The organism is Luteimonas sp. Soil_N_1 (assembly GCF_057656255.1).
Genome location: NZ_JBDGKS010000001.1, coordinates 1,983,538 through 2,040,166 on the forward strand (window position 1 = coordinate 1,983,538; position 56,629 = coordinate 2,040,166).

The 56,629-nt window shown below is 66.3% G+C and carries 52 protein-coding genes and 1 tRNA gene (1 of these 53 cut by a window edge); 28 read left to right on the forward strand and 25 right to left on the reverse strand.

Annotation, left to right across the window (positions count from 1 at the left end):
• Positions 1-277 carry the 5' end (the start) of an N-formylglutamate amidohydrolase gene (locus tag AC3A4E_RS09185; protein ID WP_487631180.1) on the reverse strand. 572 nt of this gene lie to the left of the window's left edge, so the window shows 277 of its 849 coding nt (coding positions 1-277); the start codon lies at positions 275-277; its stop codon lies beyond the left edge, outside the window.
• 108 nt (positions 278-385) lie between these two features.
• Here AC3A4E_RS09185 and AC3A4E_RS09190 point away from each other — a divergent pair, with 108 nt between their 5' ends.
• The 4 genes from AC3A4E_RS09190 (at position 386) to AC3A4E_RS09205 (ending at position 5,032) form a co-directional block, all read left to right on the forward strand.
• On the forward strand, positions 386-934 hold the full coding sequence (locus AC3A4E_RS09190; RefSeq protein ID WP_487631181.1) for a YaeQ family protein: 549 nt from the start codon (positions 386-388) through the stop codon (positions 932-934).
• Between the two features lie 86 nt (positions 935-1,020).
• Complete coding sequence (locus AC3A4E_RS09195) at positions 1,021-3,174, forward strand: S46 family peptidase (protein ID WP_487631182.1); 2,154 nt, start codon at positions 1,021-1,023, stop codon at positions 3,172-3,174.
• A gap of 85 nt (positions 3,175-3,259) precedes the next feature.
• Positions 3,260-4,117 carry a PA4780 family RIO1-like protein kinase gene (locus tag AC3A4E_RS09200; protein ID WP_487631183.1) on the forward strand — a complete coding sequence of 286 codons (858 nt, stop codon included), beginning with the start codon at positions 3,260-3,262 and terminating at the stop codon, positions 4,115-4,117.
• 15 nt (positions 4,118-4,132) lie between these two features.
• Complete coding sequence (locus AC3A4E_RS09205) at positions 4,133-5,032, forward strand: pseudouridine synthase (RefSeq protein WP_487631184.1); 900 nt, start codon at positions 4,133-4,135, stop codon at positions 5,030-5,032.
• A gap of 16 nt (positions 5,033-5,048) precedes the next feature.
• On the opposite strand, the gene AC3A4E_RS09210 is transcribed toward AC3A4E_RS09205, so the two are convergent.
• Both AC3A4E_RS09210 and AC3A4E_RS09215 read right to left on the reverse strand, forming a co-directional pair.
• Complete coding sequence (locus AC3A4E_RS09210; RefSeq protein ID WP_487631185.1) at positions 5,049-6,299, reverse strand: TIGR03862 family flavoprotein; 1,251 nt, start codon at positions 6,297-6,299, stop codon at positions 5,049-5,051.
• Between the two features lies 1 nt (position 6,300).
• Positions 6,301-6,639 (reverse strand): VOC family protein, encoded by a 339-nt coding sequence (locus AC3A4E_RS09215; protein WP_487631186.1) that lies wholly within the window; start codon positions 6,637-6,639, stop codon positions 6,301-6,303.
• Positions 6,640-6,754: 115 nt separating this feature from the next.
• Between AC3A4E_RS09215 and AC3A4E_RS09220 the strand changes: the two genes are divergently transcribed.
• The 3 genes from AC3A4E_RS09220 to AC3A4E_RS09230 all read left to right on the forward strand — a co-directional run bounded on the left by AC3A4E_RS09220 (position 6,755) and on the right by AC3A4E_RS09230 (position 8,554).
• The gene (locus AC3A4E_RS09220) at positions 6,755-7,018 is read left to right on the forward strand and encodes a DksA/TraR family C4-type zinc finger protein (RefSeq protein ID WP_487631187.1); all 264 of its coding nucleotides are present in this window, start codon (positions 6,755-6,757) and stop codon (positions 7,016-7,018) included.
• 80 nt (positions 7,019-7,098) lie between these two features.
• Complete coding sequence (locus AC3A4E_RS09225) at positions 7,099-8,139, forward strand: AI-2E family transporter (protein WP_487631188.1); 1,041 nt, start codon at positions 7,099-7,101, stop codon at positions 8,137-8,139.
• 70 nt (positions 8,140-8,209) lie between these two features.
• Entirely contained in the window at positions 8,210-8,554 is a 345-nt protein-coding gene (locus tag AC3A4E_RS09230) for a RidA family protein (protein ID WP_487631189.1), read from the forward strand.
• Between the two features lie 13 nt (positions 8,555-8,567).
• On the opposite strand, the gene AC3A4E_RS09235 is transcribed toward AC3A4E_RS09230, so the two are convergent.
• Positions 8,568-9,176 carry a mechanosensitive ion channel domain-containing protein gene (locus AC3A4E_RS09235; protein ID WP_487631190.1) on the reverse strand — a complete coding sequence of 203 codons (609 nt, stop codon included), beginning with the start codon at positions 9,174-9,176 and terminating at the stop codon, positions 8,568-8,570.
• Between the two features lie 160 nt (positions 9,177-9,336).
• Here AC3A4E_RS09235 and AC3A4E_RS09240 point away from each other — a divergent pair, with 160 nt between their 5' ends.
• A complete protein-coding gene (locus AC3A4E_RS09240; protein WP_487631191.1) occupies positions 9,337-9,723 on the forward strand; it encodes a DUF6165 family protein in 387 nt (128 codons plus the stop codon).
• A gap of 70 nt (positions 9,724-9,793) precedes the next feature.
• Here the strand turns inward: AC3A4E_RS09240 and AC3A4E_RS09245 are convergent.
• Positions 9,794-9,869 (reverse strand) — tRNA-Ala (locus AC3A4E_RS09245).
• A 16-nt stretch (positions 9,870-9,885) separates the two neighbouring features.
• On the reverse strand, positions 9,886-11,013 hold the full coding sequence (gene rnd / locus AC3A4E_RS09250; protein WP_487631192.1) for a ribonuclease D: 1,128 nt from the start codon (positions 11,011-11,013) through the stop codon (positions 9,886-9,888).
• Between the two features lie 109 nt (positions 11,014-11,122).
• Here rnd and AC3A4E_RS09255 point away from each other — a divergent pair, with 109 nt between their 5' ends.
• Genes AC3A4E_RS09255 through AC3A4E_RS09265 form a run of 3 tightly spaced genes read left to right on the forward strand, consistent with a single transcriptional unit; the run spans position 11,123 to position 14,373 of the window.
• Positions 11,123-12,943: a formylglycine-generating enzyme family protein gene (locus AC3A4E_RS09255; protein ID WP_487631193.1), complete on the forward strand. Its 1,821-nt coding sequence runs from the start codon at positions 11,123-11,125 to the stop codon at positions 12,941-12,943.
• A gap of 33 nt (positions 12,944-12,976) precedes the next feature.
• On the forward strand, positions 12,977-13,897 hold the full coding sequence (locus AC3A4E_RS09260) for a M48 family metallopeptidase (RefSeq protein WP_487631194.1): 921 nt from the start codon (positions 12,977-12,979) through the stop codon (positions 13,895-13,897).
• Positions 13,898-13,944: 47 nt separating this feature from the next.
• Complete coding sequence (locus AC3A4E_RS09265) at positions 13,945-14,373, forward strand: hypothetical protein (RefSeq protein WP_487631195.1); 429 nt, start codon at positions 13,945-13,947, stop codon at positions 14,371-14,373.
• A gap of 36 nt (positions 14,374-14,409) precedes the next feature.
• Here the strand turns inward: AC3A4E_RS09265 and phbB (AC3A4E_RS09270) are convergent, their stop codons facing one another.
• The 4 genes from phbB (AC3A4E_RS09270) to gluQRS all read right to left on the reverse strand — a co-directional run bounded on the left by phbB (AC3A4E_RS09270) (position 14,410) and on the right by gluQRS (position 17,558).
• Positions 14,410-15,156, reverse strand: coding sequence for an acetoacetyl-CoA reductase (gene phbB / locus AC3A4E_RS09270; protein WP_487631196.1), 747 nt, complete (start codon positions 15,154-15,156; stop codon positions 14,410-14,412).
• A 67-nt stretch (positions 15,157-15,223) separates the two neighbouring features.
• Positions 15,224-15,715, reverse strand: a complete 492-nt coding sequence (gene phaR, locus AC3A4E_RS09275) for a polyhydroxyalkanoate synthesis repressor PhaR (protein WP_487631197.1) — start codon at positions 15,713-15,715, stop codon at positions 15,224-15,226.
• A gap of 154 nt (positions 15,716-15,869) precedes the next feature.
• Positions 15,870-16,610: an acetoacetyl-CoA reductase gene (phbB, locus tag AC3A4E_RS09280; protein WP_487631198.1), complete on the reverse strand. Its 741-nt coding sequence runs from the start codon at positions 16,608-16,610 to the stop codon at positions 15,870-15,872.
• Between the two features lie 51 nt (positions 16,611-16,661).
• Entirely contained in the window at positions 16,662-17,558 is an 897-nt protein-coding gene (gene gluQRS, locus AC3A4E_RS09285) for a tRNA glutamyl-Q(34) synthetase GluQRS (RefSeq protein ID WP_487631199.1), read from the reverse strand.
• Between the two features lie 161 nt (positions 17,559-17,719).
• Here gluQRS and htpX point away from each other — a divergent pair, with 161 nt between their 5' ends.
• Positions 17,720-18,625, forward strand: coding sequence for a protease HtpX (gene htpX, locus AC3A4E_RS09290; RefSeq protein WP_487631200.1), 906 nt, complete (start codon positions 17,720-17,722; stop codon positions 18,623-18,625).
• A 100-nt stretch (positions 18,626-18,725) separates the two neighbouring features.
• Here htpX and AC3A4E_RS09295 read toward each other — a convergent pair whose 3' ends face one another.
• Positions 18,726-19,055, reverse strand: a complete 330-nt coding sequence (locus AC3A4E_RS09295; RefSeq protein WP_487631201.1) for a DUF1244 domain-containing protein — start codon at positions 19,053-19,055, stop codon at positions 18,726-18,728.
• A 109-nt stretch (positions 19,056-19,164) separates the two neighbouring features.
• Between AC3A4E_RS09295 and folD the strand changes: the two genes are divergently transcribed.
• From folD to AC3A4E_RS09320, 5 genes are all read left to right on the forward strand, one after another.
• Positions 19,165-20,040: a bifunctional methylenetetrahydrofolate dehydrogenase/methenyltetrahydrofolate cyclohydrolase FolD gene (folD, locus tag AC3A4E_RS09300; protein WP_487631202.1), complete on the forward strand. Its 876-nt coding sequence runs from the start codon at positions 19,165-19,167 to the stop codon at positions 20,038-20,040.
• Between the two features lie 71 nt (positions 20,041-20,111).
• On the forward strand, positions 20,112-20,795 hold the full coding sequence (locus AC3A4E_RS09305; RefSeq protein ID WP_487631203.1) for a hypothetical protein: 684 nt from the start codon (positions 20,112-20,114) through the stop codon (positions 20,793-20,795).
• A 75-nt stretch (positions 20,796-20,870) separates the two neighbouring features.
• The gene (gene guaB, locus AC3A4E_RS09310) at positions 20,871-22,328 is read left to right on the forward strand and encodes an IMP dehydrogenase (protein ID WP_487631204.1); all 1,458 of its coding nucleotides are present in this window, start codon (positions 20,871-20,873) and stop codon (positions 22,326-22,328) included.
• Between the two features lie 119 nt (positions 22,329-22,447).
• Positions 22,448-24,028: a glutamine-hydrolyzing GMP synthase gene (gene guaA, locus AC3A4E_RS09315; protein WP_487631205.1), complete on the forward strand. Its 1,581-nt coding sequence runs from the start codon at positions 22,448-22,450 to the stop codon at positions 24,026-24,028.
• 196 nt (positions 24,029-24,224) lie between these two features.
• The gene (locus AC3A4E_RS09320; RefSeq protein WP_487631206.1) at positions 24,225-25,724 is read left to right on the forward strand and encodes a HEPN domain-containing protein; all 1,500 of its coding nucleotides are present in this window, start codon (positions 24,225-24,227) and stop codon (positions 25,722-25,724) included.
• Between the two features lie 24 nt (positions 25,725-25,748).
• Here the strand turns inward: AC3A4E_RS09320 and AC3A4E_RS09325 are convergent, their stop codons facing one another.
• The 7 genes from AC3A4E_RS09325 to AC3A4E_RS09355 all read right to left on the reverse strand — a co-directional run bounded on the left by AC3A4E_RS09325 (position 25,749) and on the right by AC3A4E_RS09355 (position 34,285).
• On the reverse strand, positions 25,749-28,469 hold the full coding sequence (locus AC3A4E_RS09325) for a hypothetical protein (RefSeq protein ID WP_487631207.1): 2,721 nt from the start codon (positions 28,467-28,469) through the stop codon (positions 25,749-25,751).
• Positions 28,466-29,671, reverse strand: coding sequence for an SIR2 family protein (locus AC3A4E_RS09330; protein WP_487631208.1), 1,206 nt, complete (start codon positions 29,669-29,671; stop codon positions 28,466-28,468). The genes AC3A4E_RS09325 and AC3A4E_RS09330 overlap by 4 nt, the downstream gene beginning before the upstream one ends.
• Before the next feature lie 34 nt (positions 29,672-29,705).
• The gene (locus AC3A4E_RS09335) at positions 29,706-30,263 is read right to left on the reverse strand and encodes a hypothetical protein (RefSeq protein ID WP_487631209.1); all 558 of its coding nucleotides are present in this window, start codon (positions 30,261-30,263) and stop codon (positions 29,706-29,708) included.
• Between the two features lie 407 nt (positions 30,264-30,670).
• On the reverse strand, positions 30,671-32,320 hold the full coding sequence (locus AC3A4E_RS09340) for an AAA family ATPase (RefSeq protein ID WP_487631210.1): 1,650 nt from the start codon (positions 32,318-32,320) through the stop codon (positions 30,671-30,673).
• A gap of 198 nt (positions 32,321-32,518) precedes the next feature.
• Entirely contained in the window at positions 32,519-32,992 is a 474-nt protein-coding gene (locus tag AC3A4E_RS09345; protein ID WP_487631211.1) for a VOC family protein, read from the reverse strand.
• Between the two features lie 241 nt (positions 32,993-33,233).
• Positions 33,234-33,794 carry a hypothetical protein gene (locus AC3A4E_RS09350; protein ID WP_487631212.1) on the reverse strand — a complete coding sequence of 187 codons (561 nt, stop codon included), beginning with the start codon at positions 33,792-33,794 and terminating at the stop codon, positions 33,234-33,236.
• Positions 33,791-34,285: an RNA polymerase sigma factor gene (locus AC3A4E_RS09355; RefSeq protein ID WP_487631213.1), complete on the reverse strand. Its 495-nt coding sequence runs from the start codon at positions 34,283-34,285 to the stop codon at positions 33,791-33,793. The genes AC3A4E_RS09350 and AC3A4E_RS09355 overlap by 4 nt, the downstream gene beginning before the upstream one ends.
• Between AC3A4E_RS09355 and AC3A4E_RS09360 the strand changes: the two genes are divergently transcribed.
• On the forward strand, positions 34,250-35,863 hold the full coding sequence (locus tag AC3A4E_RS09360) for an amidohydrolase family protein (protein WP_487631214.1): 1,614 nt from the start codon (positions 34,250-34,252) through the stop codon (positions 35,861-35,863). The genes AC3A4E_RS09355 and AC3A4E_RS09360 overlap by 36 nt on opposite strands.
• The gene (locus AC3A4E_RS09365; protein ID WP_487631215.1) at positions 35,860-36,141 is read left to right on the forward strand and encodes a hypothetical protein; all 282 of its coding nucleotides are present in this window, start codon (positions 35,860-35,862) and stop codon (positions 36,139-36,141) included. Before AC3A4E_RS09360 ends, AC3A4E_RS09365 begins: the two co-directional genes overlap by 4 nt.
• Positions 36,142-36,299: 158 nt before the next feature.
• Here AC3A4E_RS09365 and AC3A4E_RS09370 read toward each other — a convergent pair whose 3' ends face one another.
• Positions 36,300-36,914, reverse strand: a complete 615-nt coding sequence (locus AC3A4E_RS09370) for a TetR/AcrR family transcriptional regulator (RefSeq protein ID WP_487631216.1) — start codon at positions 36,912-36,914, stop codon at positions 36,300-36,302.
• 131 nt (positions 36,915-37,045) lie between these two features.
• Here AC3A4E_RS09370 and AC3A4E_RS09375 point away from each other — a divergent pair, with 131 nt between their 5' ends.
• The 8 genes from AC3A4E_RS09375 (at position 37,046) to AC3A4E_RS09410 (ending at position 47,389) form a co-directional block, all read left to right on the forward strand.
• Positions 37,046-38,209: an isovaleryl-CoA dehydrogenase gene (locus tag AC3A4E_RS09375; RefSeq protein WP_232135147.1), complete on the forward strand. Its 1,164-nt coding sequence runs from the start codon at positions 37,046-37,048 to the stop codon at positions 38,207-38,209.
• A 10-nt stretch (positions 38,210-38,219) separates the two neighbouring features.
• Positions 38,220-39,827: a carboxyl transferase domain-containing protein gene (locus AC3A4E_RS09380; protein ID WP_487631217.1), complete on the forward strand. Its 1,608-nt coding sequence runs from the start codon at positions 38,220-38,222 to the stop codon at positions 39,825-39,827.
• 23 nt (positions 39,828-39,850) lie between these two features.
• On the forward strand, positions 39,851-40,639 hold the full coding sequence (locus tag AC3A4E_RS09385; RefSeq protein ID WP_487631218.1) for an enoyl-CoA hydratase-related protein: 789 nt from the start codon (positions 39,851-39,853) through the stop codon (positions 40,637-40,639).
• Positions 40,636-42,663, forward strand: coding sequence for an acetyl/propionyl/methylcrotonyl-CoA carboxylase subunit alpha (locus AC3A4E_RS09390; RefSeq protein WP_487631219.1), 2,028 nt, complete (start codon positions 40,636-40,638; stop codon positions 42,661-42,663). The genes AC3A4E_RS09385 and AC3A4E_RS09390 overlap by 4 nt, the downstream gene beginning before the upstream one ends.
• On the forward strand, positions 42,660-43,562 hold the full coding sequence (locus AC3A4E_RS09395; RefSeq protein ID WP_487631220.1) for a hydroxymethylglutaryl-CoA lyase: 903 nt from the start codon (positions 42,660-42,662) through the stop codon (positions 43,560-43,562). The genes AC3A4E_RS09390 and AC3A4E_RS09395 overlap by 4 nt, the downstream gene beginning before the upstream one ends.
• Before the next feature lie 276 nt (positions 43,563-43,838).
• Positions 43,839-46,295, forward strand: coding sequence for a M20/M25/M40 family metallo-hydrolase (locus tag AC3A4E_RS09400; protein WP_487631221.1), 2,457 nt, complete (start codon positions 43,839-43,841; stop codon positions 46,293-46,295).
• Positions 46,296-46,321: 26 nt separating this feature from the next.
• A complete protein-coding gene (locus AC3A4E_RS09405; protein ID WP_487631222.1) occupies positions 46,322-47,014 on the forward strand; it encodes an alpha/beta fold hydrolase in 693 nt (230 codons plus the stop codon).
• Between the two features lie 147 nt (positions 47,015-47,161).
• Positions 47,162-47,389, forward strand: a complete 228-nt coding sequence (locus AC3A4E_RS09410; protein ID WP_487631223.1) for a DUF378 domain-containing protein — start codon at positions 47,162-47,164, stop codon at positions 47,387-47,389.
• 92 nt (positions 47,390-47,481) lie between these two features.
• Here AC3A4E_RS09410 and AC3A4E_RS09415 read toward each other — a convergent pair whose 3' ends face one another.
• Positions 47,482-47,619 (reverse strand): hypothetical protein, encoded by a 138-nt coding sequence (locus AC3A4E_RS09415; RefSeq protein ID WP_487631224.1) that lies wholly within the window; start codon positions 47,617-47,619, stop codon positions 47,482-47,484.
• A 220-nt stretch (positions 47,620-47,839) separates the two neighbouring features.
• Complete coding sequence (locus AC3A4E_RS09420; RefSeq protein ID WP_487631225.1) at positions 47,840-48,685, reverse strand: chemotaxis protein CheB; 846 nt, start codon at positions 48,683-48,685, stop codon at positions 47,840-47,842.
• A gap of 86 nt (positions 48,686-48,771) precedes the next feature.
• Between AC3A4E_RS09420 and AC3A4E_RS09425 the strand changes: the two genes are divergently transcribed.
• A complete protein-coding gene (locus tag AC3A4E_RS09425; protein WP_487631226.1) occupies positions 48,772-52,911 on the forward strand; it encodes a CheR family methyltransferase in 4,140 nt (1,379 codons plus the stop codon).
• Positions 52,912-53,010: 99 nt separating this feature from the next.
• On the opposite strand, the gene AC3A4E_RS09430 is transcribed toward AC3A4E_RS09425, so the two are convergent.
• The 4 genes from AC3A4E_RS09430 to AC3A4E_RS09445 all read right to left on the reverse strand — a co-directional run bounded on the left by AC3A4E_RS09430 (position 53,011) and on the right by AC3A4E_RS09445 (position 56,413).
• Positions 53,011-53,277 (reverse strand): hypothetical protein, encoded by a 267-nt coding sequence (locus AC3A4E_RS09430; RefSeq protein ID WP_487631227.1) that lies wholly within the window; start codon positions 53,275-53,277, stop codon positions 53,011-53,013.
• 596 nt (positions 53,278-53,873) lie between these two features.
• The gene (locus AC3A4E_RS09435; RefSeq protein ID WP_487631228.1) at positions 53,874-54,113 is read right to left on the reverse strand and encodes a hypothetical protein; all 240 of its coding nucleotides are present in this window, start codon (positions 54,111-54,113) and stop codon (positions 53,874-53,876) included.
• A complete protein-coding gene (locus tag AC3A4E_RS09440) occupies positions 54,100-55,431 on the reverse strand; it encodes a sigma-54-dependent transcriptional regulator (RefSeq protein WP_487631229.1) in 1,332 nt (443 codons plus the stop codon). The genes AC3A4E_RS09435 and AC3A4E_RS09440 overlap by 14 nt, the downstream gene beginning before the upstream one ends.
• Before the next feature lie 253 nt (positions 55,432-55,684).
• The gene (locus tag AC3A4E_RS09445; protein WP_487631230.1) at positions 55,685-56,413 is read right to left on the reverse strand and encodes a response regulator transcription factor; all 729 of its coding nucleotides are present in this window, start codon (positions 56,411-56,413) and stop codon (positions 55,685-55,687) included.
• Between the last annotated feature and the right edge of the window lie 216 nt (positions 56,414-56,629).

Here is a 56,629-nt window from a genome sequence, read left to right on the forward strand (position 1 = left end):
GATCGACCTCGAAACGCGACTGCCGCACCCGCAGGCGGGTATCGCCGACCTGGGTCAGCAGGCTGGTGAGCGGATCTTCCTCGCGCCAGCGCGCATCGTCGTCGAGCTTGACGCGGGCGCGCAGCGACGGGCGCAAGGCATGGCCGTCATGGATCGCGGTGGCGATGACCGGGCCGTCGGCGACGGCCAGATCCCAAGCGTCGACGCGCTCGAGCAGCGCGGGCGGCGTGGTGTCGGAGAACAGAGGGGCGGGGGCGGAACGGCGTAAATCAGGCATGGCGCGCATGCTCGCAGTCGGGGAATGATGTGCCCGTGACCACATCGCCGCCCGGCGTTGACACCTGTTTAACCTACAATCGCGCCTCCCTCGCGCAGACCCTTCCTCATGGCGCCCAAGGCCACCGTCTACAAAGCCGAACTCCAGGTCACCGACATGGACCGGCATTACTACGCCTCGCACGACCTCGTGCTGGCGCAGCATCCGTCGGAGACCGAGGCGCGCCTGATGGTGCGGCTGATCACCTTCGCGCTGTTCGCCGACGAGCGTCTCGAGTTCGGTCGCGGCCTCAGCAACGAAGAGGAACCGGATCTGTGGCGCCGCGACTACACCGGCGACATCGAGCAGTGGATCGACCTCGGCCAGCCGGACGAGAGCCGCATCCGCAAGGCCAGCGGCCGCTCGCGCCAGGTCGTGGTGGTGAACTACAGCGGCAATGCCGCGCAGATCTGGTGGGACCGCATCGCGAACTCGCTGACCCGCCTGAAGAATCTGACCGTGGTCGATTTCGACCCGGCGAAGATCGACGAGGCGGTCGGCCTGCTGCAGCGGAGCATGCGCCTGACCGCGATGATCCAGGACGGCGAACTGCAGCTGATGAGCGAGTCGGAGACCGTCACGATGACCCCGGTGTGGCGGGTCCGTCCGGCCAGCTGAACGGCGACGCGTGACCTCCGGCCGTTGCCGGGGACGCGGGCGCTGATTAAGGTCGCGGCTCGCCACATTTCCGCCGGATGTTCCGCATGCCGTTCCGCCGCCCCGTTACTGCCGCGCTTGCCGCCGGCCTCGCGCTGTCCGCCGTGTCCGCACACGCCGATGAAGGCATGTGGATGCCGACCCAGCTGCCCGACATCGCCAAGCCCATGCGCGAGGCCGGTTTCCGAGGTCGCGCCGATGCGCTGGCCGACGTCACCGCGCCGCCGCTCAGCGCCGTGGTCAAGGTCGGTGGTGGCACCGGCGCCTTCGTCTCCGATGAAGGCCTGCTGCTGACCAACCACCACGTCGCCTACGGCGTGATCCAGTACAACAGCAGCGCCGAGCGCAACATCATCGACGGCGGCTTCATCGCCGAAGGCCGCGGCGACGAACGTCCGTCGAATCCGGACTTCCGTGTGCTGGTGACGGTCGGCTTCGACAAGGTCACAGACGACGTATTGGCTGATGCCCGCGGCAAGACCGGTCGCGCGTACTTCGACGCGGTGGACGCCGCCGGCAAGCGCATCGTCGCCGCGTGCGAAGCGTCGGGCGAGGTGCGTTGCAGCGTCGCCAACATGTATTACGGCACCGATTTCTATCGCATCCGCCAGCTGGAGCTGCGCGACGTGCGTCTGGTCTATGCGCCGCCGCGCGCGATCGGCAACTACGGCGACGAGATCGACAATTTCATGTGGCCGCGCCACACCGGCGATTTCACCCTGCTGCGCGCCTACGTGGGCCGCGACGGCAAGCCGGCCGACTACAGCGCCGACAACGTGCCGTACGCACCGCCGGCGCATCTGCAGATCGCACGCGGCGGCCTGCACGCCGGCGATTACGCGATGCTCGCCGGCTATCCGGGCACGACCTTCCGCCATCGCACCGCGGCCGAGTTCGATGCCCAGGTCGCGCGCGTGCTGCCGCAGCGCGTGGCGGTGTTCGATGCGCTGATCGACGCGGTCGAGACCGCCGGCGCCGATGACGCCGACATCCGCACCCGCTACGCCTCGCAGCTGCAGTCGCTGAAGAACAACCGCAAGCGCGCCGCCGGTGAGCTCGAAGGCCTGCTGCGCAGCGACGCGGTGCGCCTGCGTGGCGAGGACGAGGCTGCGATGCTGGCCGCAACCACGGGCGGCGACGCGACCGACATCGCCGCGCTGCAGGCGATCCTCGGCCAGGCCGATGCTGCGGCCGCACGCGACCAGTTGCTGACCCTCGTCGCCAGCCAGACCCAGCTGCTGCGCTCGGCGCTGCTGCTCGAACGCCTGCGCATCGAATCGGCGAAGGCCGACGATGCCGCGCGCGAGACCGGCTACCAGCAGCGCGACCACGCGCTGATCGAAGGGGTGCTGCGCCAGGCCCAGCGTCGCTATGCGCCGTCGGCGGAGAAGGCCGTGCTCGGCGTGCTGGTCGGCCGCTACCAGCAGTTGCCCGATGCGCAGCGTCTGGCAGCCTTCGATGCCGCGTTCGGCCGCACGCCCGAATCCTTGAAGACCGCGCTGGACACGGTCTACGCGCGCACGACACTGGGCGAAGAGGCACAGCGCCTGTCGCGGTTCGCCGATGCCCGCGCCGGCCGTCCGCTGGCCGACGATCCGCTGCTCGCACTGGCCGCCCAGCTGGTCGCCGCGCAGCTCGATGCCGAGGACGCGCGCAAGACCCGCGAAGGCGAACAGCTGCGGCTGCGCCCGGCCTACATGCGTGCGCTGTTCGCATGGCGCGCGCAGCAGGGCCGCGCGGTCTACCCCGACGCGAACGGAACCTTGCGCGTGAGCTACGGCAAGGTCGAAGCGCTGGCGCCGCGCGATGCGGTGGCGTTCTCGCCGGTGACCACGGTCGCCGGCATCGTCGAGAAGAACACCGGGCAGGTGCCGTTCGACGCACCACAGCCGCTGCTCGACGCGATCGCCAAGGGTGATTTCGAAGGCACCGCCGAAGCCTCGCTCGGCACCCAGCCGGTGAACTTCCTGACCAATCTCGACACCACCGGCGGCAACTCGGGCTCGCCGGTCCTCAATGCGCGCGGTGAACTGGTCGGCCTGAACTTCGACAGCAACTGGGAGTCGGTCAGCGCGAGCTGGTGGTTCGATCCGCGTTACAAGCGCGCGATCCACGTCGACATGCGCTACATGCGCTGGCTGATGGCCAAGGTGTATCCGGCGCCGGTATTGCTCGAGGAGATGGGGCTGCCGGCACGCTGATGCCGTTCGCCGGTCGGGTGCCGTTCGGGCGCGCGACCGGCGCAGGCCGCACAATGTCAGGCCAAACCCGGAGCCCCACGGCACCATGAAGATCCCGCAGGGACTGCAGCCACTGATCGAGGACGGCATCATCGATGCCGTACTGCGACCGCTCAAGAGCGGCAAAGAGGCTTCGGTGTACGTCGTCCAGGTCGGCGACGAGGTGCGTTGCGCGAAGGTCTACAAGGACATGGCGCAGCGCAGTTTCCAGGCGCGCGTGCAGTATCAGGAAGGCCGCAAGGTCCGCGGCAGCCGCGAGCAGCGTGCGATGGGCAAGGCGACCAAGTTCGGCCGTCGCGAGCAGGAAGCCGCATGGAAGACCACCGAGGTCGATGCGCTGTACGCCCTGGCCGATGCCGGCGTGCGCGTGCCGCAGCCCTATGGTTTCTTCCACGGCGTCCTGCTGATGGACCTGGTCACCGACGCCGAAGGTTTCAGCGCGCCGCGTCTGGCCGAAGTGGATCTCGAACCCGACCAGGCACGCGAATGGCATCTGATGCTGGTGCGCGACATTGTGCGGATGCTGGTGCTGGGCATGGTCCACGGCGATCTGTCCGAGTACAACGTGCTGGCCACGCCCGACGGCCCGGTGTTGATCGACTTCCCGCAGGTCGTCAGCGCGGCCGGAAACAACGCCGCGCGTGACATGCTGCTGCGCGACGTGCACAACGTCCGCGACACGCTCGCGCGCTTCGCGCCGGAACTCGCCGACACGCATTACGGCGAGGAGATGTGGGCGCTGTACGAGGCGGGTGACCTGAAGGCCGATACGCCGCTGACCGGCACGTTCGTGTTCGATACGCGCAAGGCCGACACCGGCGCGATCCTGTGGTCGATCGAGGATGCGCGCCAGGAAGCGGTGATCCGCCAGCAGGGCCGCGAAGAGGCCGATGAAGCCGACTGATCCACGTCTGCGCGCATGAGCCGCCCGCGGTTTCCGCCGCGGGATGGCGTGCCGGCGAGCCGGCTGCAACTGCCGCCGGGTCCGTGGGCCACCGTATTCGACGCCTTGGTCGCGCATTTCCCCCAGGTCGACGCATCGATCTGGCGGGATCGCGTAGCGCGGGGCAGGGTGCTCGATGCGCACGGTGACCCGGTCACGCTGCAGACGCCGTATCGCGTCGGCGCCGAGATCGGTTATTACCGCGAGGTCATCGACGAGCCGGTGATCGATGCGGCCGAACGCATCCTGCACGTCGACGATCATCTCGTGGTCGCCGACAAACCGCATGGCCTGCCGGTCGCGCCGACCGGCGCCTTCGTCACCCAGACGCTGCTGACACGGCTGGTGGCGACGCTCGGCAATCCCGATCTCGTGCCACTGCACCGGATCGATCGCGGCACGGCCGGGCTGGTGCTGTTCTCGGCCGATCCCGCGAGCCGCGCCGCGTACCAGGCGCTGTTCCGCGAATCGCGTATCCACAAGACCTACGAAGCGCTGGCGCCGCCGTTACCGGCGCTCGCGTTCCCGATGACGCGCCACAGCCGCATCGAACGCGGCGAGCCGTTCTTCCGCATGGCCGAGGTCGACGGCACGCCGAACAGCGAGACGCGCATCGACGTTCGCGAACGTGGCGCCGGACGGTGGCGTTATGCGCTGTCGCCGGTCAGCGGACGCAAGCACCAGTTGCGCGTGCACATGGCTGCACTCGGCGCGCCGATCCTGCACGACCCCTGGTATCCGACGCTGCAGGACGATGCCGACGGCGCGCGGCCGCCGTTGCAGTTGCTGGCCCGCGCACTTGCGTTCGACGATCCGCTCGACGGACGCCCGCGCCATTTCGAATCGGAATTCCGGCTTTCGGAATCGCTGGACTGAGAACGCGTTGCGCCTGTCAGGCGGCCGGCACCCGGCGCTGCAGCCACGCCCGCACGCCATCCACCGCAACGGCTGCACTCGCATAGCAGGCCGTCAGCAGATACCCGCCGGTCGGCGCTTCCCAGTCCAGCATTTCCCCAGCGACGAATACGCCGGGCAGGGCATCGAGCATCAGCGCGTCGCCGGTTGCCTCCAGACGCACGCCGCCCGCGCTGCTGATCGCTTCTTCGATCGGTCGCGGCGCCTGCAACCGCAGCGGCAGGCGCTTGATCGCCGCTGCGACGCGTGCCGAATCATCGAGTGCGGCGCGATCGAGCAGCTCGAACAGCAATCCCGTCTTCGCGGCATCAAGACCGGTCGCACGACGCAGATGTTCGCCGACGCTGCGACGTCCGCGCGGGCGCGAAAGATCGCTCTCCAGTCGCGCGAGGTCGCGTCCCGGCGCGAGATCCAGTTCCAGCAGCGCACTGCCGTCGCGCGCGATGGTGTCGCGCAAGATCCCGGAGATCGCGTAGATCGCGCTGCCTTCGATGCCGGTCGTCGTCAGCACGCATTCGCCCTGCAGCGTATGCGGCGTGCCGTCGAGTCCGGTCCAGTGCAGCACGACCGGTTTCAGCGGTGCGCCGGCGTGACGCTCGGCGAGATGCGCGCTCCAGCCGATGTCGAATCCACAGTTCGCCGGGACCAGTGGCGCCACGTCGACGCCGCGCGCCGACAGCACGGACTGCCAGCGGCCATCGGAGCCGAGCTCCGGCCAGCTGGCACCGCCCATCGCCAGCAGCGTGGCATCGGCGACGTGCGTGGTGCTGCCATCCGGCGTCTCGAACACCAGCGCGCCATCGTCGTCCCAGCCGGTCCAGCGATGCTGCACATGGAAGCGCACGCCGTCCTCGCGCAGTTGCCGCACCCAGCCGCGCAGCAACGGCGCGGCCTTGAGGTCCTCGGGGAACACGCGGCCGGAACTGCCGACGAAGGTCGGCACGCCGCGTGCCGCGGCCCAGTCGCGCAGCGCCTGCGCATCGAAGCGATCGAGCCAGCTACCGACCGCCGCGTCGCGCGCGCCGTAGCGCGCATCGAAGGCGGGGCGCGGCTCGGAGTGCGTGAGATTCAGGCCGCCCTTGCCGGCGATCAGGAACTTGCGCCCGACCGAGCCCTTGGCCTCGAACAGATCGACCTCCAGTCCCGCCGCGCGTGCGCGCTCGGCGGCGAACAGGCCGGCCGGCCCGCCACCGATGATGGCGAGCCGCGGCGTACGCACATCCGACATTTCAGGCGCCTTGCTGGAACGCCAGGATGTAGCCGTTGCAGTCGACGATGCCGAACTCGCGGGCGCCATAGGGCATGTCCTGCAGCGTCCAGGCGAGCTGCGCGCGGCCCTGCGTTTCGGCGAACACCGCGTCGATGTCGGGAACGGTGAAGTACAGCGTGCCGGTCAGCGTGGGCGCGCGGTGCCACAGATCGGCAGCGGTGAACACGACGCGTGCGCCATGGCCGGTGATGGTCAGCGTGTCGCCGGTCGACGGCGCCGCGGAGAAGCCGGGCAGGGCGGTGTAGAACGCGCGGGTGCGTTCGAGATCGGTGCAGCGCAGCAGCAGGGTCAGGGCCATGTCGGTCCTCCAGCGGAATCGACGCCATTATGACCGGGGCCGCCGCTCATCCCGAGTCAACGCGGCACCTGCTAGCGTCCACACTTCGTCAACACGCGACATGCAGGAGGCCGTCATGGCCACGGGCTGGGCTGGCGATGGCGCGGTGCAGGACCAGATCGACGCCACCGTGAAAGATGCGATCGAACGTGCCCGTAGCCAACTACGCAGCGGGCCGGGCCTGACGCACTGCGAAGAATGCGACGCGCCGATTCCGGAAGCGCGACGCCGCGCCGTGCCCGGCGTGCGCCTGTGCGTCGAATGCCAGGCCGCACACGACGACGACTACGCGCACAGCGGCTACAACCGCCGCGGAAGCAAGGACAGCCAGCTGCGCTGAGTGCTCCACCGGATTTGCACGCCCGTTATGGGACAAGGAGCGCCGCGTCGCGACGCGACCCCTCTCCCATCGGATCGACCATGCCCGCGTCGCAGGATCTCGCGTACTTCACTCGTCAAGTTCTGATCGTCCTCGCACTGCTCGCGGTGCTGGTGTTGTGCTGGGCGCTGACGCCCGTCTTCATGCTGGTATTCGGCGCGATCGTGGTCGCCGCGCTGCTGCTGTCGTTGTCGGGCCTGCTGCGCCGCTTCGTGCCGATGCCGCATGGCGTCGCACTGGCGATCGTGCTGGTGGTGCTGATCGGGGGGCTGGGTCTGCTGCTGTGGATGTTCGGCGCGCAGGCCACCCGCGAACTCGCCACGCTGACCGAAACCCTGCCGGCCGCCTACGCCCAGTTCCAGCAGTGGCTGGGCGAAACCAGCGTCGGTAGCCTGGTGCAGGAACAGCTCGACACCGTCCGCGACAACATGGGTCGCATTGCCAGCGGCGCCGGCGCGATCGCGATGACCGTCTCCAGCGGCACGATCGACATGTTCCTCGTGCTGGTCGGCGCGATCTACATCGCCGCGCAGCCGGAGATGTACCGCAATGGCCTGCTGCATCTGGTGCCGCAATCGGCCAAGTCGGCCGCGGCCGATGCGCTCGATTCCAGCGGACGTGCACTGCGCCTGTGGCTGGGCGGGCAGCTGGTTGCGATGCTCGTCGTCGGCATCATGACCGGCATCGGTTTGTGGCTGCTGGGCGTGCCGGCCGCGTTCGCCCTCGCGCTGATCGCGTTCCTGCTCGACTTCGTGCCGATCATCGGACCGATCGTCGCCGCCATCCCCGGCATCCTGCTGGCCTTCACCGTCAGCCCCCAGGTCGGATTCGCTACGATCGCGCTGTACATCGTGTTGCAGCAGATCGAGAGCAACGTGCTGCAGCCGTTGATCCAGCAGCGCGCCGTGGAGCTTCCGCCGGCGCTGCTGCTGTTCTCGCTGGTGATCTTCGGCAGCTTGCAGGGCGCTGCCGGCCTGCTGCTCGCCGCGCCGCTGACCGTGGTCGTCTACGTGCTGGTCAAGCGCCTCTACGTGCGCGAAGTGCTGGACGGCGACACCGTCGTGCCCGGCGAAAAGGACTGAGGCCGGCGATGGTTTGCGCACGGCGGCGCGCGCGCCTACCGTGGGCGCCCCGTTCCGTCAGGAGAGACCCATGAAGCGCATCGACGCCGGCCCGCGCATGTCCGAGGCCACGATCTACAACGACACCGTGTATTGCGCCGGGCAGGTCCCGTTGACCCCGGGCGCCGACATCGCGACCCAGACCCGCGAAGTGCTGCAGGAGATCGATGCGCTGCTGGCGCAGGCCGGCAGCGACAAGACCCGCATCCTGCAGGCGCAGATCGTGCTCGCCGACATCGCCGATTTCGCCGGCATGAATGCCGAATGGGACCGCTGGGTCGTCCCGGGCCAGGGACCGGCGCGCGCGACGATCGAGGGCAAGCTCGCCGATCCGGGCTGGCGCATCGAGATCATCGTGACCGCGGCGCTCGCCTGACCGCGACCCCGTTTCAGACGTCCAGTGGATCGCCTGCGGCCGCGCCCCCGCGTGCCGCAGGCAGTGCGCCACCGCGCCATCGACGTAGCGCCCGCTGGAAGAACAGGCTGTTGGGAATCTGCAGGCAGGTCCCGGCACCGTCGCCGTCGTCGGTCTCGCGCAAGGTGGTGTAGACGAGGTTGATGTCGACCACCTGGCCGCGCAGGCCGGGCTTCTCGCCGTTTTCCAGCAGCTCGACGTGGTCGTAGAGCCGGAACGGGCGCGTGGTGAGGATCAGCATCGTGCAGAAGATGTTCGACAGCACGCTCCACGCAGCGAAGAACGCGACCGCCGCCACGGCTGCAAAGCCGGTGAACGCCGTCCACAGCACCGTGCCGGACACGCCCATGCGTTCGAGGATCAGCAGCAGCGCGGCGGCGTAGATCAGGAACGAGGTCACGCGGCGCCCGCCGACGACGGCCTCGACCGGCAGCGTGTAGCGATGTCCGACGCGTTCGATGATCCGGCGCACCAGCAGCCGCAGCAGCCAGGCGACCAGCAGGATCAGCAGGATCTGGCCGATTGGCACGACGATGTCGAGCCAGTCGTGCAGCCACAGGGGCAGGCGGTCCTTGAAACGCACGGCAGCTCCACACACAGCGCCGATTGCGCCGGCGCACAGTTTACGCCGCGATGCAGCACACGCCGCAGCACAGGGCGTCGCGGATACGTGGCGCCCGAAGTGCCTTCAGCGCCGCGTTACCATGTGCGACCCACGACCTGCGCGAAGAAGAGGACATTCCGTGAGCACGATTCTGGCCCCGGTGTCGATCGGCGAACTCGCCGACAAGATCACCATCCTCGAGATCAAGGCCGAGCGCATCGGCGACGCGCAGAAGCTGGTCAACGTCCGCACCGAACTCGACGGCCTGCTGCCGCTGTGGGCGCCGCTGGCGGAGACGCAGCCGGAGATGGCCGAACTCAAGACGGCACTGCGCGACGCCAATACGCGCATGTGGGACGTGCAGGACGCGCTGCGCGCGAAAGAGGCCGCGCATGATTTCGGCGACGAGTTCGTCGAGCTCGCCCGCGCGGTCGCGCGGCACAACGGCGACCGGGTCGAGGTCAAGAACCGGATCAACCGGCTGGCCGGTTCGCGCTTCGTCGAAGAGAAGCAGTACCGCGCCTGAGGCGCGGGATCCTCCGGACTCAAAAGCAGAAAAGCCAGGACCTGGGTCCTGGCTTTCCGGCGGTATCGAGTGGTGGAGCCAAGGAGGATCGAACTCCTGACCTCGTCGATGCGAACGACGCGCTCTCCCAGCTGAGCTATGGCCCCACATGATGCGTGGCGATTATACGGTCCCCGCTGCGGGCTCGCCAGCCCTGTCGAGCAACGGCGCCAGCGACGGTTCCAGCTGGCCGCGGCGCCAGCCCGACAATGCGCCGGGCCAGTCGGCACCTTCGACCAGCGCTTCGAGCCACTTGCGCGAGGCCAGCACGCCGTCGGGCAGGCCGATCTCGGCACTGCGTTCGGCGACGGCCTGCTGCAGGCGCTTGAGCTGCTTGCGGTCGGGTTCTTCGCCGCGCGACAGCGGCATCTCGGCCTCGTCCGGCAGTTCGGTGGTCAGCGCCTGCCAGATCACACTGGTCAGCTTGCGCGGTGCCTTGGGATGCGCGTCCAGCCGCTGCTGCAGCGCGGCCGTGTCCGCAGGCGGATCGCGGGCGAGCAGGGTGGCCAGTTCATTGTCGAGGATCCAGCTGCGCGGCCGGTCGGTGGCGCGCGCGTAGGTCTCGCGCCAGCGCAGCAGCCGCGCGAGGCGACGTTGTGCGTCCGCATCGAGGAACAGGCCCGCACGGCCGCCCAGCTGCGGCCAGCGGTCGCCTTCCATGTTGCCGGCGGTGGCGACCAGACGCGCGCAGTCCTCGGTGAGCCACGCCGCGCGGTCGAGCGCATCGAGCTTGCCGGCAAGCGCGTCGTGCAGCGCGAACAGATGTGCGACGTCGTCGACCGCGTACTCGATCTGGGTCGGCGACAGCGGACGGCGCAGCCAGTCGGAGCGGGTCTCGCCCTTGGCCAGCGCCACACCGAGGGTTTCCTGCACCAGTCGCTGGTAGCCCATGCCCGCGCCAACGCCCGAGAGCGCCGCGGCGATCTGCGTGTCGAACAGCGGCGCCGGCACCGCACCGCAGGCGTGGCCGAAGGCGACGAGATCCTCGCTGGCGCTGTGCATGATCTTGAGGATGGCCGGGTCGGCCAGCAGCGGGCGCAGCGCCTCGGCGATGCCTGGTGCCAGCGGATCGACCAGCAGCACTTCGATGCCGTCGGCCTGTTCGATCGAGATCTGCACCAGCGCCAGCTGTGGCCAGAAGGTGCGTTCGCGGATGAACTCGGTGTCCAGACCCACGCGGGCCGGGCCGCTGGGAAGGTGCGCCAGCAGGGTTGCCGGATCGTTGATCCAGAAAGAATTGGGAGATGACATGCGCGGAAGCCTAGCGGCGCTGGCCGGTCGCGGCAATCGTCGGCGCTGTCGCATCGCCGCCACGGTCGCGATGGCTTAATCTGCGGCGATGCCCTCCACGGAGCCCGGTTTGCGCAGCATTTTCATCGTCGGCCTGCTGGGCGTGCTGCTGGCGGCATGCGGGGGCGCTCCTGACGACGCGCCCGCGCTCGGAGACGGCAGCGTCACGATCAGCGGCGACGACACCGTGGTGCCGGAACTCAACTGGACACCGCCGCAGGTCGTCATCGAAGAGGACGGCGTGGCAGATGCGGTGGAGCAGGCGCGTGCCGCGCTGGCCGCGGACGATCTGTACGCCAGCCCGACATCGGCCATTCCCCTGTATCTGGCGCTCGCGCGCATGCCGGGCCAGGAGCGGACGGCGCGCGACGGGCTGCGGCGCTCGCAGTCGCGCCTGCTCGAACTCGGCGTCCAGGCGCTGGTGGAGACCGACGAGCAGGACTCGATCGCGGGCCTGCGTGCGGCGCACGATTTCGCCGCCGTCGCGCGCTATCTCGCCCCCGGCGATGACGCGGTGGTGGGCTATCTGGAACGTGTCGACGACAGCGACCGCCTGTGGGAACTCAACCGGCTGGCGGAGCGTGAACTGCAGGCTGGCGCACTGGGCGAGGCGGGCGAGGGTGCCCTCGCACTGTTCCGCCAGGCGGTGGCATTGCGCCCGGGCCAGCCACGCGCGTTGCAGGGCATGGCCGCAGTCGAGAGCACGATGATCCGGCGTGCCGAGGTGGCCGCCGACGCGGCCGACTACCGCGACGCCTCGCGCTGGCTGGCGCATGCGGCGACGATTCGGCCGGGGTTCCCCACCGTGCCCGATGCCGAGCGGCGCCTGGAGCGCATGCGCGCCGCGCATATCCGCCGCCTGCGCGACGAAGGCATCGAAGCGCTGCCGAAGATCAACGGCGTGCTGGTGGCGCGCGAACGGCTGGCCCAGGTGATCGGCATTGCCGAACCGGGCGACCCGGTCGCCAACGATCTGCGCGAGCGCATCGATCGCGCGGTGCACTACGGTGATTTCCGTCCCGGCCAGGTCTTCACCGATGCGCTGGAGGGGGGCGCGCGCGGCCCGCAGGTCGTGGTGCTGCCGCATGGCGGCTTCATGATGGGCGCGTTGCCGGGCGATCGCGACGCCGATGCGAACGAGTCGCCACGCCACGCCGTGCGCTTCGAACGCGGCTTCGCCATGGGCGTGCGCGAAGTGTCGGTCGGCGAGTTCCGCCGCTTCGTCGACGCGACCGGCTACCAGTCCCGCGCCGTCCGACGCGGCTTCTCGATGGCCTACGACGAGCGGACCGGCAACTTCCTCCGCCGCAGCAAGGTCGACTGGCGCTCCGATTACGTGGGACGGCCGGCGGGCGACACCATGCCGGTCCTGCATGTGAGCGCAAAGGACGCGCAGGCCTATGTCGACTGGCTGGCGACGCAGAGCGGCCAGCGCTACCGGCTGCCGAGCGAAGCCGAGTTCGAGTACGCGTTCCGCAACGGCAGCAGCGAGCGGTACCCCTGGGGCGAAGACACTCCGCCCGAAGGCGCGGGCAACATGACCGGTGCGCTCGACCGCTCTCCGGGCGGGCGCGCCTGGGGCAACGCGTTTCCCGATTACGGCGACGGCTGGTGGGGGCCGGCGCCGGTCGGCACCTTCGAGCCCAACACCTGGGGCGTGCACGATCTGGCCGGCAACGTCAGCGAGTGGATGGCCGACTGCTGGCACGAGAACTACCGGCGCGCCCCCAAGGACGGTTCGGCCTGGGTGAATCCCGGCTGCCGCAACCAGGTGATCCGCGGCGGCTCCTGGGCCAGCTCGCCCGCGCAGACGCGCGCCAGCTGGCGGGCACTTGCGCAGGTGGACACCACAAATGCGAGACTCGGTTTCCGCGTGGTGCGCGAACTTTGACGATGTGCCGGGCGACCGGCCCGGGGAGACGAGATGAGACAGGATCCTTTCGGCGGTGACCGTCGTCAGACCGGGCGCGCGCCGCGTCGCCGGTTCGGCATGCGCTTCGTCGTCCTGCTGCTGTTCGCGGGCTACGGCGCGTACTACTACTTCTCCAACCAGAGCGTCGATCCGGTCACCGGCGAGACGGTCCTGATCGATCGCGGTCTCGACGTGACGCAGGAGAAGGCACTCGGTCTGGAGGCCTACCAGGAGATCCTGGGGCAGGAACGCCCGGTCGATCCGGACAGCGAGATCGCCAAGGATGTCCGTCTGATCGCCGAACGCCTGATCGCCAAGGTCGACGTGGTCGAGGCCGAGCTCGCGCGCGAACACGGCCTGGAACCGACCCGCTTCTCGCAGACCTTCGAGTGGGAGGTCAACGTGCTGGAGTCGGACCAGGCGAACGCCTTCTGCCTGCCGGGCGGCAAGATGGCGGTCTACACCGGGCTGATCCCGGTGGCGAAGAACGCCGACGCGCTGGCCGTCGTCATGGGCCACGAGATCGCCCACGCCCTGCTGCGCCATGGCGCCCAGCGCATGGCCCAGCAGCGGCTCACGCAGATCGGACAGATGGCCGGCTCGATGAGCGGCATGGATCCGCAGCAGCAGCAGATGGTCATGGCGGCGATGGGCTACGGCTACCTGCTGCCGTACGCGCGCAAGCACGAGACCGAGGCCGACAATATCGGCCTGATGCTCGCCGCCGCCGCGTGTTTCGATCCGCGCGAAGCGGTGCCGTTGTGGGAGCGCATGTCCGAAGCCAGCGGCGGCCAGGCACCCCCGGAGTTCTCGTCGACGCATCCCAATCCCGGCACCCGCATCCAGACGCTGGAAGCGCTGATGCCCAAGGCCCTCGAATACCGCGCGAAATTCTGCGAAGACGCGCAGGGCGAGACGACCGCCGCGCGTTGAGTGTGTTCGATCGATCCATCCCGGCTGACGTCAACGGAGGACACGCGATGCGGCGATACCTGGCAGCCACCCTGGTCTGTCTGTCCGCTACGGTCCTGGCGCAGTCGCCGGCGGACGATCCGGCGGCACCTTTCGCATTGAACCTGGCATGCGAGGGCGGTGGCCTGACTGCCGGCAGCACCGGCTATACCGGGTATGTCTATCTGAAGATCAGCGGCGACGGTGGCAGCGTCCAGTTGCCGTCGGCCATCCTGCCGCAGTTTGTGAACGGCAGGGGTGACAACTGGTTTCCGATCCATGACGTCGTGGTCGGGCAGGACGAGATCACCGCGAAATCGAAGTTCCACAGGCTCAGTTACACCAACCATCTGGTGATCGACCGCGTCCACGGGGAGATCCGCATTACCGGCGGCGGTGGCAGCTACCGGGGCGCGTGCGAACCCTACGATCCCGAGAACATCCAGCGCGCGTTCTGATCTCGCGGCGCAGTGGCGTGACCGCGCAGGCGTTCCTCAGAACCCCATCAGCAGACCGCCGTTGACCGGCAGGTTGATGCCGGTGATGTAACCGGCATCGTCGGCCACGAGGAACGCGACCGCGCGTGCGATGTCGTCCGGTTGGCCGACACGGCCCACCGGCACGCTGGCGACGGTGCGGGCCAGAACCTCGGGCGGCATCTTCGAGGTCATCGGAGTTTCGACGTAGCCGGGCGACAGGCTGTTGACGGTGATGCCCTTGGCCGCGACTTCGCGGGCCAGCGACATTGTCAGTCCGTGCAGGCCGGCCTTGGCCGCGGCGTAGTTGGTCTGGCCGAAGTTGCCGGTCTGGCCACTGACCGAACTGATGTTGACGATCCGGCCGAAGCCGCGCGCGACCATACCGTCGACCGCGGCGCGGCACAGATGGAAGGCGCTGTCGAGATTGATGCGCAGCACGTCGTCCCACTGCGCGGTGTCCATCTTGCGCAACGTCGCGTCGCGGGTGATGCCGGCGGCGTTGACCAGGATGTCGACCCTGCCATGCACGGCTTCGATCTGCGCGACGACGGCAGCGCAGGCGTCGGCATCACCGACATCCAGCGCGCACGTGGTCACCGGCAGGCCGGCCATGTCGGCGGCGAATGCATCGAGACGTGCGGCGTCGGCCGGCAGGTCGGCGGCGACGACCTGGACGCCGCTGGTGGCGAGCTGCCGGCAGATGGCGCGGCCGATGCCGCCCAGGCCACCGGTGACGATGGCGACGCGGGGAGTGTGGGTCATACGGGACGTCCGGGAAGCGGAAACGAAAACGGCGCGGAATCCGCGCCGTGTCGAGCGTGCGGAAGAATCAGCGGCCGCGCTTGGGCGGATCGCGCTCGGCAGGCTTGGCGGTCGGCGTGGCGCCGCTGACCATCGTCTTCTGGAATTCCTTCCACAGGTCGAGGTTACGCTCGGTCAGCTGGTTCATCATCGTCCACGGCGTCTGGCCCAGCAGGCCGCCCATCTGCTGGCGGAACTGCTGCTGCTGGTCGAGGAAGGTCTGCATCGAGCGCTCGAGGTAGTTGCCCATGAAGCCCTGCATCGAGTCGCCGTAGAAGCGGATGATCTGGCTCAGCAACTGGGTCGACAGCACCGGTTCGCCGTCAGATTCCTGCTCGGAGATGATCTGCAGCAGCACCGAGCGGGTAATGTCGTTGCCGCTCTTGGCGTCGCGGACTTCGAAGTCCTCACCGTCGACGATCAGCTGGCGGACGTCCTCGATGGTGATGTAGCTGGAAATTTCCGTGTCGTAGAGTCGACGGTTCGGGTACTTCTTGATGATGCGCACGGCACTGCTCATGAAGCCAACACTCTGATCCTTGATGCCGCGCAGCATGGCGCAGCGGGGTGGGGGGCGCAACTGGACACAAGCGCCTGAAGCACCGATGCGCGTCGCGTCGCGGACCGCCAGCGCGAAGCCGGGCGGGCGGTCCGTACGCGATGCGCAGGCTGCTTCACCAGCCCATGTGGTGGCCACCGTTGATGTCGAGGTTCGAGCCGGTGATCCACGCAGCCTCATCGGCGACCAGGAAGTTCACCGCATAGGCGATTTCTTCCGGGCGGCCCAGGCGGCCGGTCGGGATGTCGGCGGCGATCTTCGCGCGCACTTCCTCGGGCACCGCCATCACCATGTCGGTGGCGACGTAACCGGGCGACACCGTGTTGACGGTGATGCCGAGCTTCGCGTTCTCGCGTGCCAGCGAAATCGTGAAGCCGTGCATGCCGGCCTTGGCCGCAGCGTAGTTCGCCTGACCGTACTGGCCCTTGAGACCGTTGATCGAGCTGATCTGGATGATGCGACCCCACTTGCGGTCGCGCATGCCTTCGATCACCGGGCGCGTGACGTTGTAGACCGAGTTGAGGTTCGTGTTGATGACGTCCTGCCACTGCAGCGCGTGCATCTTGTGGAATGTGCCGTCGCGGGTGATGCCCGCATTGTTGATGAGGATGTCGATCGGCCCAAGCTGCGCTTCGACCTCGCGCACCATCTTCTCGGCTTCCTCGTGATCGGACACATCGCCCGGGGCGATCGCGATCTCGTAACCGGCGTCGCGCATCTGCGCCTGCCAGGCCTGCGCCTTCTCGGCGTTGCGGTAATTGGTCGCCACGCGATAACCGTTGTCGGCCAACCGCTTGACGATGGCCGTTCCGATTCCGCCGGTGCCGCCTGTAACCAGTGCCACGCGTCCGCTCATGCCGTCCTCGTTGGTGTGGGGCGCTGCCGTTGTGGCAACGGGTCTTGCAGTCTATGCATCGCTCGTGACATGGCCGTTGTGCGGCGCACAAACCACGATGTCGTGCGCCGGGATGCGCTTCGGATCGAAGTGCTCGATAGCCGCTTCGAGGAATGCACGCGGTGTTCCGGCAGGCGCGGGTGGCACTTGCCCGAGTGCGTGCCAGGCAAGATGCAGGCACGGCATCGGATCGCCGGTGTCGAGCGACGGCGCCTGCTCCGACTTCGACAGCTTGCGTCCCTGCGGGTCGACCAGCAGCGGCAGGTGCGCGTACCGCGGCGTCGGCAGGCCGAGGATCTGCTGCAGCAGGATCTGCCGCGCGGTCGATTCGAGCAGGTCGGCGCCGCGGACCACATCGGTGATGCCCTGGTCGCCATCGTCCACGACCACCGCGAGCTGGTAGGCGAAGAAGCCGTCCGCGCGTCGCAACACGAAATCCCCGACTTCGGTGTCGACCTGCTGGACCTGTGGTCCGCGGATCGCATCGTCGAACACGATGCGCGTGCCCGGTTCGACCCGCAAACGGATCGCAGGGTCGGGGCGGGGATCGCGTGCGACGCACGCACCGAGGTGCCGGCCCCTGTTGCCCGCGAGGTCGGCGCGGCTGCAATGGCAGACGAAGGCCTGTCCCCGGGCGAGCAGTGTGTCGATCACCGCCGCGTATCGCGCATCGCGTGCGCTCTGCACGAGCACGTCGCCGTCATGATGCAGACAGAGCGATTGCAGCATCGCCAGTTGCGAGTGCGCCGCGCCGTCGATCGCGCGCAGCCGGTCGACGTCCTCGATGCGCACCAGCCATTCGCCGCGCGCCTGACGCGCCAGCAGCCAGCTGCCGAGTGCGGCGACCAGCGAGCCTGCATGTAGCGGACCGGTGGGCGAGGGCGCAAACCGGCCGCGATAACCCGACACCGGCACGGACGTCGGGAAACTGTCTGGCACATGAACTGTCACGGGGTCACCACTGCGCCTTCGACGATGCTGAATTGAAATCGGGCGTCGCTGCACGCAGATTGTCGCGACACGTTTTTTCTTCCGCCTGACGCAGGCGTCATCCGGACTCAAGGTACCCAATGTTCAAGCGTTTCGGTCTACTCATCGCCACCAACCTCGCCGTGCTCGCGCTGGTCAGCGTCGTCATGGCGATCTTTGGCATCAATCCGTCCAGCTACGGCGGACTGTTCGTGTTCGCGGCCCTGTTCGGGTTCGGCGGCGCGTTCTTCACCCTGGCGATTTCCAAGTGGTCGGCCAAGCGCGCGACCGGCGCGTACGTCATCAAGGACCCGCGCGACGAATCCGAGCGCTGGCTGGTCAACACCGTGCGTCGCCAGGCCGAGCAGGCCGGCATCGGCATGCCCGAGGTCGCGATCTACGACGCGCCCGAGATCAACGCCTTCGCTACCGGTGCCAACCGCAACAACGCGCTGGTTGCGGTGTCGACGGGCCTGTTGCGCTCGATGACCCGTGACGAAGCCGAAGCCGTGCTGGGCCATGAAGTCGCCCACGTCGCCAACGGCGATATGGTGACGATGACCCTGCTGCAGGGCGTGCTCAACACCTTCGTGATCTTCCTGGCCCGCGTGGTCGGCCGCGCGATCGACGGCTACCTCAATGGTGGCCGCGACAACGGCGGTGGCGGTATCGCGTACTTCGCGATCGTGTTCGTGCTGGACATGATCTTCGGCCTGTTCGCGTCGATGATCGCGATGTGGTTCTCGCGCTACCGCGAGTTCCGCGCCGACGAGGGCGGCGCCGCACTGGCCGGCCGCGAAAAGATGATCGCCGCGCTCGAGCGCCTGGCCCAGACCTACGGCCAGAGCACGATGCCCAAGACCATTGCCGCGTTCGGCATCAGTGGCGGCGTGGGCAGCGGCCTGAAGAAGCTGCTGATGAGCCACCCCCCGCTCGAGGAGCGCATCTCCGCGCTGCGCAATGCGCCGCCGAGCCGCGACTCGGTGCGTCAGGGCATCGTCGCCTGATCCGCATCCACCCGTGACATGCAGAAGCCCGCCAATCGGCGGGCTTCTGCTTTCTGGCGCGCCTGTTGCGGAAGTCGCAAGGGGGCGCAGTCTTCGGGCGTCAGCTGCCCGCGTGGGTCTTCTGCGTCGCCTCGAACGCCGCCAGCTGCTCCGGCGTCGCGTCCTTCTGGTGCTGCGCCTTCCACGCCGCGAACGGCATGCCGTACACCGCTTCGCGCGCGGCGTCCTTGTCCAGCGCCGCGCCTTCGGCATTTGCCGCGTCGCGGTACCAGTCCGCCAGGCAGTTGCGGCAGAAGCCGGCGAGGATCATCAGATCGATGTTCTGCACGTCCGGGCGCGCGTTGTTGAGGTGCGCGAGCAGGCGCCGGAATGCGGCGGCTTCGACGCGGGTGCGGGCGTCGTCGGACAGGGCGGGGGCGGCATCGGCCATGGGGACACTCCGGGGGCGGGAAGCCCCACAGGATCGAGGCGCATGCCGGTGCCTGCAAGCCCGGCCCCGAATCGGGGACAATGGCGGGCCCCCAGATGTCCGAGCCCGCATGACCGCCGTCGAATCCATTCCGGCCCGCATCCTCGACGGCAAGCGCATTGCCGATACCTTGCTCGACCAGCTGCGCGTGCGCGTGGATGCGCGCGTCGCCGCCGGCGGTTCGCGCCCGGGGCTGGCCGTGGTGCTGGTCGGTGGCGATCCGGCCTCGCAGTCCTACGTGCGCAACAAGCGCCGGGCCGCGGAGAAGGTCGGTATCCAGGCCTTCGATTTCGATCTGCCCGTCGGCACAAGCGAAGGTGAACTGATCGCGCTGATCGACCGGCTCAATGCCGATCCGGCCGTGCACGGCATCCTCGTGCAGCTGCCACTGCCGGGCATTCCGGACGCGACCCACATCATCCACCGCATCGACCCGCGCAAGGACGTCGACGGCTTCCATCCCGAAAACGTCGGCCGCCTCGCGCTGCGCCAGTTCGGCCTGCGCCCATGCACGCCGCGCGGCATCACCACCTTGCTGGCCTACACAGATCGCCCGGTGCGCGGTGCCAGCGCGACCATCGTCGGCGTGAGCAACCACGTCGGCCGGCCGATGGCGCTGGAACTGATGATCGCCGGCTGCACCGTCACCACCTGCCACCGCTTCACCCCGCCGGACGTGCTGCGCCGGCACGTGGGCGAGGCCGACATCCTGGTCGTCGCGGTCGGGCGTCCATCGCTGATTCCGGGTGACTGGGTGAAGCCGGGCGCGGTGGTGATCGATGTCGGCATCAACCGCATCGAGGACGGCCGTCTGGTCGGTGATGTGGGCTTCGATGCCGCCGCGCAGCGCGCCAGCTGGATCACGCCTGTGCCGGGCGGGGTGGGACCGATGACCGTCGCCACGCTGATGCAGAACACGCTGGAAGCGGCAGACGCCGCCGGCTGACGCATCGCCCTGCGGCCGGTTTACGGCCCATCGACGTTCTCCGGAAAGAGAGTCACCACCGGAGCGTCGCCATGCAGTCCCATTCTTACCGAGCCCAGGCCGCCTGTTGCCTGGCCCTCCTGCTCGGCGCCGGAATGTCCGCAGCGGTCAGCGCGCAGGTGCCTGGCGGGTGCGAGACGCCCGTCGAGCAGCGACAGGGCGAGATCGGCTGCTACCTGCTCGACGCCCGCGCCGTGCCGGACCTGCCAGCGCAACCGCTCTACTGGCATCTCTACGCATTTCCCACGCTGGTCGAGGCCCGGGCCGCGGTCAAGGGGCCACGCCAGCAGGCATTGATGGCGCAGGGCAGGGCGTGGCTGTTCGCGATCGAACCGCAGACCTGGAAAGCCGGCTCGGGTCAGCGCACTGCGGTGATCGGGCCGCTCCCGGTCACGCCGGGTCTGTCGTATACGGCGCGCTACATGGAGTCGAGCACGCCCCCGGGCATGCACGCGGTGGTGCACGCGCATTCGGGCGCCGAAGCGTTCCATGTGCTCGAGGGCGCCCAGTGCGTGCAGACGCAGGCGGGCGCGACCGTGATCGGCGTGGGCGAAAACGGGATCACCAGAGCGGAGACGCCGATGACGTTGTTCGGCATGGGCACGGCGATGCGCCGCGCACTTGTGCTCGTGCTGCACGACAGCGCACGCCCGTGGATGACGATGTCCGACTGGACGCCGCCCGCAGGCGCCTGCGGCACCGCCGCCGCGCACTGATCCGGCACACACTGTCCCTGCCGGGCGGTCCCAAACGCGCTAGAATGGCGCGCTTCCTCCTCCCCGGCGCCCCGCATGCTGCGCATCCAGGCCGAAGCACTCACGTACGACGACGTATCGCTCGTTCCCGCCCACTCCTTGATTCTGCCCAAGGATGTCCGGCTCGCCACCCGCCTGACGCGCGACCTGCGCCTGAACCTGCCGATCGTCTCCGCGGCGATGGACACCGTCACCGAAGCCCGCCTCGCGATCGCGATGGCCCAGCTCGGCGGCATCGGTATCCTGCACAAGAATCTCAGCGTCGAGCGTCAGGCCGCCGAGGTCTCGAAGGTCAAGAATTTCGAAGCCGGCGTGATCCGCGAGCCGTTCACCGTCGGCCCGGACACCACCATCGGTGAAGTCCTGCGCCTGACCCGCGCGCGCAACATCTCCGGCGTGCCGGTGGTCGATGGTACGCGGCTGGTCGGCATCGTCACCGGGCGCGACCTGCGCTTCGAGACCAAGCTCGACGATCCGGTCCGCAACGTGATGACCAAGCAGGATCGCCTGATCACCGTGCGCGAAGGCGCCAGCGACACCGAAGTGCTGGCGCTGCTGCACAAGCACCGCATCGAGAAGATCCTGGTCGTCAACGACGATTTCGCGCTGCGTGGCCTGATCACGGTCAAGGACATCCAGAAGGCGCACGACAATCCCAACGCCGCCAAGGATGCAGACGAGCAGTTGCTGGTCGGCGCCGCGGTGGGTGTGGGCGGTGACACCGAGCAGCGCGTCGAAGCGCTGGTCGCAGCCGGCGTCGACGTGATCATCGTCGACACCGCGCACGGCCATTCGCAGGGCGTGCTCGACCGCGTGAACTGGGTCAAGAAGACCTACCCGCAGGTGCAGGTGATCGGCGGCAACATCGTCACCGGCGAAGCGGCCAAGGCACTCGAAGACGCCGGCGCGGACGCGGTGAAGGTGGGCGTGGGTCCGGGTTCGATCTGCACCACGCGCGTCGTCGCGGGTGTGGGCGTGCCGCAGGTCACCGCGATCGACATGGTCGCCGAGGCGCTGCAGGACCGCATCCCGCTGATCGCCGACGGCGGCATCCGTTACTCGGGCGACATCGGCAAGGCGCTGGTGGCCGGCGCATCGACGGTGATGATCGGCGGCCTGTTCGCCGGCACCGAAGAAGCCCCGGGCGAGGTCGAACTGTTCCAGGGCCGCAGCTACAAGAGCTACCGCGGCATGGGCTCGCTGGGCGCGATGGAGCAGGGCTCGAAGGACCGCTACTTCCAGGATTCGTCGGACGCCGACAAGCTCGTCCCTGAAGGCATCGAAGGCCGCGTGCCGTACCGCGGTGCGCTGGGCGGCATCATCCACCAGCTCGCCGGCGGCCTGCGTGCCACCATGGGTTACGTGGGCTGCGCGACGATCGAAGACATGCGCACCCAGCCGAAGTTCGTGAAGATCACCGGCGCCGGCCAGCGCGAGAGCCACGTGCACGACGTCACGATCACCAAGCAGCCGCCGAACTACCAGGCGGGCTGAGGCCGCGACATCACGCACCGATCCGGGATTCGCGAAAGCGGATCCCGTTTCGTATCCGGCCTCCACGCACCGCACTTCCCAGCGCCACGCGCCATCACACTCCAGACAAAGCCACGCCGATGACCGACCTGCACAGCGACAAGATCCTGATCCTCGACTTCGGCGCGCAGTACACGCAGCTGATCGCCCGCCGCATCCGCGAGCTGGGCGTCTACTGCGAAATCTGGGCCTGGGACCATGATCCGGCCGAGATCGCCGCGTTCGCGCCCAGGGGCATCATCCTGTCGGGCGGCCCGGAATCGACCACCGAACACGGCTCGCCGCGCGCACCGCAGCAGGTGTTCGACGCCGGCCTGCCGCTGCTGGGCATCTGCTACGGCATGCAGACGATGGCCAAGCAGCTGGGCGGCGAGACCGAAGCCGCCGACGCGCGCGAATACGGCCATGCCGAAGTCGCCATCGTCGCGAAGGACAGCCTGTTCGAAGGCCTGAGCGATCACGCCGGCGCCCAGCGTCTCGACGTGTGGATGAGCCACGGCGACCACGTCAGCGCCGCGCCGCCCGAGTTCACCGTCACCGCCAGCACCGACCGCGTGCCGGTGGCCGCGTTCGCCAACGAAGACAAGCGCTGGTACGGCGTGCAGTTCCATCCCGAAGTCACCCACACCAAGCAGGGCCTCGCACTGCTGCGCCGCTTCGTCGTCGACATCTGCGGCTGCGCCACGCTGTGGACCGCGGCGAACATCATCGACGACCAGATCGCGCGCGTGCGCGAGCAGGTGGGCAGCGACGAGGTGATCCTCGGCCTGTCGGGCGGCGTGGACTCGTCCGTCGTCGCCGCGCTGCTGCACAAGGCGATCGGTGAGCAGCTGACCTGCGTGTTCGTCGACACCGGCCTGCTGCGGCTTCGCGAGGGCGACCAGGTCATGACGACCTTCGCCGATGCATCGAGTTCGCATGGCCTCGGCGTGCGCGTGATCCGCGTCGACGCGCGCGACCGCTACTTCAGCGCGCTCGCAGGCGTGAGCGATCCGGAAGCCAAGCGCAAGATCATCGGCAACCTGTTCGTCGAGATCTTCGACGAAGAGTCCAACAAGCTCAGCAACGCCAAGTGGCTGGCGCAGGGCACCATCTACCCCGACGTCATCGAGTCGGCCGGCAGCAAGACCGGCAAGGCCCACGTCATCAAGAGCCACCACAACGTCGGCGGCCTGCCCGAGCACATGAAGATGGGCCTGGTCGAACCGCTGCGCGAGCTGTTCAAGGACGAAGTGCGCAGGCTCGGCGTCGAACTCGGCCTGCCGCGCGAGATGGTCTACCGCCACCCGTTCCCCGGCCCGGGCCTGGGCGTGCGGATCCTCGGCGAAGTCAAGGCCGAGTACGCCGAGATCCTGGCCAAGGCCGACCACATCTTCATCGAAGAACTGCGCAAGGCGGACCTCTACGACAAGACCAGCCAGGCCTTCGCCGTGTTCCTGCCGGTCAAGTCCGTCGGCGTCGTCGGCGACGCCCGCGCCTACGAGTGGGTGATCTCGCTGCGCGCCGTGGAGACCATCGACTTCATGACCGCCCACTGGGCGCACCTGCCGTACGACTTCCTCGGCCGCGTCTCGAACCGGATCATCAACGAAGTCCGCGGCGTCTCGCGCGTGGTCTACGACATCAGTGGGAAGCCGCCTGCGACGATTGAGTGGGAGTGAAATCTATTTTCTTCGGGTTATAAAGCGGATATGAAGCTACTCACGAAGAGCAGCGGCGCTCCTTGAGTTTCTTAGGAGCTCCGCATGCAGACCTTGCCGCTCTTGTTCAGGCGGACCTTGTGGGTCAGGTTCGAATCCAAGACCTTCAAAGGTGAGCACCCTGTCGACGCCGATTGTTTGAACGGGTGAGGCGATGATGAGCAAGTTCGAGCTGCCAAAGGATTTCGAGTTCGTAGGCGATTGGGTGAGGGCCACGGTCGACGGCGACAAACCGATCCCCGGCACGATGAAATGGCGGGACCGACGCGCGCACTTGGCGCTCCATGACAGCTTTACGCCGCTCAGAGGCGACATCTACGGCGACGAGGTCAACGAGTACGCCGTCATCCACGGATCGAGCTTGGACAGCAAGCTGATCACGGTGCTCAATGCCTCGAGCGTCGGCGGGTCCTTCAACTTCGGACCAGCGGGAATAAGGCAGCCGGAGAAGATTCGCTCCGGTTTGGTGTTAGTTGGCGCGCATGTCACGCAACAGACTCAATACCGCGAGATGCGGGTGCGCGTCCCCGGACTTGCACGCTGGCTCTCGCGGGGCGTTTTGGAGTGGATACAGGCGCATCAGACAAACGGTAAGGGAAGGACGGCGATGCTTCAGCTCGACGACCTTCCCGACGAGGTGTTTGAGGTTCCGGCGATCGGTGCAAAGATCGCGTTCCGGATGGAGCGGATGTTCTCAGAGAGAAGCGCGATTGCGGTCCAGGCCACGACCTCAGGCGTCATCAGGATTGAACCCGACGAGCCAAAGGCGCTGGACTGGTACTTTGACCAGGTAGGCAGCATCTGCACCATGCTCGGCTTCATCGCGGGCACGCCGATGGGGCCGGATCTGATCAGCGTCAAGGTCGATGGACTCAGAGCCCCCTTGGACGTCTTGGTGGCACTTCGACAGGACAAGCTGTGTCTGTACGAGGACTTCGACTTCTTTCTTCTCCGCAGCGAGCTCGGGGCGGAGTTAGGCGACGTCCTGCGTACCTGGTGTGCGGTCTACGAATCGTTCGCGACGCCAATCCAGTTGGCTTTCAGCATCTTCGCGTCGGACGAATTATGGATGCATGTGGAGTTCCTCAGCCTAATGCAGGCGCTCGAGGGATTTCACCGTGCGATCGGCGAGGGGATGTACATCTCGGAAGATGCGTTCGCACCCATCCAGCAGGCGCTGCTCAATGCGATCCCGGAGGGAGTCGACAAGGACCACCGGCAATCGATCGAGTCCCGGATCCGTTACGCCAACGAGATTTCGCTAGCCAAGCGTCTTAATCAGCTAGCCTCCCGCCTGGCGCCGGATGTGCGTCGGAGAATCCTGGGCAGAGCTGGAAAAGTGCCGCGCGGTTGGGTCGACACACGCAACTACTACACACACTGGGACGAGTCTGCGCGCGACAACGTACTCGACGGCATCGATATGCACCGGGCGGGAGCGCGTTTGCGGCTGATGCTGCGGGTGCTTTATCTCGACCTGATCGGCATCCCGTCGCAACAGGTGGTCACGGCGCTCGGTGGGGCTTTCAAGGAAAGCCAGTACCTCATCCAGATCAACAGTGCGGAAGTCCGCAAGTTGGATCCCGATGCAGCAGTGACTCCGATGATGTCTATCCGCATGGAGGACGCCGCGGAGCCTGACGCGGATCGAGGATAAAGCTGGCGGCGTACGTAGACGTTTCTACCGACGACGCGCGACGGCAGCCAGCCGTCGGAAGGCTGGATCCTGCGCAAGGTTTGCCGACACCACCCGGACGTGGTCCAAGCTCTCCGCTAAGTCCATCGGTACGACTGCGCCTTCGGATACACCAACGCTCCTGTCAAGCAAGCGCAACAGCGCGATCGCTTTCGCCGGTGTGTCGATCAACTCAAGCCTTGGAATCCCTTCGACATCGCCGCGGAAGCCAAAGTCGTGCATTGACCAGCAGTCGAACGGCACTATGAACCGCAGGATCGCTCCAACTGCGTCGGCAAAAGCGCCCTCTGCAGCGGCGGGTAGGTCGGCAAACGCGGCGCTGACACCGCGCGTGGCCAACGAACGTTCCTGCGGCCAGACGTTCTCCAGGAACGGTGCAACCACACCGCGGAATATCTCCTCGGCAGACTGCCGGGGCTGAACCGATTGATCTTTGGACATCCAGCTCAGGAAACGTTGCACCGTCTGCGCGGCGGCGGCGCGCACCTCGTCGTCGACGGCCCGTAGCGTCTGCTGGATCTTCGCGTTCGCAACGGCGGGCTCGCGCCCTTCGCGGAAGGCGTGGAGCGACTCAAGCACAAGGCTGGACAGCAGGGAGCCCCTGGTCTCGCGTCCCAGCCGTCGATCCACGGCCCTCTCGGCAAAGTGTTCACCGATCTCGCTCAGGACGTTGGCAAAGTGTGTGCGCCGCGCGATTGCTCGCCACAGCGCCAGCGAATGCGCATCGTTGGCGACGAGCGGCGCGATGAGGTTGTCGCGAGACCATGCCTCCTCGGCATTCAGAAAGTACGGAAGTTCTTCGATCAGGCGGTGTCGCCCAATCAAGCCGGACTTTCCGTTGGTGGAAACGATCGCGTCGCGCATCGTCCGGAGGGAAGCATTCGCTTCGAACGGATTCTCGCGTCCTTCGATGCGAGGGCAGTGCGCGAGGAAGACCCCAACGAGCCGGCCCGTCGCCGTGTTGAGGGTGTCGAGGTCCGCAGGTTCTTCATCCCGTGCAGCCGTGACGATCTCGTTCAAATCGATGGAATCCGAGGTCTCATCCGCTCGGTTCGTCGCGTCGACCGCGATCGGCCAGAGCTTCGTCCATACCGCCAATAGCAGAGGCGATCGCGTGACGACGCGTTCCCACGCCGACATCCAGTGGGTGATGCCTTGAATCGCTTGTTCGATTGGGATAATGGGAAGCCGCTCCAGCAGCGCCATGACGCGATCGGCCGTTTGCCGGTGTTCTGACGCCTCCGCCGTCTCACGACTTGGTGCGCTGTGGGCCCAGCCGAAGCGGTCCCACACGTTTGGGTAGTCCGCGCCGCCATCCCGGGCGGACTCAAGATCGGGCAGCAGGCTGCTGGGATTGTCGTCGCTGCGGATCCAGTCCTCGGCGCGTTCAGCTGGATCGTCGTTCCAACTGTCGCGGGCTGAAGTCAGCGCCGCCTCAAGCGCGCGCAAGCGCTCCTCTCCGGCAAGGTCGTCGAACCGATCATCCGGCTCAGGCGCGACCCAGCGCGACATCGCCGAGGACAAGAAGCCGAATCGAATCGAGTCCATCTCCTGCAGTTCCGGATGCGCGCCGAGCCTCCCGGCCAACCAATCCGCCGCTGCAGGCGGAAGCTGGCTGCCCGCGATCTCGATGCGCCGAAACTCGCGCGCGGCCCAGTATTGCCGTGCGCCCTTGACGCGGTCACGATCCGAGCCCCGAGGCCAGAACGCTGCAGGCGGTCCCTTTTTGAGACGGACGACCATCCGGCGTTGCGCATCGTCCGAGGTGTCGTTGAAGCGCAGCGCCCGCAACTCGGCGATTTCCGGGAACGCATGCACGTCCCAGAACGGGCGGTCATCCAAGGCGGGCAGCGTGTCGCTCAATTCATCAGATGGCGTAAGTTCCGGAATCTGCGACAGGGACGCCCACAGTCGCAGATGGACCGGCGTCTGCATCTGCTTCCAACGCGACACGAATGCGCGCGCCTGGTGGACATCGAGTGCGGCGATCCGCTTCACCATCGCATCGAGCAATTTAACCGCCGGCGCGATCCCGTGGTGGAACCTGTCGACGTCCCAGCCGTATTCGTCGTCGGCTCGGGCCTGGTAGCTCACGGCGTACAGCTGACCCAAACGCCAGAACTTGTGGTCGCCTTCCCATCCAAGCCTACGCCCGAGGCTGAGGCCCTCGTTGACGGCGCCTTCGAGCGCGATCGCCAGTGATGCGAGGAAATCGATCTCCACGATGCCGTCTAGGCGAAACACGTGAAGATCGGTCAGGTTCTGGCTTCGGAGTGAGGCGTGGAAGAGATCCTCGACCCGGCGTGGCCGCTTGGCGGTCGCGCCTGATGGCTGCTTCGACCGGGCGCTGACTTCCAGCCTAGGTTTGACCACGGAGACGATTGCCGAGATCAGGGGGCCGGATCGCTCTCCAGCAACGATACGACGCTGCACGCGATACGCGTCGCTGGAAGAGGACTGAGGCATTTCCTCTGCCCAACTTTGCTCGATCAGGCGCCATGCCGAGTACCAGGGATCCTTGAGCTTGTTAACGTCAAGGAGCTCAAGCGACTGCAGGACCGCGATGCGCTTGACCACCTCGTGGGGCTTCGTCCTCAGGGCCCACTCGATCGTCGCCCGCTCCGCCAGCCGCTCGTGCAGGAACGCCATCAGCGTCCGCACCGCATCCCGATCCTTGTCGTTGAGCAAGAGCCATTGAGAGATCACGCCGACGCCTCGCTCTCGCGTTCCAGAGCGATCGCCGCGATGGCGTCCAGCCACCCGGTGTCCGCCCCTGCCTTCGACGCCAGATTAGAGAGCTTGACGCGCTCCGTGGTGCTCTCTCGACGGATCAGGTGGTCGAACAGGTCCCGGTCGGCCTCGGCGGCAAGGCTGCGCGGTGACTTCACGATGCGCCTGATCTCCGCGTCGACCTTCTTAGGGTTGCCGTTCACGGCCGACAGTTCGACCCAGCGCTCGAGCAGGTCTAGCAGCGCCTTGTGGCCGTCCTTGTTGTCGTAGGCGATGGGCGTCATGCCGCGCCCCTTCCAGTCTTCGATCAAGACGGGGTCGGGCGTGTCGGACCCGACGAAGGTGAAGCGTTCCCTGAGGTCATCGAAACGAACGCCGTCGGCCGCGATGGCATTGAGCAGGTAGCGCATCGGCGGGTCGTCGGCGCTGTAGCCGACGAGCACAATGTGGAACAGCCGGGCCGCATCGTAGATGAAGTCAGGCACCGAGCGCCGGCGCATGTAGAACTCGCCGAAGTCTTGGTCGGTCAGGACGAGGTCGGACGTGCGCTTGACGTCGCGAGCAAGCGCGCCGTGGATATGGAGGATGCCGGCGAACTCCTTGCTGCGTGCCGGCCTCGGGATGCCTCCCAGGGAATACGTTTGCGGACGTCGTTTGCCCTGGCTGCCGGCCTGCAGCAGCAGATCGAAGTTTGTGGTGACGATAGCGGTACCTACACCGCGGTCCGCCAAGCGTATCAAGGCCTTGTGGATACGCGCAGGCTCGCTGCCCGCATTGCGTAGCACCTCCGCGGCCGCGGCCCTCACCCGGCTGGCGACGCTGGGCGTGTCGTCGATCCTGCGCTCGAGCATGCCGAGTACGACGTCGTAATCCTTCCGCTCGAACCGTTTGACCTCGGCGATCTGCTGGCTGGTCAGTCCGTCGAGCCCGACGGGGGCGTCCTCGTTGGCAGAGAGCACGGCATAGACGCTGGTGTCGAGCTTGGCGTAAACGTCGATGACGAGCTTGCGGAAGTCCGGGAGTCCGGCGGGTATGGACACGCCGGCACCGGTGATGAAAAGCACCTGGCCGCGCGCATGCGCCAGCAGCAGTCGCTCCGGGACGAAGGGCAGGCCATCGCCGAGCGAGATAACTCGATCGGGAGGTAGCGACCTTGCGAGTGGGGTCGGTGTACTCATGGCCCGTGGACGCCGCTACATGGCCAACCAGCGATCATCTTTTGCTAGCGGATTTTTGTGGGTTACCATCAATATACACAATCTTTGATGCTCCTTTCTCTGACTTTTCGTGCTGGCTTTTCGCCAAAGAAAGCTGACTGACCTTTTTTGAAGTTAAACGTCCAACATCGACTACCACATAATAAGCGAACGAGGTTCTTTCGGAGCTTCGGTAGGCCTCTAGTTGCTTCGTGTAACCTGTGACCAAGCTGGTGTTAGTAGAAAGTTTTATTTCCACCAGAACTTTACTGCCGCTACCCCCTGATACTTTGAAGTCGACCGGGCCATTTCCGGCGTTTGACTCTGGCGAAATATCAAGCCGGTTTGCTTCGCAGTAGGCGCTAGCTGCAGCAAAGAAAAGTCTCTGTACAGCTTTCTCATTTCTCGAAATCAGATGCTTATCATCCCAAAGCTCCTTCCAAAGCCCATTCTCTTCAACCAATTCTTTAAACTTTTCAATAATTAGCTCAACAACTGCAATTGCCTGAATTTTCCCGTTTGGCTGCTTCGCGAACTGCGATAGATCTAACGGAGCATTATTCGCAACGGTCATCCTAATATGTGCGGGATAAATCTCCCCGTTACGATCATTCTTAATGTCGTAAGGCTCAAATCGTGCATGAACGTTTAATCAAGTTGTGTTGAGAGCCCTCTGTGCCTGTTCAGCCATGGGCGGATATGTGTGCTGCGCAGTCACTGGACTCGTGTCCCCATGAGCGGTGGTCTGCGAGCCGCGATGGTCCGCTAGGGATGCTTGATTGAGCGCTGTCGTCGGAATTCGAAGAGCTGTTTCAGATAAACAGTCCGCTATTGGCCGAAAGCAGACTTAGATAGCGAATAGATGGACGTCCGCCTCTGACTAGAGGTCGGACGCTCACCATGGACCGTTCACTCGAAGGAATATCGCGTTGACGAAGATAAAAGAAATCTGCCTTCGAATCCTACTTTAGGGCCTGTGCTCTAAGGCATACCGCGACGCGCCGGGTTTTTTATCCACTCAATTATTGCGCGCATGAAATCCCAGACGTCCCCTTGGCTTGGATGCACATAACTTGCATCGGCAGGATCACTGCCCAAGCGATCAAGCATATCGACGACCCAATCGGTCTTCTTCCCCTGCGCCCCGACCGCCGGAAGCCATCTTTCAAGCTCGCCGGTGCGAACAACAAAAATCCCGTATTCCTTAAGCGCATCAAAGAGCGCATCCGCTGCGTCTCTGTCTGGTCCATTGAGTAGCCCCACGCCGCCGACCTTCATGTCGTGCCCTGCTGCCTCAAAGAGAGCTTTAATGCTGGCTCGATCCGTCGCCAATCCTCCGTGGCGGGCGTTAGGGACGTGAGCCACGTTTAGCCACCCCGTCCAGACGCCGCCGCCATCTTTAAGTATATCGATGTCCGGAATCGCTACCGCTGGCACTCCGAACTGTCTAAGTGGCCCAACAACATCTCGAATTGTCTGTTTATTTTGTGCATTTATGAAAAGCACAGATGGTGCCTCAGCGAGATTTCGCGTAAGCCGATAGAATATCTCTGCATAAAAGGCACGGTCGTTGTCTGATTCAGTAACGACCACTCCGTCATAGAATAAACCGGATATCACATTTGTGCTTCGCAATAGCGGCCGCTTAAACAATGTTTCAAGTTGAGTGGGATCGACCATCCTTCCGCGAGACCTTCCTTCGAAGTACTCCAGCCGCACTACGCGAACGTCTTTCGATGCTTGTACGCAACCCATGAGGAAGTCTGCGCTATGAGTCGAAGCCATTAGCGCCCCGTTCCGCTCCGTGGCAGATGTCGCCAACTGCTTACCCAGCTTTTTTGCTAGCGGAGGGTGAAGGAAGGCCTCGGGCTCGTCGATAAGAATAGTGTGGTATTCGCCAGACAGAGCAGCTGTTGCAATGCCGGTAAATGCCTGAACCCCGTCGCTCGCATCTTTAATGTACGTTGCTTCGCGATGATACTCGCGGGCCTGCAAATTCAGACTTTGTTCGTCAGCAAGCGGCACTGAATCCGAAAGCCGGATACGCAACGTCCCACCACTAGTTGGGTCCACGACGAAGTACTTTTGGAAAGCATCAAATACCCAAGAGCGGACCTTTTCCCTGGCCGTATCGTCTTGGAACAGATGCGCGAGTACGTTCTGCGGCGCTGCCAGCAAATCACCGGTAGATTGGTCGTTCGTTAAATTAAATCTAGATCGACCGTCGAGGCGGAGGACGCCCCAGCGCAAGAACTGCGTTGCCCACCAGTTCTTGTCAGTTTGGTCGCGCGCTATTTCAAGAATGCTGCGCCTATGCATAAGCGAGCGTTCTAGACCGCCGCCGAGCGCGATCCTGCCAATCGCCACTTGATCCTCAGGCATGTTGGGTTCAGCAAACTTTTCGAGGCTTAGAAGTTTTTCTTCTAGCTCGTCGGTCGACGGCCACGCCACTTCGTAATCTTTCAGGATCTTCAATCCTGTCGGAAAGGGGTGGGTTTGATAGGCCATCTCCAACTCCTTCAGGACAAGACTCTTTCCGGAGTTGTTTGGGCCAACGAAGACCGTGATGCCGCTCGTTGGCAGGTTGAGATCAGAATTTTCCGTAAACTTTAAGACGATCGAGGAGATCATTTAATTTCTCTGTCCGGCGGATTATCTAGATTAGTAGTAGTCAATATATCTTAGAGCTACTTCTGCGGAGGCAATGTGGCCCCAGCCTGAAACTAACTTCGCAAGCGAGTGGTCGAGTCTCCCTTCTCAGGCGTGGTGACGGACGGCCACGTGGTGACCGCCTTTGACCGGAAGCGTACTTACCGCTTGACAGCAAGATCAGTGCTCGCGAACAGCGTTTGGCGGCTGCATGAACTCGATAGTCGCGCCGTCAGGGCCAACGACGTAGATCACCCGCGTTCCAGCCCGCGCGCCACCTGCGATCGGCTGCGGCGTGCCTTGTGCCTTCCAACCATAGGTGGCGATCCGCGACAAGAGCGCGTCGATGTTATCGACCACGAAGGCGACATGCGCGAAGCCTGGGTCGAACGGCTTGGCCGGTGAGCTCGGCCGATCTACGCCCTGATACTCCAGGAGTTCGATCGTCTGGCCTGCCAACGACACAATTGCAAGGCGTACCTCCGCTCCGGGCGCACCCGTAACTTCGCTGAGGAACTCGCCCCCCATCTCGCCCGTACGCACGAGCTCCGCCCCAAGCCCATCTAGCCAAAACCGAAGCGCCTCATCGAGGGAGGCGACCGCGAAGCCGACGTGGTCGGCACATCGCACCTTGAAACTTGCATGCTCGCTCATACGGACAATCGTACTGGCCAAAGCTGTTCGTCCGCTTCCGGCCAAAAGCGGACATTTATACGTTAGCCAATGCCGGTGGCGTCGATCTCACACTTCGGCACAGCGAGGCGATCCAGTAGCCGAGCAACAAGCCCACGACATGTCCGGGCTTCGGATAGTAGGCGTAGATCAGAGCCGAACAGCTCCGTCTTGAACTGACTTTCGGCCATACCTGGCGCGCTTGTGCCGTTTATCCAGAGCATCACGCTAGCCGTCGCATTGCCCGGTATTCACGAAGACGTCGACGGCCCTGCCAACGCGAAAGCCAGAGTGTTCCCAGCGCGCAAATCGCCGCGTAGACCAGCAGGTCCCGGGCAGGTGCTTGCCAGGCAGGGTCACCGAAAGCGAATGCGCTGATCGCGCCGATGATGGCGTAGGCGAGCAGGGCAATTGCGGCGATCCGGGCAATGCGCAGCTCACGCAGACCGGCGCGCAGCTGGGTCATCCGGGCGTGCGCATAGGTGCGCACGTTTTGTGCGGCGTCGACCGGAGATGGCTGCGCGTCGCGTAGGAGCAGCCACCAGATGGCGGGCAGGTAAGCGACGAAGAAGGGCATCACCAGCCAGTACGCAGGTGTTGTCGCCCCGCCGAACAGTGGCCGTGCCAGAAGCGCGATGCCGGCGAGTGTCAGCGCGACTTCGAGGGACCGCCGAAGCCGGCGATGCCAGCGGGTGCGATGCACGCTTGCCGCCAGCGCGGCGTCGTCGGCCGGTGGGCGCGCAGTCTGCCAGGCGGACTGCATCAACTTGTCGAACTCGGTCATGCGATGTCTTCCTGCGAAAGCAGTGTTTTCAGGATGGCGCGGCCTCGATGCAGACGGACGCCGACGTTCTCTTGTGAGATTCCAAGCAGGCTGGCGATCTCGCCGTAGTCGAAGCCTTCCAGTTGCAGCATCAAGGGTTGCCGCAGCCGTAAGGGCAAGGTGACAAGCGCTTCGAACAGCCACTCGCTACGTGCACGCTCGGCTTCGTCGGTGGTGGCGGGGTCGGGCACGTCGTGCTGGATGGGATCCAACTGCAGCGGTGCGGGTGCACGCGTCGCGGTGCGCACGTGGCTGGCGCCGAGGTTGTGTGCGACCCGCAGAACGAATGGGAGTAGTCGGTCGTGCTCGCGCAGCGTCGGCAGGGCCTGCCAGATCGCGAGCAGCACCTCCTGCATCAACTCTTCGCGCAGCGCGGGGTTGAGCTCATAGCCGCAGACAGCGCGCCAGAGTTGCGGATGGAAGGCGTTGACTTGGGACCACGAGGGTGGCATCGGACTCGGATTCGGTGGGATCGGACAGTCAGTCGTCGAGGAGCGCCGGTTTCTTACAACAGACTCTGCGCGAGGTTGTGCGTAAGAAACCGGGTGGACGGCGCGACTGAACCGGGTACACCCACACCGGATTTCAACATGCATCGTCTCATTTCGTGGTCTCTCACCGGATTGCTGGCCTGCGGGCCCGCGCTGTCTCTCCACGCGGCTTCGAAGCCACTGGCACTCGACCGGGTGCACATCGTCGACCTCGAAGCGGGTCGCAGCGGGGAGGCGCAATGCGTCCGGATCGAGCAGGGACGCATCGCGCGCATCGCGAGTGCCGGCAGCCGTGACTGCCGACGCGGTGCCACCGTCGTGCCGCTCGATGGCGGTTATCTGATGCCTGGTCTCATCGACATGCACGCACATCTGACGCTGGGCCCACTCGAGGTACGCCGGGAGGGAGAGGAGGTGATCATCGAGGCACTGCCCGACGACGCCATTGCCGACCATAACGCTGCACGACTGGTCGGATTCGGGATCACCACGATCCGCAATCCCGCGGGCGATCTCGCTGCAGCTATGCGCTATCGCACGCGGCGGGCCGAGGGCACGGTCACTGGCCCCGAGAGTTTCGATGCAGGCACGGTGCTCAACAATGTCGACCTGCCAGGCCTCGGCACCGGCGTCCGCACGGTGGACGACATGCGCCGAGCAGTGGCCGCGCAGGTCGACGCGGGCGCCGACTGGATCAAGCTCTATACGGGCCTGACGCCGGAGTTGCTGCAGGCCGGCATCGACGCGGCGCATGCGCATGGCCGGCCGGCGGTGGCGCACCTTGAGGATGTGGCGTGGACCGCCGTGTTGCCGATGGGACTCGATGGCATCGTGCATCTGATGCCGATCAGCCCGGAGCTGTTGGCCCCTGAGGATGTCGAGGCGTATCGCGAAGCGCGCCGTCCCGGGACGTTCGGCTTCTTCGAGTGGTGGGAGCGTTTCGACCCCGAGGGCGCGGAGGCTGACCGGATCGTTGCCGCCTTCGAGCGCTACCGGCCCGTGTTCGACGCCACGCTCGTCGCCTTCCATGCCGCCTTCGTGCAGGACCAGGCAGACAGCCCTTATCTGGATGAAGCCCGGCGTTACGCGCATCCGCGTCTGTTCGAAAACTGGACGTCCTTTTTCACCTTCGCGATCGGCTGGGAGGCAGACGACTTTGCGCGCGCACGCGCCGTGTGGCCGAAGGTGCAGCGCATGGCTATGCGTCTGCATGCGAGCGATGCACGCATGACGATCGGCACCGACATGAGCAATCCCTGGATCGCGCCGGGTGTCAGTTTCCATCGCGAAATGAACTTGCTGGCCGACGCCGGTGTTCCGAACGCCCGGATACTGGCTGCGGCGACGTGGCGGGCCGCCGATGCGTTGGGAGCCGGCGATCGCCTGGGGCGGGTCGCGATCGGGTACGAGGCCGATCTGCTGGTACTCGATGACAACCCGCTGGAGGATCTGGCGCATGCGCGTGAGGCGCACGCGGTGGTCGTCGATGGCCGCTATCTCGATTCCGCTGCACTCGCCACGTTGCGGGGTGACGAATGAGCCCGCGCGAAGAGGGTGTCGCGCAGGAGGCTGCACGCAGAGTCAGGCGTCCGTGGCGCTGGATCGCTCTTGGCGGCGTCGTTTGCCTGCTGGCCTGGCTCGCACTTGGCATCGGGCTGGTCACAGGCGTGGAGAGGACGACACGCCTGGTGCTGGTCACCGTCGCAGCGGTCGCCACCGAAGGTCTCGTCTGGCTGAGCGCCGCGCTGCTCGGGCTGCGGGTATTCGAAGCCCGGCGCCAGCTTTGGCAGACGCTGCGGGCACGTGTAATGCGCTAGCCGCGTCTCGGAAGAAAGCGGGCGCCGTGCGGCGCCCGTTCTCTCATCACATCCGCTTTTCGTCGGGAGAGGAAATGGACTTGATGCCTGCGCCCTCTGCGTTCCGAGTTGTCGACACAGGGCATCTTCCGTCTATCGCAGACACATGACGCCAAGCCTTATCCGACCGACCCCGCCGCCCGCAAACACACCTCGCGAATCGACTCCACCAACTGCGCCGGCCCGGACGTCTTCTCTCTGAGTATCGGCGCCACCGGTCCGACCAGCGCTTCGGTGAACGCGCCGACGATGCAGGCGGCGGTGACGTCGGCGTCCTGGGCGGGGAACTCCTTGCGTTCGATGCCGGCCAGCAGGATGTCGCGGAAGACTTCGCCGAAGCGGCGGCGGCCGCGGATGCGTTCGGCGTCCACTTCGGGATCGACGGGCTCGGCGATGAAGGCGTAGGCCAGGGCCGGGCCGGCGAGGGCGCGGCGCACGAAGGCTTCGATGGCGGCGCCCAGCTGATCGCGGGCATCGATGTGGGCGGCGGCTGCGCCGCGCAGGATCACGATTTCGGCGTCGATGGCGACGGTCAGCACTTCGACGAACAGTTCCGTCTTGGACGGGAAGTAGCGGTAGATCAGCCCGGTCGAGACGCCGGCCTCGGCGGCGACGGCGGCTACCTGGGCCTCGCGGAAGCCGCCCACCGACACCAGCGTGCGCGCGGCGTGGACGATCCGCTCGCGGTTGCGGGTCATCCGCTCTTCCATCAGGTCAGAACGCCGGTAGCTCAAAACGTGATCCTCAGTTCAATTTTTGAATATTAGTTCAATTCTTGTCCGGAACCCGCTAGCCTGTGCCGATCGGGACCACTGCGCAGGCGCGTGCCATGCGGGTCGTCGTCCCCGGGAACCTGGAGTCCAGCATGCGTATTCCGTCCATCGATTTCCAACTCGGCGAAGAGATCGAGATGATCCGCGAGTCCGTGCAGGACTTCGCCGCGCAGGAGATCGCGCCCCTCGCCACGCATGCGGACGAGGCCAACCAGTTCCCGCACGCGCTGTGGACCAAGCTCGGCGCGCAGGGCCTGTTGGGCATCACCGTCGAGGAAGAATACGGCGGCACGGGCCTGGGCTATCTGGCCCACGTGGTCGCGATGGAGGAGATCTCGCGGGCCTCGGGCGGCATCGGCCTGTCCTACGGCGCGCACTCCAACCTGTGCCTTAACCAGCTGCGCAAGAACGCCAGCGAGGCGCAGAAGCAGCAGTACCTGCCGAAGCTGTGCAGCGGCGAGTACGTGGGCGCTCTGGCGATGAGCGAGCCGGGCGCGGGTTCGGACGTGGTGGGCATGAAGCTGCGCGCGGAACTGCGCGGCGACCGCTACGTGCTCAACGGCAACAAGATGTGGATCACCAACGGCCCGACCGCCGATGTGCTGGTGGTCTACGCCAAGACCGATCCGGACGCCGGCCCGAAGGGCATCACCACTTTCATCATCGAGAAGGGCTTCAAGGGTTTCTCGACGGCGCAGAAGCTCGACAAGCTCGGCATGCGCTCGTCGGATACCTGCGAGCTGGTGTTCGAGGATTGCGAAGTGCCGGTCGAGAACGTGCTCGGCGAGGTCGGCGGCGGTGTCAAGGTGCTGATGTCGGGTCTCGACTACGAGCGCCTGGTGCTGTCGGGCGGTCCGCTGGGCCTGATGGCCGCAGGACTCGATGCGGTGCTGCCGTACGTGCACGAGCGCAGCCAGTTCGGCGAGGCGATCGGCAACTTCCAGCTGATGCAGGGCAAGGTCGCCGACATGTATGTCGCCTACAACGCCTGCCGCGCCTACGTGTACGCGGTGGCGAAGGCGGCCGACGCCGGCAAGATCACCCGTCAGGACGCCGCGGGCGTGATCCTCTACGCCGCCGAGAAGGCGACGTGGCTGGCCGGGCAGGCGATCCAGGCGTTGGGCGGCAACGGCTATATCAACGAGTACCCGGTGGGCCGCCTGTGGCGCGACGCCAAGCTCTACGAGATCGGCGCGGGCACGTCGGAGATCCGGCGCATGCTGATCGGCCGCGAACTGTTCCGCCAGACCAGCTGAAGGAGCACCGATGGCTATCCTGCAGAGCCGGATCGACCCGGCTGGTGAGAGTTTCCAGACCAATGCCGCTGCGATGCAGACGGCGCTTGACGATCTGCGCGCCACGCATGCGCGCATCGCCCAGGGCGGCAGCGAAGCCGCGCGAGAGAAGCACCGCAAGCGCGGCAAGCTGCTGGTGCGCGATCGCATCGATGCGCTGATCGATCCCGGCGCGCCGTTTCTCGAGGTCGCGCCGATGGCGGCGCACGGCATGTATGGCGGCGAAGTGCCCAGCGCGGGTGTCGTCGCCGGCATCGGTCTGGTCAGCGGCGTCGAATGCATGATCGTCGCCAACGATGCGACGGTGAAGGGCGGCACCTATTACCCGATCACGGTGAAGAAGCATCTGCGTGCGCAGGAAATCGCGCAGCAGAACCGTTTGCCGTGCATCTATCTGGTCGATTCCGGTGGCGCCTTCCTGCCGATGCAGGACGAGGTGTTCCCCGATCGCGATCATTTCGGCCGGATCTTCTACAACCAGGCCAATCTCTCGGCGCAGGGCATTCCGCAGATCGCCTGCGTCATGGGCTCGTGCACCGCCGGCGGCGCCTACGTGCCGGCGATGAGCGACGAGACGGTGATCGTCAAGGAGCAGGGGACGATCTTCCTCGGTGGTCCGCCGCTGGTGAAGGCCGCGACCGGCGAGGAAGTAGACGCCGAATCGCTGGGCGGCGCCGACGTGCACACGCGCATCTCGGGCGTGGCCGATCACTTCGCCGAAGACGATCTCAATGCGCTGGCGCGCGTGCGCGACATCGTGGCCTCGCTCAACTGGCGCAAGCAGGGCGAGCTGCTGACGCAGCCGTCGGAAGAGCCGGCTTATCCGCCCGAAGAACTCTACGGCGTGATTCCGGCCGATACGCGCAAACCGTATGACGTGCGCGAAGTGATCGCGCGGCTGGTCGATGGCTCGCGCTTCGACGAATTCAAGGCGCGCTACGGCACGACGCTGGTCACCGGCTTCGCGCATCTGCACGGCTATCCGATCGGCATCGTCGCCAACAACGGCATCCTGTTCTCCGAGAGCGCGCTCAAGGGCGCGCACTTCGTCGAGCTGTGTGCCAAGCGCGGCATTCCGCTGCTGTTCCTGCAGAACATCACCGGCTTCATGGTCGGCAAGAAATACGAGAACGGCGGCATCGCGCGTGATGGCGCGAAGCTGGTCACCGCGGTCGCCTGCGCGAAGGTGCCGAAGTTCACGGTCGTCATCGGCGGCAGTTTCGGCGCCGGCAATTACGGCATGAACGGCCGTGCGTATTCGCCGCGCTTCCTGTGGATGTGGCCCAACGCCCGCATCGGCGTGATGGGCGGCGAACAGGCGGCCGGCGTGCTGGCCACCGTGCGCCGCGATGGCATCGAAGCCAAGGGCGGCACGTGGTCTGCGGAAGACGAGGACGCGTTCAAGGCGCCGATCCGCGAGCAGTTCGAGCAGCAGGGGCATCCGTACTACGCCAGCGCACGACTGTGGGACGACGGCATCATCGATCCGGCCAAGACCCGTCGCGCCCTTGGGCTGGCCCTGTCCGCGGCATTGAACGCACCGAACGAAGAGACGAAGTTCGGCATCTTCCGGATGTGACCGGGCGCGACGAGGACACCGCAATGACCGACACACCGAATATCGGGATCGAACGCAAGGGCGCCGTGGCGACCTTGTGGATGGATCGCCCCGAGCGTCACAACGCGTTCGACGAACACCTGATCGATGCGATCGATCGTGGCCTGCAGGCGCTCGGCGCGGACGACGCCGTACGCGTCGTCGTGCTCGCCGGACGCGGCCGCAGTTTTTCGGCCGGCGCCGATCTCGACTGGATGCGCCGCGCGGCCGACTACGACGTGGTACGCAACCGCGACGAAGCCGAAGCACTGGCGCGCATGCTGCGTCGCCTGGCGGAACTGCCGAAGCCGACGATCGCGCGCGTGCATGGCGCGGCAATCGGTGGCGGGCTGGGGCTGGTCGCCGCCTGCGATATCGCGGTCGCCAGCGACAAGGCGGTGTTCGCGACGTCCGAGGTCAAGTTCGGGCTGATCCCCGCGACGATCGGGCCGTACGTGCTGCGCGCGATCGGTCCGCGCCAGGCCGCGCGCTACTTTCTGACCGCTGAACTGATCCAGCCGGCGAAGGCGTACGAGATCGGACTGGTGCATGAAGTCGTCGCCGATGATGCCCTCGACGCCGCGATCGACACGCTGGTGCAGGCGCTGGCGCAGGGTGGTCCGAATGCGCAGGCCGAATCCAAGCGGTTGATCCGCGATCTCGATGGCCAGACCATCGGTGATGCATTGATTGCCGACACCGCCGCGCGCATCGCCGGCATCCGCGCTACCGAAGAAGCCCGCCAGCGGCTGGACGCCTTCCTGTCCGCGCGTTGCGCAAAGGACGCCCGATGACCACTGGAATTACCGAAGGCGCGCTGTTCGACACCGTGCTGATCGCCAATCGCGGCGAGATCGCGTGCCGCATCATCGCGACCTGCCGCCGGCTCGGCATCCGCACCGTGGCGGTGTACTCCGACGCCGACCGCAATGCGCGTCATGTGCGTCTGGCCGATGAGGCGGTGCATATCGGTCCGTCGGCTGCGCGCGAGAGTTATCTGCGTGCCGACAAGCTGCTGGACGCCGCACGCCGCACCGGTGCGCAGGCGATCCATCCCGGCTACGGCTTCCTGTCCGAGAACGCGACATTCGCGCAGGCCTGCGCCGATGCCGGCGTGGTCTTTATCGGCCCTAGCCCCAAGTCGATCCAGGCGATGGGCGACAAGCGCGAAGCCAAGGCGCTGATGCAGGCCGCCAACGTGCCGGTGACGCCGGGCTATCACGGCGACAACCAGGATCCCGCGTTCCTGCAGCAGCAGGCCGACGAGATCCGCTATCCGGTGCTGATCAAGGCCAGCGCCGGCGGTGGCGGCAAGGGCATGCGCCTGGTCGAGAAGAGTGAGGACTTCGCGGCGGCGCTGCTGTCGTGCCAGCGCGAGGCCGAGAGTTCCTTCGGCGATGCACGCGTGCTGATCGAGCGCTACATCGTGCGACCGCGCCATGTGGAGATGCAGGTGTTCGGCGACAGCCATGGCAACGTGGTGCATCTGTTCGAGCGTGATTGCTCGGTGCAGCGTCGTCACCAGAAAGTGCTGGAAGAAGCGCCCGCGCCCGACCTGAGCGATGCACAGCGCGAGGCGATGGCGCAGGCTGCCGTCGCCGCCGCCCGCGCGGTCGATTACATCGGCGCCGGCACGATCGAGTTCATCGTCGGCGAGGGCGGCGATTTCCACTTCATGGAAATGAACACCCGACTGCAGGTCGAACATCCGGTCACCGAGATGGTCACCGGCATCGATCTCGTCGAATGGCAGTTGCGCGCGGCCGCCGGCCAGGCGCTGCCGCTGCGTCAGGACCAGATCCACCATCGCGGCCATGCGATCGAAGCGCGTCTGTATGCCGAAGACGCGTTGAAGGGTTTCCTCCCGTCGACCGGCACGCTGCAGGTCATGCAGTTCCCCGAAGCGAGCGCGCATGTGCGCATCGACACCGGCGTGGAGCAGGGCGACGCGATCAGCCCGTGGTACGACCCGATGATCGCCAAGCTGATCGTCTGGGACGAAGACCGTCCGCGTGCCCTGCAACGTCTGCGTCAGACCATCGATGCGGTGCGCGTCGTCGGCGTGACGACCAATGCGGTGTTCCTCGGCCGTCTCGCGCGCCAGGCGGATTTCTCTGCCGCGCGCTTGGATACCGGACTCGTCGCACGCGAGATCGACACGCTGCTCGCGCCGTTGCCCGAGGCCGACGATGCAGCGTGGATGCTCGCGGCACTCGGCCTGTGGGCGCAGACGCGTGCTTTGTCGGCTGGCGAAAACACCTCTCCGTGGGCGCTGCGCGACGGCTGGCGGATCGGCGCGAGCGCACCGCATTACATCGAACTGTCCGCTGGCGGCGAGACACGCAGGCTCGCCCTGCAACCGCATGCCGATCGCGTCGAGATCGGATTCGATGGTGCGTCGATGCAGACCGCCACCGTCGCGTGGCACGCGCCGACGCTGACCGCCGCCCTCGACGGCGTGCGTCGCAACGTCGATGTGCTGGTGCAGGGCGCGCAGGTCGTGCTGTATCGCGGCGAAGACCGCTTCGTCTTCGAACACGTCGATCCGCTGCATCGACACACCGGCGCCGAAGCGCATGCCGGCGCGGTGATCGCACCGATGCCGGGACGCATCGTCGAACTGCTGGCACCGCTCGGCACGCCCATCAAGAAGGGAACGCCGCTGCTGGTGATGGAAGCCATGAAGATGGAGCACACGCTGCAGGCGCCGCACGACGGCGTGGTCAAGGCGTTCCTCGCGAAACAGGGCGATCTGGTCGCCGATGGCGCGGTGCTGGTCGATTTCGTCGAAGGCAATGCGGAGGAGGGCGCCGCATGAGTGATTTTGTCCGCGTCGTCGAAGTGGGCCCGCGCGATGGCCTGCAGAACGAAAAAACGCTGGTGCCGGCGGCGACCAAGATCGCATTGATCGACCGGCTGTCGGTCTGCGGTTTCCAGGTCGTCGAAGCCACCAGTTTCGTCAGCCCGAAGTGGGTGCCGCAGCAGGCCGATGCCGAAGAAGTGCTTGCCGGCATCCAGCAGTGCGACGGCGTCGCCTATCCGGTTCTGGTGCCCAACGCGAAAGGCCTGGAGCGTGCGCTGGCCGCCGGCGTGCGGCATATCGCGGTGTTCACCGCTGCCTCGGATGCCTTCAACCTCAAGAACACCAACATCGATGTCGACGGCTCGCTCGATCGGCTGAAGCCCGTTGTCGAGCAGGCACGCGCCGCGGGTGTGTCGGTCCGTGGTTACGTGTCGACCGTGCTCGGCTGTCCCTACCAGGGCCACGTGCCGCTGGGCGACGTGGTGCGCGTGGCTGATGCCCTGCACGCGATGGGCTGCGACGAGATCTCGCTCGGCGACACCATCGGTGTCGGCACGCCCGCGAAGGCGCGCGAGATGCTGCTGGCGTGCGCGCAGACGGTGCCGATGGCGCAGCTTGCCGTGCACTTCCACGACACCTACGGCCAGGCGCTGGCCAACGTGCTGGCCTGCCTGGAAGCCGGCGTGCGCGTCGTCGACAGCGCCGTCGGTGGACTGGGCGGCTGCCCGTACGCGAAGGGCGCCAGCGGCAACCTCGCCACCGAGGATCTGCTGTACATGCTCGACGGACTGGGGCTGCGCACCGGCATCGACCTGCACGCAGTGACCGACACGGCGGTGTGGATCAGCAGCGAACTCGGGCGCAAGCCGGCGAGCAAGCTGGCGACGGTGGCGCTGGCAAACGCGGCGGGCTGATCGAACGCAGCAAAGGCGGAGCGCGCTCGTGTATCGGACGCGTAGTGGCGCCGTGCGTCATCGGATCTCGACGCCGGTTCATCCGACTGCAGTGCGGTGAGTTGCCAATCAGAAAACTGTTTGACAGATCGGAAACTTACTTGCAATCCTGCCGGTCCAGACCTGATGGATCCTCGCCGTGCACGTGATCGATTTCCTCGGTATTCCCGAGAGCGCCTGTGATCCGTCCGACGCCTTAGTTGGACTGCTTGCCACACACGCTCGGCGGGCCCGCACATGAGCGCGTTGCACGCACCGCGCGACCGCAATCGCTACTGGCTGCCGCTGCTGCTCGCCTGCATCGTCGTCGCCGCCTGGTCGGCGTGGAGCGCCAAGCGGACGCCAGCGCCGCAGCCCATCGACATCCCGGCGTCCGAATTCTCGGCCGCACGCGCGATGCAGGATCTGACCTGGATCGCTGCAGAGCCGCATCCCACGGGTTCGCCGGCCGCGGCGCGGGTCCGCGATGGTCTCGTCGCGCAACTGGAACAGGCCGGGCTCGAAGTCTCGATCCAGCGCGCACATGCCTTCGCCGAATTCCGCAGCCGCAGCCTGCGCAACCTGCGCGGCGGCAATGTCGAGAACGTGGTTGCCGTGCTGCCCGGACAGGATCGCAGCCTGCCTGCGGTGCTGCTGATGGCGCACTACGACAGCGTCGCGCATTCGCCGGGCGCTGCCGATGACGGACTTGGTGTGTCGGTGATGCTAGAAATCTCGCGTGCGCTTGCGCAGGATGCGCGCCAGCGCGACGTGGTGTTCCTGTTTACCGACGCGGAAGAAGCGGGCCTGCTGGGTGCACGCGCATTTTTCGCCTCGCATCCGCTGGCCGCGCGTACCGGCGTGGTCATCAATCTCGAAGCACGCGGCAGCGGCGGGCGCGCGGTGCTGTTCGAAACCGGACCCGGCAATGCCGGCCTGCTCGATGCATTCGCGGACGGCGCGTCGCAGCCGCTGGGCAACTCGCTGACCGGCTTCGTCTATCGCTACATGCCCAACGGCACCGACTTCACCGTGCCCGCGCAGATGGGCATTCCCGGGCTCAATTTCGCGATCATCGGCGGCCAGTTCGATTACCACGCCGCATCGTCGACGGTGGAGAACCTCGACCCCGGCAGCGTGCAGCACATGGGCGCGCAGATCCTGCCGCTGGTGCGCACGCTCGCCATGTCCGCGACTCTGCCGAAAGCAGATGCCAATGCGATCTACAGCGACCTGCCCGGCGCATGGATGATCAGCGTGCCGATGTGGTCGGGCTGGATCGTGCTGCTGTTCGGTCTGGTTGCGATCGCGGTCGTCGGACGCCGCGGCACGTTCCGTGATGGCGGCTGGCGTGGCGTGGCGAGCGGTCTGGCGCTGTGGCCGCTGGCGTTGCTGTCGGTCGCCCTCGCAGTGCGGCTGACGTACCGGCTGCTGGGCGGCGGCGATGCCACGCTGGTCAACAATCGCGACCTGCTCGCCACGTTCTCACGACTGACCGCGGGCGAGGGCGTGCTGGCGATCGGCGTGGTGCTCGCGCTGGGTGCCTTGTTCGCGTGCAAGGCGGCGCGCAAGCCCGCTGCGGTGCTCGCACTCGTTGCAGGCGCCTGCACGTCGTTGCGCGGTGGATTCGATGCCACCGGCCTGGTGCTCGGCCTGCTGGTCGCGGTGCTCGCATGGACGACCGCCGGCAGTGCGGCACGCGGCGAGGCAGTCCGCTTCGGTGCGCTGGTGTTCGCGTGGATCGTGGGCGCTGCCGTGCAGATTCTCGCGCCGGAGCTGGCGCCGCTGTTGCTGTGGCCGCTGCTGGCGCTGGGCGCCGTCGCCTGGCTGCTGCCCGCAGCCGGGCCGACGCATGTGGCGCGCATGATTCTCGCCGCGCTCATCACCGCGTTCGCATTGGCGCATGTCTTCCACTTCGCGCTGCAGTTGTTCGACGCGATCGGGTTCGGTACGCCGGAAGTCTTGGCATTGCCGGCGGTCTGGATGGCCGCGCTGCTGCTGGCGTGGATCCGCAGCGACGGCAATGCACTGCCACTCGCGATCGCTGCAGTCGCCACCGTGCTGCTGGCCGCCGGCATCCTGCTCTCCACCGCCTTCGCCAGCATCGATCGCGATCGCTATCCGGAACTGTCACAGGTGCTGTTCGTCGCCGATCCGGATCACGACCACCATCACCGCGTCAGCGCGCTGCCGCAGTTGTCGGACTGGAGCAAAGCCGCACTGCATGCCGACCAGCACGTGCCCGAGCCGATGCCGCTGCCGGTGCTCGATCTGGCCAAGCCCTGGGCGACGCCGGGCGAAGCGATCGACGTCGCGGATCGCGTCCGGTTCGATCGCACCGTAGATCCAAGGACCGGCGAGTCTGTGCTGCGCGTCTTCGCACCTGCCGGCACCCGCGAGTTGCGCGTGCTGCTGAAGAGCGCGGCCGTGGTGCAGGACGTCACCCTGCAAGGCGATGCCGCGCCGCTGCTGGACGAAGCCGATACCTGGTCGCGCGTGCGCTGGCATGCGCCGGGCGCCGAGGGCATCGAACTGCGCTGGCCCGCGAGCGCAGCGCCCGTCGAGGTGCAGGCCGCTGCCGGCCTCGACAGCTGGCCGCGCGATGCGGCGCCGTTGCCGCCGAGGCCGTCGCACATCGTTCCGTGGTCCACATCGGACATGACCTGGATTCTGGGCGGCACGCTGATTGGCGAAGCGGGCGGGGCAGCAGACTGACAGGCCATGGTCCAACGAGAGCGCGCGTGAGTACGCAGACGACAACACTCGCGCTGTTGCCCGGCTTCATGCTCGACGACGCGCTGTGGGACGACTTCGTGCCGCTGCTGCCTGCCGACTGGACCGTCCAGCGCATCACGCTGCCGCGCGGTCGCACCGTGCACGAGGTGGCCGATGCGGTTGCCAAACAGCTGGACGGATCGGCGATGGTCCTCGGGTTCTCGATGGGCGGCTACGTCGCCCGCGCGCTCGCCGCCGCCCATCCTCGACTGGTGCAGGCCCTGATGCTGGTCGCCACGTCGGCGCGCGAAAGCGCGCCTGTCGTGCAGCCGGCACACCTCGCCGACCGCGTCATCTTCAAGGGGCTCAGCCGCGGTGCGATCGAGCGGTCCCTGAGTGCGGTGCATGCGGACGACGCGTCCCTGATCGAGCGTGTCCACGCAATGAGCGTACGTCTGGGTCACGACGCGTTCGTCTGGCAGTCCGGGCTCGACAGGCGCCATGTGCCACTCGGCGTCATCGCATGTCCCACGCTGGTCATCGCCGCGGAGCAGGACCGGCTGCGCTCGATCGAGGAGTCGCAGGAGATCGCCAGTGCGATTCCGAATGCGGATCTGCGGATCGTGGCGGGATCGGGACATCTGATTCCGCTCGAGGACCCCGTGGCACTGGCCGGTGTCATCACGGAGTGGGCGTGCCGAATCGGGAATCACGCCTGAGCCCCGGTGAGGTCTCATGCCGGACCCGTCGCTGCAGCTGACGGAGCAGGGGGGCGGCCGGTCGAAGCTTCCGGCGCCGAATCGCCCGCGCGTCACGCGTGCGCTGCCAGCGTCCAGGTCACCCCGTTCCGGGGCCCAGGACAACCCATGAAAACCCTCAATCTCGTGACACTCGTGCTCGTCATCATCGGCGGCATCAACTGGGGCCTCGTCGGCCTCGTGCAGTTCGACCTGGTCGCGGCGATATTCGGGGGGCAGGACGCGCCGCTTGCGCGCGCGGTCTACATCCTGGTCGGCGTGTCCGCCCTGTGGCAGCTGGTGTCGCTGTTCACCGGCGACGCCACGATCGCCGCGCGTACACCGCGCCGCCTGTGATCCATCGGCGCGGACAGCCGTCCGCGTCTCCAAGGTGACTCGAACGAAGAACGGCGCCATCGGCGCCGTTCCCGTTTCCGGACCGGCGGGGATCACTTCTTGGAAGAGGAGCCCTTGCCGCTCTGTCCGCCGGAGGACTTGCCGCTGTCCTTGTCCGACGTCTTGCCGCCGGACGTGCCGGCGCCCGATTTCTGCTGCGGCTTCTTGGTGTCTTTCTGGTCGTTTGCCATCATCTACTCCTGCGCGATGGAATCACCGCGCGGTCAACGTCCTCCCGGCGAGGTGACGGCGGAGTCGCTTTGGACCGCTATTTTCCGTCGGGTTCATGCGCTGCGGATCCGGGCGAACGCCGGCGGGGGCTGATCCCCGAACGCGCGCCCCTGCGCCGGACGACTCCAGTGCGCTCCATCACCCGCTGGCACCTGTTTCGCACGGGAGGCGGGGCGTCCGTCATCCGGACGTCGGCGTGGCGATCGTCGCTGCGATGCGATGGCCGCCGGGATCGATGACGAAGGCCGCGCAGCAATGCGCGCCGTAGTCCGGACGCGATCCCGGAGGGCCGTTGTCGCGACTGCCGATCTCCAGTTCGAACATCGCGCCGCCGCAGTCGGGACACGTCTGTCCAGCGGCGGACGGGATCGCTGCCGGTCTCTGCATGTCGGAGTGCCCGAGGCTGATCGCGTGTTCGGCCTGCAGCCAGTCCGGCGCCGTGGTCCGCAGCACGGTGTCGAGCGGACGGGACAGCGCATCGAGTGCACCGGCAAGCGCATCCAGCCGCAGCACGTGATCCACCTCGACGTTGGCGAGTGCGCTCTGCGGCATGCCCGGTTCCGCGGCGTCGGCAGGATCCTGCACGACTGTCGTTCCGCCACAGGCCTTGATGGCGCGCAGGCCTGCGGTGCCATCGTCCATCGATCCGGTCATGACCACGCCTACGACACGCGATCCGCAGTCCAGGGCGGCGGAGCGGAAGAGGGGATCGATGGCCGGGCGCGCGTGATGCTCCTTGGGGCCGTGAAGCAGCCGCATCCGGCCGCCTTCGAGCAGCAGATGCATGTCCGGCGGGGCGATGTGGATCGTGCCCGGCTGCGGACGGGCGCCATGTTCCGCGGTGACCGCGCGCAGCGGGCCCCGGGCATCGAGCAGTTCCGCAAGCTGACTGCGATGCGCGCCGATGTGCAGCACGAGCAGGATGGGCGCAGCCATCGTGGGCGACAGATCGGGCACGACGCGCAGCAGCGCCTCGACGCCCCCGGCCGAAGCGCCGATCACGATGATCCGGCTGGTATCTTGCATGCTGATTCCATGAACGACAGCGTCGTCCGGCTCGTTTACGAACGATGACGGTACGCGCTGCCTGCCGGCCTGACAGTGAGTTTCCGATGCACCTAGACGCGAATGACCCGGGCGATGCGCTGCCGCCGGGCCCGAGTGATGGCAACGCCGGTCCCAGTCCGCTGATCGTCGGTATCGGGGGCTCGGCGGGTGCGCTCCCCGCCGTGCTGGCGTTGCTCGATACGCTGGGCGGCGATGCGGCGGTCGCCATCGTTGTCGTGCTGCACCTGTCACCGGACCACGAAAGCAGCGCGGCGGAAGTGCTGCAGCACGCGACGCCCCTGACCGTCACGCAGGTCGTCGAGCGGACGCGTCTGGAAGCCGGCCATGTCTACGTCATCGCGCCGGGCATGAACCTGATCACCGAAGACGGTCATGTGCAGCCGTCCGTCGGTGATACCGGACGCCCGTCCACGGTGATCGATCTGTACTTCCGCACCCTGGGCGAAGTGCATCGCGAGAACTCGGTCGGGATCGTGCTGTCGGGCACCGGCCGCGACGGCTCGCTCGGGCTGTCGCACATCAAGGAATGCGGCGGGCTCACGATCGCGCAACATCCCGAGGACGCCGAGTACGACGACATGCCGCGCGCCGCGATCGACACCGATGCGGTGGATCTCGTGCTGACCGCGGCGCAGATCGGAAGCCGCCTGATCGACCTGGCCGCATACCCCCGGCCTGCGCGGTTGCCTGCGGTCGAGCCTCCCGACCGGGCCCTGGAGGAACGCGAATCGCCGGAACGCGCGTTCCAGGACATCCTTGTCGCCTTGCGCATCCGCATGCGCCATGACTTCCGCCATTACAAGCGGGCGACGGTCCTGCGGCGTCTCGAACGTCGCGTACAGGTGCACGGCCTGCAGGACCTGGCCGGGTACCGCGACTACCTGCGCGATCACCCCGACGAAATGCCGCTGCTGCTGGCCGACATGCTCATCAGCGTCACCAGCTTCTTCCGGGACCAGCAGGCGTTCGAGGCGCTCGACCAGAGCATCGTGCCGGACATCATGAATCGCGTGGCCCCGGGCGACGAGGCGCGGATCTGGATCCCGGCCTGCGCGTCGGGCGAGGAGAGCTATTCGGTCGCGATCCTGCTGCAGGAATACGCGGACCGGATGCACAACCCGCCACGGATCCAGATCTTCGCGTCCGACATCAACGAAGCGGCGCTCGGCGCGGCGCGGCTGGGCAGCTATCCGGCCAACGTGGTGGCCGACATCTCCGAGCCGCGCCTGCTCGGCTACTTCGAGCGCGAGGACGGCGGCGGCTACCGCGTCCGCCAGGCGATCCGCGAACTCGTCGTCTTCGCCCGGCACAACGTGCTGGGCGATCCGCCGTTCTCCCGGCTGGATCTGATCTGCTGCCGCAACCTGCTGATCTATCTGGATCGCAGCGCGCAGGCGATCGTGCTGGAGATGTTCGCGTACGCATTGAAGCCGGGCGGGTATCTGTTCCTGGGCAACGCCGAATCCATCGACGCATCCGAAGGCGCCTTCGAGCCGGTCAGCAAGGAGCACCGCATCTACCGGCTGCGCGCCGGCGGCGCGAGCCACGTGCGGGCACGCTTTCCGACGCCTGTGATCGACGTCGAACCTGCGCCTGCCGCGCCTCTGGTGCCGATCGAGCGTGCCGGCGCGCACGGTCGCGACAAGCCGCTCGCGGCCATGCACGAGCTTGCACTGGCGGCAGCTTCGCCCCCGAGCGTGCTGGTCAACGGTGAGCTCTACATCGAACGCGTTTCCCCCGGCGCCGGGCGCTACATCGCCTTCGGCGAAGGGATTCCGTCGCGCAACCTGCTCAACAATGTGGCAGCGGATATCCGGCTGGAGCTGCGCACCGCGTTCTTCCGCGCAGGCGAAGCGCAAACGCGCGTCCAGAGCACATTCCGTCGTGCCGCAGACGCAAGCGGACAGCGATCCGTGATGAAGCTGTCCGTCCAGCCGATCGGCAATCCCGACACCGGCGAGACGTTCTGGCTGGTGCTCTTCGACGAACAGGCGGAGTCGGCGTCGTATCTGCCCGATTCGACCGCCTCCGACAGCGCGGCGTTCGAAGAGAGCGTACAGCGCCTGGAAGAAGAGAACCGCTCGCTCAAGACGCATCTGCAGGACACGCTCGACCGCTCGGCGGTGTCGAACGAAGAACTCAAGGCCTCGAACGAGGAACTGCAGGCGATCAACGAAGAGCTCCGGTCCGCGAAGGAGGAACTCGAGACCAGCAAGGAAGAACTGCAGTCGGTCAACGAAGAGCTGACCACCGTGAACTACGAACTGCGGCTCAAGGTCGACGAAGCGGAACGCCACAACGACGATCTGCGCAACCTCATGGAAGCGTCCGAAATCGCGACCGTGTTCGTCGATCCGGGCATGCGGGTCAAGCGCTTCACGCCCCAGGCGCGGAAGCTGTTCTCGCTGATCGCCACGGACATCGGCCGACCGCTGATGGACGTCAAGAACCGGCTGCGTTACGACAGCATCGTCGAAGACGCAACGGCTGCCTTCGAGAAGCTGGTGCCCATCGAGCGCAGTGTCGCGAGCGATGACGAACGCCATTACCTGGCGCGCATCCAGCCCTACCGCACGAGCCAGAACAAGATCGGCGGCGCCGTGCTGACGTTCGTCGACGTGACCGAGCTGCGCCGCGCGGAACATCGCGTGACCGTGACCGAAGAGCGCCTGCGCGATGCGATCTCGGCAAGCCGGGATTTCGCCGTCATCAGCACCGACGAAAGCGGCACCATCACCACCTGGAACGAGGGCGCGGAAGCCACGTTCGGCTACACATCGGCGCAGATCCTGGGTCAGACCATCGACCAGCTCTTCACGACCGAGGACCGGGCGCAGGGCGTGCCCGACCAGGAACGCAGAATGGCGCTGCTGGAAGGCCGCGCGGCGGACGAGCGCTGGCAGCTGCGCCGCGACGGCACGACGTTCTTCTGCAGCGGCGTCACGACACCGCTGCATACGGGCACCGGTCGCGGCTTCGTCACGCTGGCACGCGACGTGTCCGAATCGAAGATCCGCGAAGTGAACCAGGATGCGTCCATTGAAACCGCGCGCCGGGTCGCCGCCGAGCTTAAGGCCAGCGCGGAACTCAAGGACCGCTTCCTGGCCGTGATGTCACACGAGCTCAAGCAGCCGCTGAACCTGATCCAGGTCAATGCCGAGCTGCTGGTCCGCTTGCCCGAGTGCAGATCGCTGGATGCCGTGCAAAAGATCGGCGGCACGTTGATCCGTGCGGTGGCGGCGCAGGAAACCATCGTCAACGACCTGCTCGACTTGTCGCGCATCAACACGGGCAAGCTGCAGCTTCGACGCCAGCCGACAGACCTGGGCGAGATCGTCGAAGTGCTCGGCAAGGCCGCGATTCCGGACGCGGCACGCAATGGCATCACGCTGGTGACCGAGGTGGCAGGCGCGGTGATCTGCGATGGCGACCCGGTGCGTCTGGAGCAGGTGGTCTGGAACCTGTTGAGCAATGCCAGGAAGTTCACGCCAAAGGGCGGCGGGATCCGCATCTCGGTGACGGCCGAGGCGGACGAAGCCCGTCTCGAGATCGCCGACACGGGCATCGGCATTTCGGAGGAATTCCTGCCCCACATCTTCGAGTTGTTCAGTCAGGACGAGATCGGCCCTGCCTACACCTCGTCCCACGCCGGGCTGGGGATCGGCCTGGCACTGGTCCGCGAGCTTGTCGAAGCACATGGCGGACGCGTCCGCGCGGCATCGCCGGGCAAAGGCCTGGGGTCGACGTTTACCGTCTGGTTCCCGCTGACACGAACCGGGCACGAGGAACCGACTGGTCCGGAGGCGCCGGCCACACCGCTTCCGAAACGCATCCTGATGGTGGACGACGATGTGGAATCCATGACGTCCCTCGCCCAGGTGCTGGAACTGGACGGCGCGCAGGTCGACGCCGTGCCGGATCCGGTCGACGCGCTTCGTCTGCTTTCGGAGCGGGAGTACGACGTCGTGCTGTCGGATATCAGCATGGGCGCGATCTCCGGCCTCGAGTTCATGCGTCGCGCGCGGGAGCTGCGCCCGGGGAATGCGTTCCGCAGCGTCGCGATCAGCGGCTACGGCACGGCTGCCGACGTTTCGAGGACCCAAGCGGCGGGATTCGACGCGCACCTGTCCAAGCCCGTGTCGCTGGTACGACTGCGCGACATCCTGGAGAGCTTCTGGAAGTAGGGTGATGCCGGCGTTGCGGAACACGCAACGTCGGCGATCATTGCGCTTTCGTGTCCTGGAAGGACGACGCATTGCGGCTCGATGCGTTCCGCGCAGCCGTCAGTTCCAGGCGGTGCTGAAGGGCTCCCGCAGGATCAGCACCATCTCGACACCGCAGACGGTCCCCATCGAGCGCGCGTCATAGCGTTCGAAACGGCTTGCCTGCCTCGCGCTGCTCCAGCGCTTGAAGTGCGCGAACCAGGCGCGATCCCCGGGCCGGTTGCTGCGTACCAGGAAGTCCTCCAGCGAGAACATTCTCGACTCGTGACCCACCGGCGTCCTCTCCCAGAACGGGATGTCTTCAAGCCAGTCGTATGTCTGGGGCATGGCGCTCTCCGATGATCAGGCCACGAGCGCCTCCTGCGCGCCGGCTGCATGACGTTCCCGAGCGGCCCGGGAATCGGAACTCCTGTCCTTGTCGTTTCGACGGCCCTTCCGGGTTGATGAAAGGACTGACCGCATCGCTGTCGACGCGGATCATAGGCGCGCGAACCCCCTGAAATCTCGACGTATTGTCCGAAAAGCGCAGATCTGCACCGGGTGCCCTGCAACTTTTTCACGGCCGGGTTGAAGGTGCGCGGCCGCGTGTCATGTGCCCACGAAAATCGATGCCTCGTCTGACCCTGTCACTGTGTCCTCGTGACAGGCGTCACTGCGATGCCGGGGGAGGGCCGCGCCTCCTGCGTCGTCTACGCGACCTGACGTACTTCGAGAGCTCCGGGCCGCTGGGGGAGGGCAGCGCACGCTCGATCCCGACAGAGCTGGAGCGCGGCGTGGGTGTCGCGGCACCTGGCGTGTACGTGGAGGCGCGCGTCGCGCCCTGGACCGCCGTGCATCCGCGGGGCACTGCAGAGCGGCGCTTTCCGGTTCCGCATCGGATGTCGTGCGGCCTTATTGCGGAGCGCCCATGGCGGGCAGGTCAATCAGCCCGGCGAGCTGTCGCCATGGGCCTCGATGCTCGCCACAGGGGGCGCGTCCAGCAACACGAAGATGCGGCGCAACGCCACATCGGCGCGGCCCATCGATTCCATGGCGCGCGCATGCTCGCCAGCTGCCAGCAGATATTTTCCGGATGCGACTGCCAGCATTGCGGCGTTCACCGCATTGCGAAGATCGTGCTGCCAGACGGCATCGGGCGAGTCGCCGCCGTCAGCTTCGGACATCGTCCCGCATCCGTGAAAGATGGTTGTGGATCGTGCGCACGCTGACGCCCAGCAGGCGTGCGGCCGCAGTCTTGTCGTTGTCGCAGTGCGCCAGTGCCTTCAGCAGCATGCGCCGCTCCATCTCCGACCACGGCGTACCCAGCGTGAACGCCACCGTGTTGCGGGTCTCGACCGGTGGCGGGATCCGCCGCGCTTCGGTCACCACCAGAATCTCATCGCCCGCCGACAGCAGGTAAGCGCGATGGACCGCACTGTGCAGCTCCCTGACGTTGCCCGGCCAGGTGTGCTCGAGCAGATTGCGGATGCTCTGCGATGACAGGCGTTTGTCGAGGTCGTAGCGCAGGTTGAACGCCTGGGTCATGCGTCGCGCGAGCAACACGATGTCATCGCCCCGCTGGCGCAGCGGCGGAAGCGGAATGTGCACATCCGCGATCCGGTAGTAGAGATCTTCCCGGAGACGCTTGTCCGCAAGCGCAGCCTGGACATCAAGCCGCGTCGAGGCGATGACGCGTGGTGCAGGTCCGCTTCGGTTGGACCCACCACGGGCCTCGTCATTCTCCAGCAGGCGCAGGAGGTAACTCTGCAGTTCAAGCGGCATCTCGGGCAGATCCGCGAGGAACAACGTGCCGCCAGCGGCGCGATCGATCGCGCCCATCGCGTCCGGTCTTCCGTCAGCCCATCGATGCGTACCACCGCCCAGGAGGCTGTCCGCCAGCATCTGCGCAGGCATCGAGCCGCAGTCGAGCGTGACGAAGGAGCCGGTGCAACCGCTCATCGCATGGATGGCGCGCGCGAACAGGGCTTTGCCGGTCGCGGGCTCGCCCGTCAGCAGAATCGAGGCATCCGTCGCCGCCAGCGCGCGGGCCAGGCGCGTCGACTCGCGCATCACCGCACTGGATGCGATGACGCCGGGTATGGGTTCGCCGCCGGGTATGACGGCAGGACGCGATGTGTTGCGCGACTCCCGCAACAGTGAAATGAACCGGGCAGGGTCGAACGGTTTGATCAGGTAATCGTTGACCAGCCCACCCACCGCATGTGCCGCCGTTTCGACACTCGGATTTCCCGTCAGGATCGCAACGCGGCCGTGCCGCGCGGGATCGATCGACGGCAGCAAATCAAGGCCCGAGCCATCCGGCAACCGCAGATCGAGCAGGAGCAGATCCGAGCGCGCGTCCAGTTCGATCCGCCCTTCGGCCACCGATCTCGCCAGGCGTGGGAAATAGCCTTCGGCACGCGCAAGTTCAGCGGCAGAGGCGGCGAAGTTCGCATCGTCATCGACAATCAGAACTTCGGAAACCGGGTTGTTGGCGACCATCGTTCCGATCCTCCTGCACTCGACGGTAACACGCTGAGGCCCGCTCCTTTACGGGGTCGCCCCGGGATTCTCGACTGACTTTCCATCTGTGTGCGATCCGGTCGGTGATGGCCGTGGATCGAAAGTCACTCCACCCATCAGGGCTGCCGGATCGATCCTCGGGTGCCGCGGCATTACAGGCCGCGCATTGCGGCACAATTCCAGACAAAGAGCAGATGTCCGACGTCCCTTGGTGATCCGGTCGCGAGTACTTTCAGCCCCGGTGTGGCGAGATCTCTTCGCCGGGTCGGGGTTTCCGGAACCGGAGACCGACGCCGGGAATCGTCTCGATCAGTTCCTCTTCGAAGCCGGCATTCAACGCCCGTCGCAGCTGGTAGAGGTGACTGCGCAGCGGATCGGAGTCCGGCATGCTGACGCCCCAGATCCGGCGTTGCAGATCCTCGCGCGCAACGAAGCGCGGATGCGCGCGCATCAGGATATTGAGGATTGCGAGGCCTGTCGGCAGCACGTTGATCGTCCGGTCACCGCGCGTGGCCGACCCGGTCAGCGGGTCGACACGCACATCGTCCAGCTGGATCTGCTGGGGCGCGACTTCGCTCCGGCTCCGCCGCAACAGCACCTGGATTCTGGCCACCAGTTCTTCGGGAAAGAAGGGTTTGACGAGGTAGTCATCAGCGCCCGCAGACAGACCTTCCATCGTTGCCTCGAGGCTGCCGGAAGCGGTCAGCATGATGATCGGCGTGGTCGGATTGGATGTGCTGCGCAGCACTTCGCAGACCGATATCCCGCTCATGTCCGGCATTTTCACGTCCAGCACGATGGCGTCGAACTGCTGATCCGCCGCCAGTCGGACAGCGTCAGCCCCGTTCGTCGCAAAGTCGACCGTGATGCCGTGGTGCTCGAGCCACGCGCCCGTCAGCGTCGCCAGATGCGTGTCGTCGTCGACCAGCAGAACGATGGATGCCCTCTTCGGATTGGCCATGTCGGGGATCACCTGGCGGCGGGGTTCCGGTGATAAACCCCGTCGCGTTGCTTGCGGATGAAGGATGCGGTGTGCAGTCGTGGTCAGCTGGCGGGCCGCTGGATCGCCACACCGTACCCCAGGAGAATCCGCTTTCTCGATGATCCCGGATCAGATGGCGGAGGCAGACGGATCAGCCGGTTCGATCCCGCGGCATCAGCGGAATCGACCACGCAA

Bases quoted from the DNA above. Each gene is read 5' to 3' on its own strand.
- AC3A4E_RS09190 (WP_487631181.1), top strand. From the start codon at position 386: ATGGCGCCCAAGGCCACCGTCTACAAAGCCGAACTCCAGGTCACCGAC.
- AC3A4E_RS09195 (WP_487631182.1), top strand. From the start codon at position 1,021: ATGCCGTTCCGCCGCCCCGTTACTGCCGCGCTTGCCGCCGGCCTCGCG.
- AC3A4E_RS09200 (WP_487631183.1), top strand. From the start codon at position 3,260: ATGAAGATCCCGCAGGGACTGCAGCCACTGATCGAGGACGGCATCATC.
- AC3A4E_RS09205 (WP_487631184.1), top strand. From the start codon at position 4,133: ATGAGCCGCCCGCGGTTTCCGCCGCGGGATGGCGTGCCGGCGAGCCGG.
- AC3A4E_RS09210 (WP_487631185.1), bottom strand. From the start codon at position 6,299: ATGTCGGATGTGCGTACGCCGCGGCTCGCCATCATCGGTGGCGGGCCG.
- AC3A4E_RS09215 (WP_487631186.1), bottom strand. From the start codon at position 6,639: ATGGCCCTGACCCTGCTGCTGCGCTGCACCGATCTCGAACGCACCCGC.
- AC3A4E_RS09220 (WP_487631187.1), top strand. From the start codon at position 6,755: ATGGCCACGGGCTGGGCTGGCGATGGCGCGGTGCAGGACCAGATCGAC.
- AC3A4E_RS09225 (WP_487631188.1), top strand. From the start codon at position 7,099: ATGCCCGCGTCGCAGGATCTCGCGTACTTCACTCGTCAAGTTCTGATC.
- AC3A4E_RS09230 (WP_487631189.1), top strand. From the start codon at position 8,210: ATGAAGCGCATCGACGCCGGCCCGCGCATGTCCGAGGCCACGATCTAC.
- rnd (WP_487631192.1), bottom strand. From the start codon at position 11,013: ATGTCATCTCCCAATTCTTTCTGGATCAACGATCCGGCAACCCTGCTG.
- AC3A4E_RS09260 (WP_487631194.1), top strand. From the start codon at position 12,977: ATGAGACAGGATCCTTTCGGCGGTGACCGTCGTCAGACCGGGCGCGCG.
- AC3A4E_RS09265 (WP_487631195.1), top strand. From the start codon at position 13,945: ATGCGGCGATACCTGGCAGCCACCCTGGTCTGTCTGTCCGCTACGGTC.
- phbB (WP_487631196.1), bottom strand. From the start codon at position 15,156: ATGACCCACACTCCCCGCGTCGCCATCGTCACCGGTGGCCTGGGCGGC.
- phaR (WP_487631197.1), bottom strand. From the start codon at position 15,715: ATGAGCAGTGCCGTGCGCATCATCAAGAAGTACCCGAACCGTCGACTC.
- phbB (WP_487631198.1), bottom strand. From the start codon at position 16,610: ATGAGCGGACGCGTGGCACTGGTTACAGGCGGCACCGGCGGAATCGGA.
- htpX (WP_487631200.1), top strand. From the start codon at position 17,720: ATGTTCAAGCGTTTCGGTCTACTCATCGCCACCAACCTCGCCGTGCTC.
- AC3A4E_RS09295 (WP_487631201.1), bottom strand. From the start codon at position 19,055: ATGGCCGATGCCGCCCCCGCCCTGTCCGACGACGCCCGCACCCGCGTC.
- folD (WP_487631202.1), top strand. From the start codon at position 19,165: ATGACCGCCGTCGAATCCATTCCGGCCCGCATCCTCGACGGCAAGCGC.
- AC3A4E_RS09305 (WP_487631203.1), top strand. From the start codon at position 20,112: ATGCAGTCCCATTCTTACCGAGCCCAGGCCGCCTGTTGCCTGGCCCTC.
- guaB (WP_487631204.1), top strand. From the start codon at position 20,871: ATGCTGCGCATCCAGGCCGAAGCACTCACGTACGACGACGTATCGCTC.
- guaA (WP_487631205.1), top strand. From the start codon at position 22,448: ATGACCGACCTGCACAGCGACAAGATCCTGATCCTCGACTTCGGCGCG.
- AC3A4E_RS09320 (WP_487631206.1), top strand. From the start codon at position 24,225: ATGAGCAAGTTCGAGCTGCCAAAGGATTTCGAGTTCGTAGGCGATTGG.
- AC3A4E_RS09330 (WP_487631208.1), bottom strand. From the start codon at position 29,671: ATGAGTACACCGACCCCACTCGCAAGGTCGCTACCTCCCGATCGAGTT.
- AC3A4E_RS09335 (WP_487631209.1), bottom strand. From the start codon at position 30,263: ATGACCGTTGCGAATAATGCTCCGTTAGATCTATCGCAGTTCGCGAAG.
- AC3A4E_RS09340 (WP_487631210.1), bottom strand. From the start codon at position 32,320: ATGATCTCCTCGATCGTCTTAAAGTTTACGGAAAATTCTGATCTCAAC.
- AC3A4E_RS09345 (WP_487631211.1), bottom strand. From the start codon at position 32,992: ATGAGCGAGCATGCAAGTTTCAAGGTGCGATGTGCCGACCACGTCGGC.
- AC3A4E_RS09350 (WP_487631212.1), bottom strand. From the start codon at position 33,794: ATGACCGAGTTCGACAAGTTGATGCAGTCCGCCTGGCAGACTGCGCGC.
- AC3A4E_RS09360 (WP_487631214.1), top strand. From the start codon at position 34,250: ATGGAAGGCGTTGACTTGGGACCACGAGGGTGGCATCGGACTCGGATT.
- AC3A4E_RS09355 (WP_487631213.1), bottom strand. From the start codon at position 34,285: ATGCCACCCTCGTGGTCCCAAGTCAACGCCTTCCATCCGCAACTCTGG.
- AC3A4E_RS09365 (WP_487631215.1), top strand. From the start codon at position 35,860: ATGAGCCCGCGCGAAGAGGGTGTCGCGCAGGAGGCTGCACGCAGAGTC.
- AC3A4E_RS09375 (WP_232135147.1), top strand. From the start codon at position 37,046: ATGCGTATTCCGTCCATCGATTTCCAACTCGGCGAAGAGATCGAGATG.
- AC3A4E_RS09380 (WP_487631217.1), top strand. From the start codon at position 38,220: ATGGCTATCCTGCAGAGCCGGATCGACCCGGCTGGTGAGAGTTTCCAG.
- AC3A4E_RS09385 (WP_487631218.1), top strand. From the start codon at position 39,851: ATGACCGACACACCGAATATCGGGATCGAACGCAAGGGCGCCGTGGCG.
- AC3A4E_RS09390 (WP_487631219.1), top strand. From the start codon at position 40,636: ATGACCACTGGAATTACCGAAGGCGCGCTGTTCGACACCGTGCTGATC.
- AC3A4E_RS09395 (WP_487631220.1), top strand. From the start codon at position 42,660: ATGAGTGATTTTGTCCGCGTCGTCGAAGTGGGCCCGCGCGATGGCCTG.
- AC3A4E_RS09400 (WP_487631221.1), top strand. From the start codon at position 43,839: ATGAGCGCGTTGCACGCACCGCGCGACCGCAATCGCTACTGGCTGCCG.
- AC3A4E_RS09410 (WP_487631223.1), top strand. From the start codon at position 47,162: ATGAAAACCCTCAATCTCGTGACACTCGTGCTCGTCATCATCGGCGGC.
- AC3A4E_RS09415 (WP_487631224.1), bottom strand. From the start codon at position 47,619: ATGGCAAACGACCAGAAAGACACCAAGAAGCCGCAGCAGAAATCGGGC.
- AC3A4E_RS09420 (WP_487631225.1), bottom strand. From the start codon at position 48,685: ATGCAAGATACCAGCCGGATCATCGTGATCGGCGCTTCGGCCGGGGGC.
- AC3A4E_RS09425 (WP_487631226.1), top strand. From the start codon at position 48,772: ATGCACCTAGACGCGAATGACCCGGGCGATGCGCTGCCGCCGGGCCCG.
- AC3A4E_RS09430 (WP_487631227.1), bottom strand. From the start codon at position 53,277: ATGCCCCAGACATACGACTGGCTTGAAGACATCCCGTTCTGGGAGAGG.
- AC3A4E_RS09435 (WP_487631228.1), bottom strand. From the start codon at position 54,113: ATGTCCGAAGCTGACGGCGGCGACTCGCCCGATGCCGTCTGGCAGCAC.
- AC3A4E_RS09440 (WP_487631229.1), bottom strand. From the start codon at position 55,431: ATGGTCGCCAACAACCCGGTTTCCGAAGTTCTGATTGTCGATGACGAT.
- AC3A4E_RS09445 (WP_487631230.1), bottom strand. From the start codon at position 56,413: ATGGCCAATCCGAAGAGGGCATCCATCGTTCTGCTGGTCGACGACGAC.